52 protein-coding genes and 1 pseudogene (1 of these 53 running past the window's edge) are annotated in these 57671 nt (G+C 64.5%); 32 read left to right on the forward strand and 21 right to left on the reverse strand.

Features of this window, described 5'->3' with window-relative positions:
• Positions 1-217, reverse strand: a pseudogene (locus E4K65_RS00005) (IS110 family transposase); the annotation flags it as partial.
• Positions 218-380: 163 nt separating this feature from the next.
• Here E4K65_RS00005 and E4K65_RS00015 point away from each other — a divergent pair.
• The 3 genes from E4K65_RS00015 to E4K65_RS00025 all read left to right on the forward strand — a co-directional run bounded on the left by E4K65_RS00015 (position 381) and on the right by E4K65_RS00025 (position 2953).
• Positions 381-959, forward strand: a complete 579-nt coding sequence (locus E4K65_RS00015; RefSeq protein ID WP_235885414.1) for a hypothetical protein — start codon at positions 381-383, stop codon at positions 957-959.
• A 260-nt stretch (positions 960-1219) separates the two neighbouring features.
• Positions 1220-2086 carry a L,D-transpeptidase gene (locus E4K65_RS00020; RefSeq protein ID WP_167770404.1) on the forward strand — a complete coding sequence of 289 codons (867 nt, stop codon included), beginning with the start codon at positions 1220-1222 and terminating at the stop codon, positions 2084-2086.
• A 630-nt stretch (positions 2087-2716) separates the two neighbouring features.
• Positions 2717-2953, forward strand: a complete 237-nt coding sequence (locus E4K65_RS00025; protein ID WP_135172349.1) for a hypothetical protein — start codon at positions 2717-2719, stop codon at positions 2951-2953.
• A gap of 161 nt (positions 2954-3114) precedes the next feature.
• Here E4K65_RS00025 and E4K65_RS00030 read toward each other — a convergent pair whose 3' ends face one another.
• The 6 genes from E4K65_RS00030 to E4K65_RS00050 form a co-directional block, all read right to left on the reverse strand.
• Positions 3115-4818, reverse strand: a complete 1704-nt coding sequence (locus E4K65_RS00030) for a Spy/CpxP family protein refolding chaperone (RefSeq protein ID WP_283813797.1) — start codon at positions 4816-4818, stop codon at positions 3115-3117.
• Between the two features lie 308 nt (positions 4819-5126).
• Positions 5127-5324: a hypothetical protein gene (locus tag E4K65_RS46840; RefSeq protein ID WP_167770405.1), complete on the reverse strand. Its 198-nt coding sequence runs from the start codon at positions 5322-5324 to the stop codon at positions 5127-5129.
• 69 nt (positions 5325-5393) lie between these two features.
• Entirely contained in the window at positions 5394-6581 is a 1188-nt protein-coding gene (locus E4K65_RS00035) for a 6-phosphofructokinase (protein WP_167770406.1), read from the reverse strand.
• 90 nt (positions 6582-6671) lie between these two features.
• Positions 6672-7823 carry a fructose-1,6-bisphosphatase gene (locus E4K65_RS00040; RefSeq protein WP_283813798.1) on the reverse strand — a complete coding sequence of 384 codons (1152 nt, stop codon included), beginning with the start codon at positions 7821-7823 and terminating at the stop codon, positions 6672-6674.
• Between the two features lie 257 nt (positions 7824-8080).
• Positions 8081-9295 carry an ornithine--oxo-acid transaminase gene (gene rocD / locus E4K65_RS00045; protein ID WP_135172352.1) on the reverse strand — a complete coding sequence of 405 codons (1215 nt, stop codon included), beginning with the start codon at positions 9293-9295 and terminating at the stop codon, positions 8081-8083.
• Positions 9296-9479: 184 nt separating this feature from the next.
• Positions 9480-10700, reverse strand: a complete 1221-nt coding sequence (locus tag E4K65_RS00050; RefSeq protein ID WP_135172353.1) for a cytochrome P450 — start codon at positions 10698-10700, stop codon at positions 9480-9482.
• Positions 10701-10808: 108 nt separating this feature from the next.
• Between E4K65_RS00050 and E4K65_RS00055 the strand changes: the two genes are divergently transcribed.
• From E4K65_RS00055 to cnbZ, 9 genes are all read left to right on the forward strand, one after another.
• Entirely contained in the window at positions 10809-11351 is a 543-nt protein-coding gene (locus E4K65_RS00055) for a phosphonopyruvate decarboxylase (protein ID WP_027543956.1), read from the forward strand.
• Positions 11348-11938, forward strand: coding sequence for a thiamine pyrophosphate-dependent enzyme (locus tag E4K65_RS00060; RefSeq protein ID WP_135172354.1), 591 nt, complete (start codon positions 11348-11350; stop codon positions 11936-11938). The genes E4K65_RS00055 and E4K65_RS00060 overlap by 4 nt, the downstream gene beginning before the upstream one ends.
• A 136-nt stretch (positions 11939-12074) precedes the next feature.
• On the forward strand, positions 12075-12776 hold the full coding sequence (locus E4K65_RS00065) for a TetR/AcrR family transcriptional regulator (RefSeq protein WP_167770407.1): 702 nt from the start codon (positions 12075-12077) through the stop codon (positions 12774-12776).
• Between the two features lies 1 nt (position 12777).
• Positions 12778-13968 (forward strand): efflux RND transporter periplasmic adaptor subunit, encoded by a 1191-nt coding sequence (locus tag E4K65_RS00070; protein ID WP_135172356.1) that lies wholly within the window; start codon positions 12778-12780, stop codon positions 13966-13968.
• Positions 13969-14043: 75 nt separating this feature from the next.
• Complete coding sequence (locus tag E4K65_RS00075) at positions 14044-17139, forward strand: MexW/MexI family multidrug efflux RND transporter permease subunit (protein ID WP_135173170.1); 3096 nt, start codon at positions 14044-14046, stop codon at positions 17137-17139.
• Between the two features lie 161 nt (positions 17140-17300).
• Complete coding sequence (locus E4K65_RS00080) at positions 17301-19901, forward strand: sensor histidine kinase (protein ID WP_135172357.1); 2601 nt, start codon at positions 17301-17303, stop codon at positions 19899-19901.
• The gene (locus E4K65_RS00085; RefSeq protein WP_018648152.1) at positions 19898-20287 is read left to right on the forward strand and encodes a response regulator; all 390 of its coding nucleotides are present in this window, start codon (positions 19898-19900) and stop codon (positions 20285-20287) included. Before E4K65_RS00080 ends, E4K65_RS00085 begins: the two co-directional genes overlap by 4 nt.
• Positions 20284-21531: an adenylate/guanylate cyclase domain-containing protein gene (locus tag E4K65_RS00090; RefSeq protein WP_135172358.1), complete on the forward strand. Its 1248-nt coding sequence runs from the start codon at positions 20284-20286 to the stop codon at positions 21529-21531. Before E4K65_RS00085 ends, E4K65_RS00090 begins: the two co-directional genes overlap by 4 nt.
• A 9-nt stretch (positions 21532-21540) precedes the next feature.
• Positions 21541-22287 (forward strand): 2-amino-5-chloromuconate deaminase CnbZ, encoded by a 747-nt coding sequence (cnbZ, locus tag E4K65_RS00095; RefSeq protein ID WP_135172359.1) that lies wholly within the window; start codon positions 21541-21543, stop codon positions 22285-22287.
• Here the strand turns inward: cnbZ and E4K65_RS00100 are convergent.
• The 12 genes from E4K65_RS00100 to E4K65_RS00155 all read right to left on the reverse strand — a co-directional run bounded on the left by E4K65_RS00100 (position 22284) and on the right by E4K65_RS00155 (position 36036).
• Positions 22284-23174, reverse strand: a complete 891-nt coding sequence (locus E4K65_RS00100; protein WP_135172360.1) for an ABC transporter permease — start codon at positions 23172-23174, stop codon at positions 22284-22286. The two genes, cnbZ and E4K65_RS00100, sit on opposite strands and share 4 nt — an antisense overlap.
• A gap of 4 nt (positions 23175-23178) precedes the next feature.
• Positions 23179-24120: an ABC transporter permease gene (locus tag E4K65_RS00105; protein WP_135172361.1), complete on the reverse strand. Its 942-nt coding sequence runs from the start codon at positions 24118-24120 to the stop codon at positions 23179-23181.
• 31 nt (positions 24121-24151) lie between these two features.
• Positions 24152-25663, reverse strand: coding sequence for an ABC transporter substrate-binding protein (locus tag E4K65_RS00110; RefSeq protein ID WP_167770408.1), 1512 nt, complete (start codon positions 25661-25663; stop codon positions 24152-24154).
• A 23-nt stretch (positions 25664-25686) separates the two neighbouring features.
• A complete protein-coding gene (locus E4K65_RS00115) occupies positions 25687-26787 on the reverse strand; it encodes an ABC transporter ATP-binding protein (RefSeq protein ID WP_167770409.1) in 1101 nt (366 codons plus the stop codon).
• Positions 26787-27776 carry an ABC transporter ATP-binding protein gene (locus tag E4K65_RS00120; protein WP_135172364.1) on the reverse strand — a complete coding sequence of 330 codons (990 nt, stop codon included), beginning with the start codon at positions 27774-27776 and terminating at the stop codon, positions 26787-26789. The genes E4K65_RS00115 and E4K65_RS00120 overlap by 1 nt, the downstream gene beginning before the upstream one ends.
• Complete coding sequence (locus tag E4K65_RS00125) at positions 27773-28483, reverse strand: DUF1028 domain-containing protein (RefSeq protein ID WP_135172365.1); 711 nt, start codon at positions 28481-28483, stop codon at positions 27773-27775. The genes E4K65_RS00120 and E4K65_RS00125 overlap by 4 nt, the downstream gene beginning before the upstream one ends.
• A 10-nt stretch (positions 28484-28493) precedes the next feature.
• Positions 28494-30299 carry a gamma-glutamyltransferase family protein gene (locus E4K65_RS00130; RefSeq protein WP_135172366.1) on the reverse strand — a complete coding sequence of 602 codons (1806 nt, stop codon included), beginning with the start codon at positions 30297-30299 and terminating at the stop codon, positions 28494-28496.
• Between the two features lie 87 nt (positions 30300-30386).
• Positions 30387-31376, reverse strand: coding sequence for an ABC transporter ATP-binding protein (locus tag E4K65_RS00135; RefSeq protein WP_135172367.1), 990 nt, complete (start codon positions 31374-31376; stop codon positions 30387-30389).
• Positions 31373-32359, reverse strand: a complete 987-nt coding sequence (locus E4K65_RS00140) for an ABC transporter ATP-binding protein (RefSeq protein WP_135172368.1) — start codon at positions 32357-32359, stop codon at positions 31373-31375. The genes E4K65_RS00135 and E4K65_RS00140 overlap by 4 nt, the downstream gene beginning before the upstream one ends.
• A gap of 13 nt (positions 32360-32372) precedes the next feature.
• Positions 32373-33344 (reverse strand): ABC transporter permease, encoded by a 972-nt coding sequence (locus tag E4K65_RS00145; RefSeq protein ID WP_135172369.1) that lies wholly within the window; start codon positions 33342-33344, stop codon positions 32373-32375.
• Positions 33345-33354: 10 nt separating this feature from the next.
• Entirely contained in the window at positions 33355-34335 is a 981-nt protein-coding gene (locus E4K65_RS00150) for an ABC transporter permease (RefSeq protein WP_135172370.1), read from the reverse strand.
• A gap of 105 nt (positions 34336-34440) precedes the next feature.
• Positions 34441-36036 carry an ABC transporter substrate-binding protein gene (locus tag E4K65_RS00155; protein WP_135172371.1) on the reverse strand — a complete coding sequence of 532 codons (1596 nt, stop codon included), beginning with the start codon at positions 36034-36036 and terminating at the stop codon, positions 34441-34443.
• Positions 36037-36436: 400 nt separating this feature from the next.
• Between E4K65_RS00155 and E4K65_RS00160 the strand changes: the two genes are divergently transcribed.
• The 6 genes from E4K65_RS00160 (at position 36437) to E4K65_RS00185 (ending at position 44319) form a co-directional block, all read left to right on the forward strand.
• Positions 36437-36694 carry a DUF6489 family protein gene (locus E4K65_RS00160; protein WP_135172372.1) on the forward strand — a complete coding sequence of 86 codons (258 nt, stop codon included), beginning with the start codon at positions 36437-36439 and terminating at the stop codon, positions 36692-36694.
• Entirely contained in the window at positions 36694-37494 is an 801-nt protein-coding gene (locus E4K65_RS00165; protein ID WP_135172373.1) for an esterase/lipase family protein, read from the forward strand. Before E4K65_RS00160 ends, E4K65_RS00165 begins: the two co-directional genes overlap by 1 nt.
• Before the next feature lie 47 nt (positions 37495-37541).
• Positions 37542-39092 carry a wax ester/triacylglycerol synthase family O-acyltransferase gene (locus E4K65_RS00170; protein WP_135172374.1) on the forward strand — a complete coding sequence of 517 codons (1551 nt, stop codon included), beginning with the start codon at positions 37542-37544 and terminating at the stop codon, positions 39090-39092.
• Between the two features lie 10 nt (positions 39093-39102).
• A complete protein-coding gene (locus E4K65_RS00175; RefSeq protein WP_167770410.1) occupies positions 39103-40098 on the forward strand; it encodes an alpha/beta fold hydrolase in 996 nt (331 codons plus the stop codon).
• 184 nt (positions 40099-40282) lie between these two features.
• Positions 40283-43519, forward strand: coding sequence for a bifunctional cytochrome P450/NADPH--P450 reductase (locus tag E4K65_RS00180; protein WP_135172376.1), 3237 nt, complete (start codon positions 40283-40285; stop codon positions 43517-43519).
• Between the two features lie 125 nt (positions 43520-43644).
• Complete coding sequence (locus E4K65_RS00185) at positions 43645-44319, forward strand: polyamine aminopropyltransferase (protein ID WP_135172377.1); 675 nt, start codon at positions 43645-43647, stop codon at positions 44317-44319.
• A gap of 107 nt (positions 44320-44426) precedes the next feature.
• On the opposite strand, the gene E4K65_RS00190 is transcribed toward E4K65_RS00185, so the two are convergent.
• Together E4K65_RS00190 and E4K65_RS00195 are read right to left on the reverse strand one after the other, a co-directional pair.
• A complete protein-coding gene (locus E4K65_RS00190) occupies positions 44427-44891 on the reverse strand; it encodes a nuclear transport factor 2 family protein (protein WP_135172378.1) in 465 nt (154 codons plus the stop codon).
• A gap of 128 nt (positions 44892-45019) precedes the next feature.
• Positions 45020-45934 (reverse strand): alpha/beta fold hydrolase, encoded by a 915-nt coding sequence (locus tag E4K65_RS00195; protein WP_135172379.1) that lies wholly within the window; start codon positions 45932-45934, stop codon positions 45020-45022.
• Positions 45935-46102: 168 nt separating this feature from the next.
• Here E4K65_RS00195 and E4K65_RS00200 point away from each other — a divergent pair, with 168 nt between their 5' ends.
• The 14 genes from E4K65_RS00200 to paaK form a co-directional block, all read left to right on the forward strand.
• Positions 46103-46486: a hypothetical protein gene (locus tag E4K65_RS00200; protein ID WP_135172380.1), complete on the forward strand. Its 384-nt coding sequence runs from the start codon at positions 46103-46105 to the stop codon at positions 46484-46486.
• Entirely contained in the window at positions 46483-47565 is a 1083-nt protein-coding gene (locus tag E4K65_RS00205; RefSeq protein ID WP_135172381.1) for a PHA/PHB synthase family protein, read from the forward strand. The genes E4K65_RS00200 and E4K65_RS00205 overlap by 4 nt, the downstream gene beginning before the upstream one ends.
• Positions 47562-48155: a GNAT family N-acetyltransferase gene (locus E4K65_RS00210; protein ID WP_167770411.1), complete on the forward strand. Its 594-nt coding sequence runs from the start codon at positions 47562-47564 to the stop codon at positions 48153-48155. Before E4K65_RS00205 ends, E4K65_RS00210 begins: the two co-directional genes overlap by 4 nt.
• A 214-nt stretch (positions 48156-48369) precedes the next feature.
• Complete coding sequence (locus E4K65_RS00215; RefSeq protein WP_135172383.1) at positions 48370-48825, forward strand: phasin; 456 nt, start codon at positions 48370-48372, stop codon at positions 48823-48825.
• Between the two features lie 135 nt (positions 48826-48960).
• The gene (locus tag E4K65_RS00220) at positions 48961-50247 is read left to right on the forward strand and encodes a DUF445 domain-containing protein (RefSeq protein WP_135172384.1); all 1287 of its coding nucleotides are present in this window, start codon (positions 48961-48963) and stop codon (positions 50245-50247) included.
• Between the two features lie 187 nt (positions 50248-50434).
• On the forward strand, positions 50435-51205 hold the full coding sequence (locus E4K65_RS00225; protein ID WP_135172385.1) for an alpha/beta fold hydrolase: 771 nt from the start codon (positions 50435-50437) through the stop codon (positions 51203-51205).
• 197 nt (positions 51206-51402) lie between these two features.
• On the forward strand, positions 51403-52269 hold the full coding sequence (paaX, locus tag E4K65_RS00230; protein ID WP_135172386.1) for a phenylacetic acid degradation operon negative regulatory protein PaaX: 867 nt from the start codon (positions 51403-51405) through the stop codon (positions 52267-52269).
• Positions 52270-52345: 76 nt separating this feature from the next.
• Positions 52346-53338 (forward strand): 1,2-phenylacetyl-CoA epoxidase subunit PaaA, encoded by a 993-nt coding sequence (gene paaA / locus E4K65_RS00235; protein ID WP_027543990.1) that lies wholly within the window; start codon positions 52346-52348, stop codon positions 53336-53338.
• A 10-nt stretch (positions 53339-53348) separates the two neighbouring features.
• Positions 53349-53636, forward strand: coding sequence for a 1,2-phenylacetyl-CoA epoxidase subunit PaaB (gene paaB / locus E4K65_RS00240; RefSeq protein WP_008136594.1), 288 nt, complete (start codon positions 53349-53351; stop codon positions 53634-53636).
• Entirely contained in the window at positions 53636-54412 is a 777-nt protein-coding gene (gene paaC, locus E4K65_RS00245) for a 1,2-phenylacetyl-CoA epoxidase subunit PaaC (protein ID WP_167770412.1), read from the forward strand. Before paaB ends, paaC begins: the two co-directional genes overlap by 1 nt.
• Positions 54406-54909, forward strand: a complete 504-nt coding sequence (gene paaD / locus E4K65_RS00250; RefSeq protein WP_135172388.1) for a 1,2-phenylacetyl-CoA epoxidase subunit PaaD — start codon at positions 54406-54408, stop codon at positions 54907-54909. Before paaC ends, paaD begins: the two co-directional genes overlap by 7 nt.
• A gap of 2 nt (positions 54910-54911) precedes the next feature.
• Positions 54912-55994: a 1,2-phenylacetyl-CoA epoxidase subunit PaaE gene (gene paaE, locus E4K65_RS00255; protein ID WP_167770413.1), complete on the forward strand. Its 1083-nt coding sequence runs from the start codon at positions 54912-54914 to the stop codon at positions 55992-55994.
• A 101-nt stretch (positions 55995-56095) separates the two neighbouring features.
• Positions 56096-56545 (forward strand): hydroxyphenylacetyl-CoA thioesterase PaaI, encoded by a 450-nt coding sequence (gene paaI / locus E4K65_RS00260; protein ID WP_027543994.1) that lies wholly within the window; start codon positions 56096-56098, stop codon positions 56543-56545.
• A 32-nt stretch (positions 56546-56577) separates the two neighbouring features.
• On the forward strand, positions 56578-57671 hold the 5' portion of the coding sequence (gene paaK, locus E4K65_RS00265; protein ID WP_167770414.1) for a phenylacetate--CoA ligase PaaK. 238 nt of this gene lie beyond the right edge of the window; only the first 1094 of its 1332 coding nucleotides appear in the window; the start codon lies at positions 56578-56580; its stop codon lies off the right edge, out of view.

Below are 57671 nucleotides of genomic sequence, written 5' to 3' on the forward strand. Positions count from 1 at the left end.
ACGATGCGAGTCTGCGGCTCAAATGATGTGCGCCGACGCAGGCTTCCATGCCGATCAGGCAAGGCGGCATATTGGCGAGCCGCGCCTCCACCTGGCCACGCGACCACTTTTGCCGCAGCACGATGGTGCCGCGCGTATCGTGGCCCACGACGTGGAACGAGTTTTTGCCGATATCGATGCCGATCACGGCGATCGCGGTACTGGGTGTCTGGGACATGGCGTGCTCCCTGTCTTGGCGCCCCTGGCCAGCTTATCGCTGGCGGGGCAGGAGCACGGCCGGACCATCCCATTAGCGGACTTTGGCTGCGATCCCTCTGTTGTTAGGGATTGCTGAATAGCCTCTAGGCGCATAACGAGCCGGGCTAGTTCGAGGTTATTAAATGCTAAGCGTGATGCGAAACGCGGCGGTAGGGGCGCTCATATACGAGTTTTTATTCGACGTTTACCGGCTCATCGAAGCTGAGCGGGGGCATAACCTGTGGCTCCCTGATGAAGACGGCGTGCTGCGCGAAGCTTTCTGCCACAACTCCACGAGCTGCTGGGAGTGGAGCACTTCCGTCTTGGAGGAGGCCGGCGTCACCAAGACCCTCCAATCGCCCCCACCCGCTCTCAGGTTCATTAAGCCTGATCCGAACATGAGGAGTGCGTATAGCTACCCTTTGATGACCTTGGAGGAATGTCATGTCGCGGACTTTTCAGCGTTCGAGACCTTCGACAACTATTGCTACGCAATGTTCACCTTCTGGCAATTAGTCGGTCAAATGTCGGGGCGCGACGATGCCATCAATCTCGCCGTTCTGTCTCCCCGCTTCTTGGAAGCGGTAGCAACCAAGGATGATATCTTCGTTTTCGAGGGCGTTTATCGCGTTAGAATTAGAGAGGATCGCTTCGAGCAAAAGGTGATGATGCGTTGGCGCGAGATGGATCTGCGCGTTTTTCGACGTAAGGAACACGCGTAAACGTATACCGCCTTCACTTCTGAAGTATCAGTTCCGCTTGTGGCCCCTAGCCGACATCTCCGGTGGCCTGCGGCATGGACCGCTTCTGACCCAAAGCGTTAACGAAAGCGCGGAGCGTGTCCGCTCTGCCCAATTTCTGTGTTGCCGAACAAGAGTTCGGCGTTAACCACCGCCATCGGTTCCCGTCTGCGCGAAATCGCTTCGAGGTTTCTTAAATTTTGCCGGGTACCTCTTCCAGGCATGGTGACCTGGGGAAAGATATGAGCAAGCGGGCCAAACGTGGAAAGGCAGACACGCTTGCACTGCCAATGGCCGGGCGAGTTGCAATTGGCGTCGTGGCCGTCGCGGCATTGGGGTACGGCTTGCTGTCTCGCCCGGCGAGCGTGCAACCGACACGGAAACCGTCCGCACCCCAAGCCATGGCATCGTCAACCCCGGTTTACGTGGCAACTCCAGTTCATGCACCAGCACCAGCACCAGCTCCGGCTACGATTCCGGCCCCGGCGCCCCTGGTCGAGCCGCCAAAAGCCGCTGACGGTCCCGGAGCATTTGTCCGGCAGGTGGTTGACTACGCCAGCCGCCAGACGCCGGGGACCGTGATCATCGATACCAAGAACACATTCCTTTATTTCGTTCTGAACGACACGCAGGCACTGCGCTACGGCATCGGTGTTGGCCGCGAAGGTTTCGCATGGTCCGGTGAGCAGACTGTGGCTCGTAAAGCGGAATGGCCGGATTGGCGCCCGCCTGCGGAGATGGTCTCGCGTCAGCCTTATTTGCCACGGTTCATGGCGGGCGGTCCCGGCAACCCGCTCGGCGCTCGGGCGATGTATCTGGGCGAGACCGAGTATAGAATTCACGGCACCAACAAGCCCGATACGATCGGGAAGCGGGTTTCGTCCGGCTGTATCCGGCTGACCAACGAGGACGTCGAGGACCTCTATGAGCGGGTGAAAGTCGGAGCGAAAGTGATCGTGCTTCCGGGAACCGTTGCCCGTCGGCCATCCCAGGGAGCGCCGCCTGACGCCGCTTCCCGATCGCCGGACCCGGCATCGCCGTCGAACCGGCCCTCGGCAGCTAACGCGCAGATGCTGTCATCTGGACCGAAGATCGCCGAGGCCCAGTAACTCAGTCCTCCGTCCTCGGCCTGCAACTGAAGACGAGGAGGCAATTCAAGTCGCAGCTTCTGGCCGGTCTCGGACCTTGGGCCCTTCACCGCATTGGGCCGCTCTCGGCCGAATGCCGGACATGTGGTTAACGAGATAAGAGGCACGCCACGTCGGTGCTGTGCCCCGTTGGATCTGGCTGGAAATCGGTCCGTGCGACGCATCCGACGGCGAACTGGTAGGAGTACCACCAACGAGAGGTGGACAGCCATCGGCTTTCAAGCAGAATGTCATCACCCCGATGCCGCAGCCTCGCCACACTCTGTGCCAGATCGGATGCGGTAATCGGTGCATCAACGATCATCAGGCCCGGCGGATGTACCCACGCCTGATGATCTTGAATGGCCCCGACGAGCAATCGTCGGGGCCATTGTTGTGATCGGCATGGCAAGGCTAGAGATTCTTGCCGCGCCGCGTCTTTTGCTGCCGCCGATGCCGGCGTCGTTCGGCCCGACTATTCGCTGAAAAGTCAGACGATTGCGCTGTCATCGATTGACCGTCAAACACCGGACTATCACTCGTCAATTCAATCTGCAAAGCTGTGACAACACAAATGCGCCTGTAAACAAGCAAGCGCGAAGGAGGTTCGCAGTGGAGAAGGTGCAACGCTTGCGTGCGATGGGTTCGCTGTGCCGTCAACAGGCCGCATACAACAGCATGAACAAATGGAAGCTGCTCGCAGAAGCAGAATACTGGGATCACCTGGCTGATCTCGAGTTGTCTTCTTACTTCCAGCAATGCAACGCCACAGGCTCGGACGAGATGGAGCGGTCGCAAGCGATCACAAGCACGAATGAGGCTGGGCAGAAGACGATTTCCGCCGCGTGAGGTCAGAACGAGCTGCCTGCTGAATCCCGTGCCACCGCGCTTCTCGGAGGGAATCGCGGCCCGGACACGCATATTCTCGTCGAGCGTTGCGACAGAGCGATTACGTCACTCCATGTCGTTCGGCCGCTGCGCAATTGCAGCGAGAGAATGCGACGCCGCCCTCACGGGCCTGCCACCTGCTGCAGCGTGTTGAAGCGCGCCTTCTGCTCGCTGCTCAGCGTGGCATAGAATTCGTCCAGGGCGGGCTCGACCAGCTTGGCGGCCGTCAGCATGGCCTCGAGCCGGCGCTGCATCGCCTCCAGCCGTCCGACCGGCGTCAGCGGGACATCGTTCGGACAGGCCGCCTGCAGGCCCTCAACGCCCTTCGTCGTCGCTTCGCTGAGACGGTCGAGCGCTTCCTTCTGCTTGCCCGCGGGGTGGAGCACAGCCTCGATCCTTTGGATCGGCAACTGGGTCAGGCCGGACTTCGGATCGCCGCAGGTCTCGGCACGGGCTTCCTGGGCACCGGCTTCCTGCTGCGGCGGCGAGCGGTCGCCGACATTGGGGCCGAGCGCGTTGAAGCGGGCCTGCTGCTCGTCACTGAGCGAGTTGTAGAAATTCTCCAGCGCCGGCCGCACGATCTTGACCGCTTCCAGCGTTGCGTTGACGCGGTTCATCATCGCCCGCAACCGGCCGGGCGGAGTCAGCGCATAAGTCTCCGCGCAGGAGTCCTTGAACACACCGGCAGCGCTGGCTGCCGCGGTCTTCAATTCGTCGAGCAGCGCGCGTTGCTCCGGCGTCGGCCGCACCGCCCGCGCGATATCGGCAAGCGGCCAGGCGGTGACGCCCTTGTCCGGTGTGCCGCACAATTGCTGTAGCGCTTGCGGGCTCACACTGGCGCGCGGGCGCGCGCGGGAGCCGCCGCCGGCTTGCCGATAGTCATACGGGTCGATGCTGGCATAGGCGGAATAGGGGCTGTCGCCACCCCAGAACACGGTGTCGACGAAGTCGTCATACGCGTACGCCCAATAGCCGGGCTCGTACGCATAGGACCAGAATGTGTAGTCAAAAATGTCGGAGTAGGCGTACGGCCAGAACACGGGCCCAAGCCACGCCACGAACACCGCAGGATGGCGGTGTCGCCAAGCCTGCCGGGGATACCAGCCGCTCTGGCGGGCGACGAGGGCCGCCTGGGTCTGCGCGGTGCTCCGCCCGCGGAAGCGCTCGGCAAACCGTCCGCGCTCGGCGGCGCGCGCGGCGCCCGCCGCTGCGGTTGCAGCGGGAGCGAGCAGTCCCAGCCGCTGCTGGCGCGCCAGATCGGCTTGCTGCGTGCGCTGCTCGCGTTGCAGCAGGCGGTTCTGCGACTGGAGCATCCGTTGCTGCTCGCGTAGCGCCCGCACGCCTTCCGGCTTTTGCGATTGCAATTGCTGCACGCGCTGCTGCAGGCGATCGATGCGGGTCTGGCGGTCCGCGGTCTGGCGCGACAGCATCTCGCGCTGCCGCTGCTGTACCATCTGCTGACGCTGCTGGATCTGTTGCTGATGCTGCTGCGCGCGCTGATCGATCTGCTCCCGTCGCGACAGCCGCTCGCTTACGGCCGGTGCTGCGCCTGGACCGGAGGGACCGGCAATATGCGGCTCCGGTCGCGGTGCCATGGCCGGACGTTGCGGCGCTGCCGGCGCCCGATGAAATTCAGGCCGGGGTGCCGCGATGTGCGGGGCAGCCCGCTGCGGCGGTGCAGCGAAGTGGGGAGTCGGGCGCGGCGGCGGTGCGGCGAAGTGCGGCGCAGGATGCGGCGCCATGGCCGGTCGCTGCGGCATGGCCGGGGGATGGAATGCCGGCGCGGCAGGACGCGCCATGGCGGGCGGCGCCGCCGGACGGGCCATTGCAGGCGGTGGTGCTGCCGGCCGAGCCGCCGGCGCGGCGGCCGGCCCCGCTGGTCCACCTCTTCCGTGTCCGGGTCCCTGGGCGGACGCGCCAACGCTCGTCGCCAGCACCGAGACGCCAACCAAAAAAGCCGTCACGCAAACGCCACGGGGAAGCATCATCGTCGCTCCCAGCTCGAAACCGCCCACGACTCTCAACGCGCGGGTGGCGGAATCGTTCGTTGTTGGCCGCGGCCGGCCTTGCGATCTTCCGACGCAGGCAGCGTCAAATCCGGCTTCCCGGAGATCGATATTTTCTCCCGCGACTGCTAGGGCAAGCCGATGGGCAACGCGCTGCGCACCTGCATCGCGCAGCACAAGACTGTTGTGTAGCTCCCACTAGCGTCGCCCTCACGGGTCTGCGGTCTGTTGCAGCGCGGCGCCTTCGGCTCGCTGCTCAGCGCGGCATAGGACTCGACCAGGGCGGGTTCGACCAGCTTGGCGGCCGTCAGCGTGAGCCCTCTCAATTGACTTCCGCTTTCAGCGGCAGAACGGACATTGGTCGGACTTGCTGCTGGCTCGCCCGGTCCGGCACGCTAAGACGCGCGGTTAAGAAAGATCGGCAGCCCCTGCTTGTTGGCGTAGATGGGGCGGTAGCGCTCCGTGTTGTAGCTGCTCGCAACGTCCAATTTGCGCGGACCGAGCTTGGCGTCAGGGATGGGCACGAGGTCGTAGCGGCCCTCGACCAGCGCCGACATGAGGCCGGTCTTGTTTTCCAGCATGGCATCGTAGGCCATGTTACCGAAAGTCAGGGCCACAAGCTTGTCGATGAAGTCCGGATCGCCCGATCGCAGATCGTAGGTGAGATCGGAGGTGATCGTCTCCTCGCCGGTGCGCTGCTTGATCTCGTCGGCAAGCGATTCCGCCACGTTGGCCTTCTTGCGGTGACCGTAGGCGTCAGGCTCGCCGTATTCCCGCAGCTTGTAGCCTTCCCACTGAGCTCCCTCGCTGAGCACGATCAGCGCGTAGTTGCTTGGATTGGCGCGCTTGTCCTCGATGAGCAACTGGATCAGCTTGTCGAGGTCGACCTTATACTCCGGTATGACGCATCGTATCGAGGTCGCATACGCGGTGTAGAGTGCCGTAAATCCGGCATCGCGGCCAAAGACGCGGAAAATGCCAATTCGCTCATGCGAGCCGACGGTGGTGCGCTGCCGCTGGATGGCATCGCTGGCGCGGGTGATCGCGGTCGAGAAGCCGATGCAGTACTCGGTGTTGCGGACGTCATTATCCATCGTCTTCGGGATGGCGATGATCTTGACGCCGAGTTCGTTGAGCTTGGCCGCATAACTGAGCGTGTCGTCGCCACCGATGGCGATCAGGTGTTCGATGCCAAGTCCCGAAAGGTTAGCGAGCACCTGGCTGGTGAGGTCCCATGTCTTTGTCGCGATGCCGCCGTTGGTGCTCAGCGAGACCGGAACATAATTGCCGACGAGATGATCCGGCAGCTTCTGTATTTTGGAGGGATTGACGCGGCTCGAGTGCAGCACGGTGCCGCCGCGTCGGTCGATGGTTCGAGTGTTTTCACGGTTCAGCGGGATGACGTAGTGGGACCTGCTGTTTGGGTCGTCGAGGTTCAGGTGCGTGAGGGCCTCCCAACCACGGCGCAGACCGACAACCTCGATGTCGTCCTCACTGCCGCGATAAGTCACGCTCTTGATGACTGCATTGAGGCCGGCGACGTCGCCACCGCCCGTGAGAATGCCGATGCGTTTTTTTGCCATATCCACCTCCCGGATCGGCATGTCGTCATAGCGCCTGCATCTGTCGATTGAACGGTGAACGTCGCTCCAGCTTCTGATTGGAGGCGGTCGCTACTCGGCCGCTTCCGGCTTGCGGTCGTCGCGCAGTCGAAAACGCTTCAGCAGTCCGGACACGGTGTCGCGGAAGCCGCCATATTCCAGTTCGGAATAGGGTAGCATGGCGGCGCCAGACCAGCCTTGGCTGCGCATCTCGATGGCCTTGCGCTGGGCGCGCCGGCGGACCTCATCCCATGCCGGGTTGTCGAAGAAATCGGTGTAGGACTCGGCAAAGCGGCCTTCGCTGTCGATCGAAAAGCCGACGCAAGAAACGATCGGCAGGCAGTACATGCCGGTAACCGGTGTGTTGAGTGGCACCGGCATGAGTGGCATCACATGCGAGCCGCGTGCATCGCCGCCCACGAAGTGCGCTTTGGCGAACGGCGAGATTATTTCCTCCGGAGCTGGGAAAATCCCCTGGTTCCTGACGATCGCGACTGGATCATCCTTGCCGGTGTATTTGCCTGCGATCGCGTGGAGGCGCTGTGCCGAAACGGCCACGACGACCTCGCCATGGGTTCGAGAAATGATGCGATCGATGCCGAAGCGCTCGTTGTCGCGAAGCAGGGCGGCAATGTGGTAGCTGTCGGCGGGTGCGTCGAGCTCGAGTAGGCTGTCGCCGGCTGTGTTGTCCATGTCGATGACATGGAAACGGAATCCCTTGATCATCGGAGGCAGCATCAGCCCAGCGCAATACATGGGGTCGGCAAAGGCGAGATAGAGCGGCAGGTTGTAGGCGCCCGGGCCGCATTTGTCGGCTGCGAACACCATGAAGGACTCCGCGGGTCGCACGCCGGAGAGGCTGTGGTCGAAGCTGAGTTCGGCGACGCCTGGGCCGGCGCCGCGAATGTTCCCGGAAGGCGCGTCGGCGAGAAGATCCTGGCCAGCGCCATAGAGGCCGGAGGTTTTCGCGACCGAGGTGGCCGCGAGGAACGTCTTCCAGGCGAGTTGATGGACCTCGGAGCTTCCTTCGCCCCGTGTGTGCGTCATGATGATCGCAATGTCGTCGCCGGTGTGGCAGATGAAACCGTCGATCAGCAGACCATTGCAGATCGCCTTGGCAACCTCGCCCTCGACAGTCGCCATCATGCGTGAAGACGGTTTTGTATGCCCGCCAACGGAGCCAACGTCAGCTTTGATGACTGAAAGAGTGAGTCTCACGAGCATTTCTCCGATCAGCGCAGCTCAGCGCCACCGGCCTCGGCGCTTGCTGCGCCGGGCACGGCGCTGCTCATTCGCGGACAAAAACGTCCGTCGCTCCGATAGGTTCCACGCACCCCGTTCATCCGGTTGCCGGAATCATGCCGAGTTTTGCCGTAGGACCATGCGTCACTATTTGCTGCGCTGCACGAGTCCGGTTCTGGCCGGACCGCTAACTCGTTGTTGGGCTCGGCCGGCAGTGCGATCTTCCGACGCAGGCAGCGTCAGGAGAAATCCTGCGTCAGGGTCGTGGCGAACTGCTCCAGCGCCCAGTCGACCTCGTCGCTGGTGATCACCAGCGGCGGGGCGATGCGGATCGTGTGCCCGTGGGTATCCTTGGCGAGGATACCCTTGCCCTGGAGCGCCTCGCAGTAGCGGCGCGCGCGGCCGGCCTCGGGATGCAGTTCGACCGCCAGCATCAGGCCGCGCCCGCGCACGTCGCGGACCGTGTTGGCGCGGATGTCCTTCAAGCCTTCCAGAAGGCGCGCGCCCTGCCTGGCCGCGTTCTCGATCATGCCTTCCTCGACCAGCACACGCATCGCCGCGCGCGCCACCGCGCAGGCCAGCGGGTTGCCGCCGAAGGTCGAACCATGCTGCCCGGGTCGGAGTGTCCCGAGCACGTCGTTGTTCGAGAGCACGGCCGACACGGGATAGAAGCCGCCGGACAGGGCCTTGCCGAGCAGGGTGACGTCAGCCTCGATTCCCTCGTGCTGTTCGGCGAGCAGCTTGCCGGTGCGGCCGAGCCCGGTCTGGATCTCGTCGAGCACCAGCATGACGTTGTTGGCCGTGCAGAGCTCCCGTACCCTGGTGAAATAGCCGGCTGGTGGAATGATGACACCGGCTTCGCCCTGGATCGGCTCGACCAGAAAGGCGACGGTGTTTGGGGTGATCGCTTGTTCGAGCGCCGCGGCGTCGCCGAACGGGATGATCCTGAAGCCCGGCGCGAACGGACCGAAGTGTCCGTGGGTCTCGGGATCCGTTGAAAAGCCGACGATGCCCAGCGTACGTCCGTGGAAATTGTCGGCGCAGACGATGATCTCGGCTTGGCCGTCCGGCACGCCTTTCACCTCGTAGCCCCATTTGCGCACCGACTTGATCGCGCTTTCGACCGCCTCGGCGCCGCTGTTCATCGGCAGCACCTTGTGCGAGCCGGTCATCGCCGCGATCTCCTCGTAGAACGGGGCGAGCTGGTCGTTGTGGAAGGCGCGCGAGGTGAGCGTCAGCCTGTGCGCCTGTTCCACCATCGCCGCCAGGATCTTGGGGTGGCAATGGCCCTGGCTGACCGCGGAATAGGCGGAGAGGCAATCGAGATAACGGTTGCCGTCGGTATCCCAGACCCAGACACCTTCGCCGCGCGACAGGACGACCCCGATCGGTTCGTAATTACGGGCGCCAAAGCGCGCTTCCGTTGCAAGGTAATCAATGACGGACGAGCTCATCTTTCGTCACTCCATTGTTGCGTGCCGGCTGCACCGCGCTCAAATTCATCCGGGCCCGGCGAGATGCGCGACGCCGCGGATTTGCCTTCCCTTGTCAAATGGTTATGCGGATCCACCGAGGCAATCTTCCGTTAGCCTCCGCTACTGTGCATGGGGTTGTTTTCGACATTTTTGTTTTCGGGCCTCAGCCGATCGCGCAGGGCACGCTCAAAAAGCCGCGGAACCGCACCCGGCCGCCGCGCACCGGCTGGCCGTTCACGGCGTAGTTCGGGAAGCGCGCCAGGAAGCGCGAGATCGCGATGGCGCCCTCGAGCCGCGCCAGCGCCATGCCGGCGCATTGATGCGCGCCGGTGGCGAAGGCGAGATGCCGGTTCGGCGTCCGCGCGATGTCGAAGCCCTCGGGGTCGGGAAACTGCGCGGGGTCGCGGTTGGCCGCCCCGATGCACAGCGTCACCGACGTGCCGGCGTCGAGCATGACGCCGCCGAGCTCGACGGGTTCGGTGGTCATGCGGTTGCCGAGCTGGTTCGAGCTCTCGTAGCGCAGCATCTCCTCCACCGCTGTCTTGATCATGTCGGGGTTGTCGATCAGCCGCTGCTTCTGGTCCGGATTCCGGTCCAGTGCGACGAGGCCGTTGCCGATCAGGTTGGTGGTGGTCTCGTGTCCGGCATTGAGCAGGAAGATGCAATTGTGCAGCAGCTCCTTCTCCGTCAGCCGCTCGCCGTTACCTTCTCCCTGGATCAGGCGTGTCAGCACGTCGCGCTCGGGATTGCCGGGTTTGCCGCGCCGGCGCGCGACCAGCGTTTCGAGATAGGCGAGAAAGTCCTTCACCGCCTTGTTGCCGCGCGCGGCCGCTTCGCTCGACACCACGGGTTCGAGAGCACCGAGGATCGCCAGCGACCAGTCGCGCAGCGGCGCGCGCTCGTCATGGGGCACGTCGAGCAGATTGCCGATCACCTCGATCGGGATCGAGGCGGCAAAATCCTCGATCAGCTCGCAATGGCCCTTGGCGGCGATGGCATCGAGCAGGCTGTCGACCAGCTTGACGAGATCGCCCTCCATCCCCGCGATCGCGCGCGGCGACAGCGCGCCCATGATCAGGCGGCGCACGCGGGTGTGTGCCGGCGGATCGTTGAAGACGAGGCTGGTGGTGTGATGCTCATAGAGCGGGGTGTCGCCGTATTTCGGCGCGAACTCGCGCTTCTTGTCGGAGCTGAACGACTTGGTGTTCTTGTAGGTGGCGACGAGGTCGTCGTAGCGGGTCAGGAACACGGTGCCGTTCGGCAGGCGCTTGACCGGCTCGTTCTGCCGCAGTGCACGATAGGTCGGGTAGGGGTTGTCGTAGAACTCCGGCGTCAGCTTCTCGAGATCGAAATTCGACGCCAGTTCTTTCGCACTTGCGTTCATTGCCGCCATACTCGCCGGTTGAGACCGATATGCCGTTTTCGCTCTTTCGAGCGGCGCGGATCACCGTCTACAGTCGTGCCGTGATTTGCAAGCCGACCGGACAGGAAAATGCACGCCCGCGCTGACGCTGCCGACACGGCCCCGAATTGGCCCGACGATATTTTCGCGACATTGCAGCGCTTCGACGTCCGGCAGGTGCCTTACGTGCCCGATGCCGGCCATTCGAAGCTGATCCAGCGCGTGCTGGGGTCCACCACAATGCGCGGCATTCCCTTGACGACGGAAGAGGAGGGCGTGGCGCTTCTGGCGGGCGCCTGGACCGGCGGGCAGCGCGGCGTCCTGCTGATGCAGTCGAGCGGGGTCGGCAATTGCATCAACATGCTGTCGCTGATCCCGATCCTGCGCTTTCCGTTCCTCACGCTGGTGACCATGCGCGGCGAGTGGGGCGAGTTCAATCCGTGGCAGGTGCCGATGGGATCGACCACGCAGGGCGTGTTCGAGCTCTCCGGCGTCAAGGTGCTGCGCGCGTCCAATGCGGCCGAGGTGCCGGCGGTGTTGGAGGCAGCCGCAGCGCAGGCCTATAACGCGCTCACGCCCACCGCCGTCCTGTTGTCGCAGCGCCTGATCGGCGCCAAGGTTTTCACCAGATGAGCAAGGCCAATCTCCTCGACCGCCGCCAGGTGGTCTCCGCGCTGTTCGCGGACCGCAAGGACGTGGTTGCGATCGGCGGCCTCGGGGCCTCCACCAACGACATGTGTGCCGCGGGCGATCACGCCCGCAACTTCTATCTCTGGGGCGGCATGGGCGGCGCCGCGATGATCGGGCTGGGGCTCGCGCTGGCGCAGCCGAAACTGCCGGTGCTGGTCATCACCGGCGATGGCGAGATGCTGATGGGCATGGGCAGCCTTGCCACCATCGGGCTCCAGAAGCCGTCCAACCTCTCCATCGTGGTGCTCGACAACGAGGCCTATGGCGAGACCGGCGGCCAGACCAGCCACACCTCGGCCGCCGCCGACCTCGTCGGCGTCGCCAAGGCCTGCGGCATCGGAGACGCCCGCGCGATCTCGACCATGGCCGAGGTCGCGGCCTTTGCCAAAGCCGTCCACGACGTCTCGGCGGGGCCGAGATTTGCCAATGTAAAGATCGACAGCGCCAGCCTCGAGCGGATCCTGCCGAGCCGGGACGGGACCTACATCGTCAACCGGATCCGCGGCGAGCTCGGCTTCCAGCCGATCTAGGTCCATTTCCCGGGGCGAACTCGCCTGCACGTGGGCCGTGCAGGCGGGGCAATTTCCACTGAAATTACAACGCTTCCAGGTTGCGATGCAGCATAATGCTTGACTTTTGCGTGGGTGAGTGCTTACTCACTATCCCATGAGCTCACTGCGAATGACGAGCGACCTGAGGCGTCAATTGATCCTCGGCGCCGCAAAGCGCTGCTTTGCCCGACACGGCTATACCGGCACCACGACCAAGAGCGTGGCGGCCGCCGCTGCCATTTCCGAAGCCCTGCTGTTCAAGCATTTCCCCTCCAAGGCGGCGCTCTACGCTGAAATCCTCAGCGACGAATGCGAAGCCGATCCGGCGCTGACGGACCTTCTGGAACGGGAGCCGTCCACCGCCACCATGGTCGAGCTGATCCGCGGCATGGTCCAGCACTTCCTCCGCATCGCCGATGGTCCGGACCGGGAAGAGGCCCAGCGCCTGCGACTGATGGCCACGAGCCATTTGGATGATGGCGAATTCGCCCGTTTGCTATATGCCAAGATCGAGAAGCTGATCGGGGCGGTCTTCATCGCCTCGCTCGAGCGTGCGGTTGCCGCCGGGGACGCGCGGCCCTGCACTGGCGATCCACTCAACCTGTTCTGGTTTGCGCATCATTCGTTGATGACGGCGGCCCTGACCAGGCTGCCGGCTACGCCCTGTCTCGCTTACGGCAAGGCGAACGATCTGGAGCGTCAGCTCTGTGAGTTTCTCCTGAGAGGTATCGGACTTAACGACGCCGCAATTGCTTCACATCTGGGCCGCGATCAGGCGCCGGGTGTCGGCAAGACGGCGATTGCAGAAAGTGCATGACATGAACATCGTAACCGAACACAAGATTTCGGGCGAACCGATCGACAAGGCTCCCAAGCGTCCGGTCCGGCCGGTGCTCTGGTTCGTCATCGTCGGCACGCTGCTCGGCGTGCTCGTCGGCGGCCTCGTCTGGTTCAATTACTTCCGCGGCCAGATGATCAAGCAGTTCTTCGCCAACAACAAGCCGCCGCCGACCACGGTCAGTGCGGCCGAGGCGAAGTCCGAGGTGGTGCCTAACCTGCTGACCGCGGTCGGCGGGCTTGCCGCCGTGCACCAGGTCGATGTCAGCGCCGACGTCAACGGCCGCGTCACCGAGATCAAGTTCGAGCCGGGTTCGCATGTCGAGGCCGGCACACCGCTGGTGCAGCTGTTCGACGCGCCCGATCAGGGCGATCTCGCCAATTACAAGGCCCAGGCGACCGTCGCGCAGCTCTCGCTCGATCGTGCCAAGCAACTGGCGTCGCGCCAGTTCGGCCCGCAGGCGACCGTCGATTCGGCGCAGGCCGCGTACGACCAGGCGCTGGCCGGCATCGCCAAGACCGAAGCGCTGATCTCGCAGAAGCTCGTGCGCGCGCCGTTCTCCGGCGATCTCGGCGTCCGCAAGGTCGAGGTCGGCCAATATCTGACGGCCGGTACGGCGATCGTGTCGCTGACCGATCTGTCGGAGCTCTGGGCCAACTTCACGGTGACGGAAAAGGACTCGGGCAACCTCAAGGTCGGTCAGGCGGTCCGCCTGAAGGTCGACGCCTATCCGGGCCGCACCTTCGACGCCAAGATCACCACGATCGAGCCGCAGATCTCGACCGACACCCGCAACATCCGCGTGCAGGCGACCGTCTCCAATCCGGAGAAGATCCTGAAGCCCGGCATGTTCGTGACCACCACGGTGGTGCTGCCGGACAAGCCGGCGGTGATCACCGTGCCGGAGACGGCGGTCGACTACACGCTCTACGGCGACTCCGTGTTCGTGATCACCGAGAAGAAGGAAGAGGACGGCAAGACCAGCCTCTCCGCGGTGCGCACGTTCGTGCAGACCGGCAACCGGGTCGAGGGCCGCGTCGAAATCATCAAAGGCGTGAAGCCGGGCGACAAGGTCGTCGCCGTCGGCCAGCTCAAGCTGCAATCGGGCGCGGCGGTGTCGATTTCGACCGACCCGGCCCCGCAGATCCCGGCGCAGCCGCCGCGCTACTGACACCGCAAACGTCACAGCATGATCCGGCACGGCCGGATCATGTTCGTGCAAGTCAACGAAATCGAGATCGCCGCGATGCGCTTTACTGATATTTTCATCAAACGCCCGGTCCTGTCGGTCGTTGTCAGCCTGCTGATCCTGCTGATCGGCCTGCGCGCGGCGATGGTGCTGCCGATCCGGCAATATCCGAAACTGTCGAACACGGTCATCAACATCACGACCGTCTATCCCGGCGCATCCGCGGACCTGATCCAGGGCTTCATCACCACGCCGATCGAGCAGGCGGTCGCTTCTGCCGAAGGCGTCGATTACATGACCTCGTCGTCGGTGCTCGGCACCTCGACGATCCAGGTCTACATCAAGCTGAACTTCGATCCGAACCAGGCGCTCACCGAAGTGCTGGCCAAGACGAACTCGGTCAAATACCTGATCCCGAAGGAATCCAACGACCCGATCGTCACCAAGACGACGGGCCAGACCACGGCGGTGATGTATCTCGGCTTCTCCTCCGAGGAGCTGTCGGGCTCGGCAATCTCGGACTACCTGACGCGCGTGGTGCAGCCGGTGCTCTCGACCGTCGACGGCGTGGCCTCTGCCGACATCCTTGGCGCCCAGAACTTCGCGATGCGGCTGTGGCTCGATCCCGTGAAGATGGCCGGCCGCAATATCTCGCCGGCTGACGTCGCATCGGCGATCGCCGCCAACAACTTCCAGTCCGCGGCGGGCCAGACCAAGGGCTATCTGATCGTCTCGAACGTCTCGACGAATACGGGCCTGACCGACGTCAACCAGTTCAGGAAGATGATCGTCAAGGCCAAGGACGGCGGCTTCGTGCGGATGGAGGACATCGCCACCGTTGAGCTTGCAGCCCAAAGCACGGACGCGAGCGTCGCCTTCAACGGCGAGCACGCGATCTTCATCGGCGTGCAGGCGACCCCGCAGGGCAACCCGCTGACGCTGGTCAAGGGCGTGCGCGCGCTGTTCCCCGAGCTCGAGCGCAACCTGCCGCCGTCGATGAAGATGAAGGTGGCCTACGATTCCACCAAGTTCATCCAGTCCTCCATCGACGAGGTCGAGAAGACGCTCGGCGAAGCCGTGATCATCGTGATCGTGGTCATCTTCCTGTTCCTGGCGTCATTCCGCTCCGTCATCATTCCTGTCGTCACCATCCCCCTATCGATGATCGGCGTCTGCACGCTGATGCTGGCGCTGGGATTCAGCTTCAACCTGCTGACGCTGCTGGCGATGGTGCTGGCGATCGGCCTCGTCGTCGACGACGCCATCGTCGTGGTGGAGAACATCCACCGCCATCTGGAGGAAGGGAAGACGCCGGTTCAAGCCTCGCTGGAGGGCGCGCGCGAAATCGTGGGTCCCGTCATCTCGATGACCATCACGCTCGCGGCCGTGTACGCGCCGATCGGCTTCCTCGGCGGCCTCACCGGCTCGCTGTTTCGCGAATTCGCCTTCACGCTGGCGGGCTCGGTGATCGTGTCGGGCGTGATCGCGCTGACGCTGTCGCCGATGATGTGCTCGGTGCTGCTCAAGAACACCGAAGAGGGCCGCTTCGCCAAGGCCGTCAACAAGGTGTTCGGCGCCCTGACGCGCTGGTATGGCCGCAGGCTCGATCGCTCGCTCGACTACAAGGCGATCACCGGCCTCTTCGCGGTGACGATCCTCGGGCTGGTCGGCTTCCTCTACATGCACACGTCGAAGGAGCTGGCGCCGGAGGAAGACCAGGGCATCGTGTTCGCGGTGACCAAGGCGCCGAAATACGCCAACATCGACTATGTCGATTTCTACGGTGAAAAGCTCGACGAGAAATTCCAGAAGTTCCCGGAGACCGATCTGCGCTTCGTGCTGAACGGCATCAACGGTCCGCAGGGCGGCATCGCCGGCATGCTGCTGAAGCCGTGGGAGGAGCGCAAGCGCTCGTCGATCCAGTTGAAGCCCCTGGTGCAGGCCGAGCTCTCCAAGATCGAGGGCGTGCAGGCTTTCGCCTTCAACCTGCCGCCGTTGCCCGGCGGACCCGGCGGCCTGCCGGTGCAGATGGTGATCAACTCCACCGCCGGATTCCAGACCGTCTATGAGCAGATGGAGAAGCTGAAGGACGCCGCGCGCAAGAGCGGCATGTTCATCGTCTCCGACAGCGACCTTGCCTATAACCAGCCGAATGTGCAGGTCACGATCGACCGCACCAAGGCCCAGGATCTCGGCGTCAACATGCAGAACCTCGGCAGCACGCTCGCGGTGCTGCTCGGCGGCAATTACATCAACCGCTTCAATCTCGAGGGCCGCTCCTACCAGGTGATTCCGCAGGTGCCCCGGGGCAAGCGGCTCTCGCCGGAATCGCTCGGCGGCTACTATGTGACGACCAACGCCGGCCAGCAGCTTCCGCTGTCGACCGTGGTCTCGATCAGGACCAAGACCGATCCGAATTCGCTGACCCACTACAACCAGCTCAATTCGGCGACGTTCTCGGCCGTGCCGATGCCCGGCGTGACCGTCGGTGCTGCGGTCGACTTCCTCGAAAGCGAGGCCAAGAAGCTGCCGCAAGGTTTCAGCCACGACTATCTCGCGGACTCCAGGCAGTATGTGCAGGAAGGCAACCAGCTCGCGATCACCTTCGGCTTCGCGCTGATCATCATCTTCCTGGTGCTGGCAGCCCAGTTCGAGAGCTTGCGTGACCCGCTGGTGATCATGATCTCGGTGCCGATGGCGATCGTCGGCGCGCTGATCCCGCTGTTCTTTGGCGCCGCGACCATGAACATCTACACCCAGGTTGGTCTGCTCACCCTGGTCGGCCTGATCACCAAGCACGGCATCCTGATGGTGGAGTTCGCCAACGAGCTCCAGATCAACGAGCGGCTCGACCGCCGCTCGGCCATCGAGATGTCGGCCCGCATCCGCCTGCGGCCGATCCTGATGACCACGGCCGCGATGGTGACGGGCCTGATCCCGCTCCTGACCGCGACCGGCGCGGGTGCGGCCAGCCGCTTCTCGATCGGTCTGGTCGTTGTCGCCGGCATGTCGATCGGCACGCTGTTCACGCTGTTCGTGCTGCCCGCGGTCTACGTGGTGCTGGCGACCGACCATCGCGCGGCCGCAGATTCCGAGCGGAACAAGCAGGCCAACGAGCTCGACCTCGGTTCCAAGGCGCTGCGGCCGACCTGAGGCCAGTAGCAAGCGAATCGGAGGGCGGCAGCGGTCAATCCGCTGCCGCCCTTTTTCGTTGTACCCGCCGGTGCTGATGCGGTGGCCACCGCGGCTGTTGGGCGGGCCCTTGGCCGCGCTCGCGAGAGACAAGGTCTCGTCTTCTTGCTAGGTTCCGCTGGATGAGCCTCTCTCTCCATCCCGACACCCCGCAAGCCAGGACGTCGCCGAGCGCGGCGCCGGATGCTGCAGTGGCCGGCGAAGCGGCGGGGCGAGGGATCAGGATCCGGCTGTTCACCAAATACGTCGCACTGTTCGTGGTCGTCGTCGCCGTCGCGCTGCTTGCCAACGGGCTGTTCGAAGTCTTCTTCTACTATCGTGAGCACAAGGCCTCGCTGATCCGCGTCCAGCATGAGCAGGCCGAGGCGGCGGCCGCCAAGATCGGCCAGTTCGTCAAGGAGATCGAGAGCCAGCTCGGCTGGACCACGCAGCTGCCGTGGTCGGCGGACTCGATCGAGCAACGCCGGTTCGACGCGCTGCGGCTGCTGCGCCAGGTGCCCGGGATCACCGAGCTCGCCCAGGTGGATTCGAACGGCAAGGAGCGGTTGCGGGTCTCGCGGCTGGCGACGAACGCGATCGACAGCGGGATCGACCTGTCGACCGACCCGAAGTTTACCGAGGCGGTCGCGCACAAGGTCTATTACGGACCGGTCTATTTCCGCAGGGACTCCGAACCCTACATGACGCTGGCGCTGGCCGGCGCGCGCAAGGATGCCGTCGTCAGCATCGCGGAGGTCAATCTGAAGCTGATCTGGGACGTCGTCTCCCAGATCAAAGTCGGCGAGCACGGAGACGCCTATGTGGTCGGGCCGGAGGGGCGCCTGATCGCGCATCCCGATATCAGCCTGGTCCTGCGCAACACCGACATGTCCGGGCTCGCGCAGGTCCGCGCCGCGCAGGCCGGAGGCGGTACCATGTCCGATCCGCTTCCCGAAGCGCGCAACATCCAGGGGCAGAAGGTGCTGACCGCATCGGCCCCGATCGAGCCGCTGCACTGGACCATGTTCGTCGAGCTGCCGGTCGAGGAGGCCTATGCCGCGCTCTATGCCTCGCTGCAGCGGCTTGCGATCGTGCTGCTGGCGGCGTCGATCTTCGCGGTGCTTGCGGGAATATTCCTGGCGCGCCGCATGGTGGGACCGATCCAGGCGCTGCGCAGCGGCGCCGAGCGGATCGGGGGCGGCGATTTCTCCCAGCGCATTGCGATCCGGACCGGCGACGAGCTCGAAGGGCTCGCCGACCAGTTCAACGAGATGGGCGCGCGCTTGCAGGAATCCTATGCCGACCTCGAAAACAAGGTCGAGCAGCGGACGTCGGAATTGAGCGAGTTGCTGCAGCAGCAGACAGCGACCTCGGAGGTCTTGGAGACCATCAGTTCGTCCGCCGGCGAACTACAGCCGGTCTTCAACAAGATGTTGGCCAATGCAACGCGGGTCTGCGGTGCGAGCTTTGGCGTCATGGATCTCTGGGACGGGGAACGATACAATCTCGTATCGGACTACAATCTGCCCTCGGAATTTGCGGTCAGGCGGCGGCATGTCGGAATGCTTGCTCCACATCCCGAGAGCGGCCTTGCTGAGGTTGCCAGAACACATCAGGTTGCCCATGTTCTCGATGTCCGTGAAGGCCCTGCCTATCGTGCCGGAGCCGAGATGGCGATCTTGATTGGTGACGTCGGAGGCGCCCGCACGACGCTTATGGTCCCGCTATTGCGAGAAAACGAGCTGGTCGGCGTGATAACCATCTTTCGTCGTGAGGTTCGCGCGTTCACAGACAAGCAAATCGCTCTGGTGGAGAATTTTGCCAACCAGGCGGTCATTGCCATTGAAAACGCGCGACTGCTCAAGCAGCTTCGCGAACGCACGAGCGAGCTTTCCCAATCCCTCGACAATTTGCGCGCCGCCCAAGATCGCCTGATCCAGACCGAGAAGCTCGCCTCCCTCGGCCAGCTCACGGCGGGGATCGCGCACGAGATCAAGAATCCGCTCAACTTCGTCAACAATTTCTCCGCGGTCTCGACCGAGCTGATCGACGAGCTCAACGAGACCCTTCAATCGGCCTCGCTCGACGACAAGACCAAGGCGGAAGTCGACGAGCTGACCGGCATGCTCAGGGGCAATCTCGAGAAGGTGGTGCAGCACGGCAAGCGCGCCGATTCCATCGTCAGGAACATGCTGGTGCATTCGCGCCAGGGGTCCGGCGAGCATCGTCCCGTCGATATCAATGCGGTCATGGAGGAGAGCCTCAATCTCGCCTATCACGGCGCGCGCGCCGAAAGGCCCGCCTTCAACGTCACGCTCCAGCGCGCGTTCGACCCCGCCGCCGGCCTGGTCGACATCTATCCGCAGGAGGTTACGCGCGTCTTCCTCAACCTGATCTCGAACGGCTTCTATGCCGCGGCCAAGCGCAAGGAGAGCGCAGCGGAAGGTTTTGAGCCGACCCTGAGCGCCGCAACCAGGAACCTCGGCGACAAGGTCGAGATCCGGATCCGCGACAACGGCACCGGGATTCCGCCCGAGGTGAAGGAGAAACTGTTCAATCCGTTCTTCACGACCAAGCCGGCCGGTGAGGGCACCGGGCTCGGCCTGTCCATGAGCCATGACATCGTCGTGAAGCAGCATGGCGGCACGATCGAGGTGAAGACCGAGCCCGGTGTATTCACCGAATTCATCATCACGCTGCCGCGCACGATGGCAGCGGGCGACACTGCCGGAGGCAAGACTTGAACGTTTATATCCTGGTCGTCGATGACGAGCCCGACGTCGAACCGCTGTTCAGGCAGCACTTCCGGCGCGACCTGCGCGCCGGCCGCTTCCAGATGGAGTTTGCCCCCTCTGCGGCCGATGCGCTGAGGCGTGCGGCCGAGGTTCGCGATCCTTCGCTGATCCTGATTCTGTCGGACATCAACATGCCCGGCATGAGCGGGCTCGACCTGCTGCCGAAGGTGCGCGCCGACTATCCGCACGTTCCCGTCATCATGATCACCGCCTATGGCGACGCCGAGACACGCAGAAAGGCGATCGAGCGAGGCGCCCACGGGCTCCTGACCAAGCCGATCGACTTTGCACTGCTGCGCCAGGAGATCGACACGAGGCTCGAGCAAGCCGCATGACTGCGACCATCCTCTTCGTCGACGACGAGCCGGACCTCGAGGCGCTGATCCTGCAAAAGTTCCGCAGGCAGATTCGCGACGGGCTGCTCACCCTCATGTTCGCCCGCGACGGCCTCGAGGCGTTGGAGGCGCTGGAGCAGAATCCGCATGTCGACATGGTGGTCTCCGACATCAACATGCCGCGGATGGACGGGCTGTCGCTGCTGGCAAAGCTCCAGGAGGCCGAGGACAAGAAGTCGACCATCATCGTCTCCGCCTATGGCGACATGAGCAACATCCGCATCGCCATGAACCGCGGCGCGTTCGACTTCTTGACCAAGCCGATCGACTTCGCCGATCTGGAGGCCACGATCCAGAAGACCATCGGCCACGTGGAAATGCTGCGGGAGGTACGGCGGCGCCAGATCGAGGCCGAGCGCGCCCATGCCTCGCTGTCGCGTTTCTTCTCGCCGGAGATCGCAAGGCGCCTGGCTGCGGATGTCGAAGGCGGCATGGAGGTGCAGTGGCGCGATGTCGCCACCCTCTTCACCGACATCACCGGCTTCACGTCGCTGGTCGAGAGCGCGGCCCCGCAGACACTCGGCGAGCTCCTCAACGAATATGTCGGCGGCATGACCGAGATCGTCTTCGCACATGAAGGGACCGTCGCCAAAATCATTGGCGATGCGATTCAGGTGCTGTTCAACGCCCCCGGCGACCAGCCGGACTATGCGACGCGCGCGGTCGCCTGTGCCCATGATCTGGACGCCTGGGCGGAGGACTTCTCCGCGCGCTGGAAGGCGAGAGGCGTGAACTTCGGGGCGACCCGGATCGGTGCCCATGCCGGCCCGGCGCTCGTCGGCAATTTCGGCGGCAACCGCTTCTTCGACTACACCGCCTATGGCGACTCCATCAATATCGCGGCGCGGCTGGAAGCCGCCAACAAGCATCTCGGCACCCGCATCTGCGTCAGCTCCAGCGTCGCCGAGGCGGCCGAGAATTTTCAGGGCCGTCCTGTGGGCGAGCTGATGCTGCGCGGGCGCAGCGAGCCGCTGCGCGCGTTCGAACCGCTGCCGCGGGCCAAATTCGAAGCGCCGGTGACGGCGCTCTATTCCGAGGCTTTTGCCAAGATGGAGGCCGGCGACGCCGCCGCCATGCCGGCCTTTGCCGCGCTGGTCGGCATGCACGCCGACGATCCGCTGGCCGGTTTTCACCTGAAGCGCCTGCTCAACGGCGCCAAGGGCATTCGCATGCAACTGGAATAGGAGCCCGTCATGACGCGTGAATTCTCCGCCGGCAATTACCGTTTCATTCCGTCCGTGTTCCAGTATTCGGCCGGCGCCGCCGCGGACGAGGGCTATGAGATCGAGCGCGTCCGCTTCGATCGCCTGGTGCCGCTGGCCGAGGGCTTTGCGCTGGCGGCGAAGTTCATCCAGGAGGCAGGCCGTCCGCTGACCGCGTTCTGCGCCTGCGAGCTGCGCTCGCCGGCGGCCTTCAGCGAGGAAGGCTTTCGTGCGTTCAACCTGCACTATGTGAAGACGCTGTCCGAATGGGGCATCTTCGACGGCACCACCAATCCAGTGGCGCGCAGCAATGTCTGTCCCGAGATCGATCCGCCGTCAGCGCCATCGTTCTATGCGTTCTCCTTCACGCGCCCGACGCGGTCGAAGGCGCCGAGCTTCGTGATCGCCGGCGGTGCCGAAGCGCGCGAGGGCAGCGGGACTTATGTCGAGCGCACGGTGCGCTACCGCGACCTCAGCCCGGAGGGGCTGCGCGAGAAGGTGCGGTTCACCACCACTTCGCAGATGGAAAACCGGCTGGCGGCCTTCGGCTTCAGCTGGAAGGACACCACCGGCGTGCAGGCCTATTCCGTGCACGACTTCCACCATGCGCTGGTCGACGAGCTGGTCCGCCGCGGCGCATTGCGCTCCGGCCTGACCTGGCACTATGCCCGCCCGCCGGTGGTCGACCTCGAGTTCGAGATGGACTGCCGCCGCGTGATGCGCGAGGTGGTGATCTAGCGCTGGCGCGGGTCGAGCGCGTCGCGCAGGCCGTCGCCGAGCAGGTTCAGCGACAGCACCACGAGGAAGATCGCGAGCCCCGGCCAGATCGCCATCCACGGCGCCTGGGTCAGGAAGCGTTGCGCCGCGTTGAGCATGCTGCCCCAGGACGGTGCGGGCGGCTGCTGGCCGAGCCCAAGGAATGAGAGCGCGGCCTCGGCGATGATGGCGGCGGCGATCGACAGCGTCGCCTGCACCAGCAGCGCCGGCAGGATGTTGGGCAGGATGTGTGAGAACGCGATCCGCCAGCCGGGATTGCCGAGGGCGCGTGCGGCCTCGACATAATCCTCGGCCTTGACGCTCAGCACCTGGCCGCGGGTCAGGCGGATGAAGATCGGGGTCGCCGAGATGCCGATCGCGATCATGGCATTGCCGAGGCTCGGGCCCAGAAACGCGGCCAGCGCGATCGCCAGGATCAGGAACGGGCAGGCCAGCATTGCATCGGTGATCCGGCTGATCAGCGCATCGACAAATCCGCCGCGATAGCCGGCGAGCAGGCCGAGCGGCACGCCGACGCCGAGCGCGATTGCGACCGAGATCAGGCCCGCGAGCAGGGAGGCGCGCGCGCCGTAGACGATGCGGCTGAGGATGTCGCGGCCGAGCTCGTCGGTGCCGAACCAGTGCGTCGCGGTCGGCGGCTTGCGCACCAGGCTCCAGCTCGTCGCGATGGGATCGTAGGGGACGATGAGAGGAGCAAGCGCCGCAAGCAGGATGAACGCCGTGATCACGACGAGTCCGAACACGGCGGCCTTGCGCTTGAACAACCGCCGCCGTGCGCGGCGCGCCGGGCTGTCAAGTTCGGACGCGTGCGCGGTGGAGGGGGCGGCGGGCAATGCGGCATCGGTCATGGCGCTAGCCCCGCAGCCGCGGATTGACGAGGATATAGGCGACGTCGGCAACGAGGTTCAGCGTGATGTAGACCGTGGCCGTCACCAGCACCACGCCCTGCACCACCGCATAGTCGCGGTTGAAGACGGCGTCCACGATCAGCTTGCCGAAGCCGGGAATGGAGAAGATCTGCTCCGTCAGCACCGCGCCCGACAACAGCGTGCCGAGCTCGAGCGCGCCGAGCGTGATGATGGGCGTCAGCGCATTGCGCATCGCGTGCTTGAGGATGACGGAGCGCTCCGACAATCCCTTCGCGCGCGCCGTGCGGACATAGTCGCTCTCCAGCACCTGGAGCATGGCGCTGCGGGTATGCCGCATCAGGATCGCGGAAATCGCGTTGCCGAGCACGAAGGCGGGCATGATGGTGGCGGCCAGGCTCGCGCGCCAGTTCTCGGTGAGCGGCACGTAGCCCGAGGCCGGCAGCCAGCCGAGCTCGATCGAGAACAGGAAGATCAAGAGGATCCCGAGCCAGAAATTCGGCGTCGAGATGCCCCACAGCGCAAACAAATTCGCGCCATAGTCCCAGGCCGTGCCCTTCTTCACCGCGGAGACGATGCCGGCGGGAATGCCGATGAAAAAAGCGATCAGGATCGCCATCGAGCCGAGCTGGAGCGTCACCGGCAGTTTCTGTGCGATCAGCTCGCGCACCGGCATCTTGTTGCGCAAGGACTCGCCGAAATTGCCGGACAGGACTCCCTTGAGCCAGTAGACATATTGCACGGGGATCGGCTGATCGAGCTTGTACTGCTGCCGGATCTGCTCGATCACGGCGGGATCGCGTTCCTCGCCGGCCATCACCAGCGCCGGATCGCCGGGGAGCAATTGCTGGAGCGAAAAGATCAGCACCGACACGAAGAACAGTGTCGGCACGATCTGCGCGATGCGGTGGGCGAGGAATTTCAGCATGGCCCCACCTGTGTCCCGGGTGATGCCGCGATCACTTGAACTTCAGCCCGACCACGCGCACCAGGCCATCAGGCATCTGCTTGTAGCCCTGGAGCTTGGTGGTGTGAGCGATCAGGAGCTTACGGTGGTAGATGTAGATGATGGGCAGATCGTCCAGCACGATCTTGGTCAGCTTCTCATAGATCGCCTTGCGCTCGGCGACGTTGGAGGTCATCCGCCCATCTTCCAGGAGCTTGTCGGCCTCGGGGTTCGAATAGACACCGTCGTTCTGCGGCGCCTTGCTGCGCATGAAAATGTAGGAATTGCCGTCCGGGTCGATGCGTCCGCTCCAGTTGATCTGGAATATCTGGAACTCGCCCGCCTGGGCCTGTTTGAAGGTGGTGGCGAATTCGACTGCGCGGATCTTGATGTCGAAGCCGGCTTCGGCGGCCATCGACTGGACGACCTGCGCCACGGCTTCGTTTTCCGCGCCCTTGGGGATCATGTAGTCCACGGTCACCGGCACGGTGACGCCGGCTTCCTTCAACAGCGCCTTCGCCTTGGCGATGTCGCGTCCACGCACCGGGAATGCCTTCTGATAATAGGGATGCGTCGGGCTGACCCATTGGTTGCCGGGGCTGAATTCGCCGTTGAACACGACCTGGTTGATGGCCTCGCGATCGATCGACAGATCCAGCGCCTGGCGGACCTTTGCCGACTGGCTCAGCGGCCCCTTGGCCTTGTCGTTGCCGATGTTGACGGTGAGGCCGTAATAGCCGAGCTCCGGCGCCGTCGACAACACGAGGCGGGAATCGGCACGGACGTCCTTGATGTCGGTAGCGAGCACGCGCTCGATCAAATCGAGGCCGCCGGACTTGAGGTTCGCAAGGCGCACCGTGGCATCGACGATCGGCAGGAACACGACGCGATCGATATGGATGTTGTCCTTATTCCAGTAGTCGGCGAACTTCTCGAACACCATGCGATCCTGCTGCACGCGCTCGACGAACTTGTAGGGACCTGCGCAGACCGGATGCAGGCCGAACTTGTCACCGGCCTCCTTCGCCGCCTTGGGCGAGACCATCATGCCGGAGCGGTCGGTGAGCTGGGCGATCAGGGGCGAGTACGGCGTCTTCAGCACCAGCTTGATGGTGAGGGGATCGACGACCTCGACATGGTCGACGCTGGCGAGCTCGGATTTGCGGAACGAGGTCGGCAGCGTCATGTGACGCTCGATCGAGAATTTTGCCGCTTCCGCGTCCAGCGGCTCGCCGTCGTGGAATTTGACGCCTGGCCGGAGCTTGATCGTCATCTCCTTGCCGTCGGCCGACGTCTCGTGGGACAGCGCGAGCTGCGGCACTATGTTGAGCTTCTCGTCGATGTCGAACAGCTTGTCGCAGAACGCGGAGAACACGATGCGGCCGACATAGGTGCGGCCGATGCTGGGATCGAGGATATCAGGGTCTTCGGCGATCCCGATGCGAAGCGTGGTCTGAGCCTGGGCCGTGCCCACGAGCGACGTCAGCAAGGCCGACGCCAGGATTGTCAAACGCATAAAGCTCATCGCTCTCAACCTCTGTTTCACGGCTATGCGGGGTCCGTCCCCAATGGACTAACCCCGCCGCCGCGTGCTGCTTCCGGACCGGCGCTGAAGGCGGCAACCAATTTTTCAAGAACCGGCGAGAAACCGCCATCCATGGGGACGATGGCCGCGGAGGACGGCAGTTCCGACGTTCGGTGGCAAGCTGTTGCATGTCCGATGCCATCCGAGACAAGCTGAGGCATCTCGCTGCGGCAGCGGTCCACGACATAGGGACAGCGGGTGTGGAAGCGGCATCCCGGCGGCGGATTGAGCGCGCTGGGGATCTCTCCCTGGAGCACAATCCGGCTGCTTTTTGCCCGCGGTTTAGGCACGGGGATCGCAGACAGCAGCGCGCGGCTATAGGGGTGCCGGGGCGCGGCGAACAGCGCGTCCGCCTCCGCGGTCTCGACGATCTGGCCGAGATTCATCACCGCGACGTGGTCGGCGATGTGCTTGACCACGGCGAGGTCGTGCGAGACGAAAATGTAGGCAAGGCCGAGCCGGTCCTGGAGCTCGCGCAGGAGGTTGAGGATCTGCGAGCGGATCGAGACGTCGAGCGCCGAGACCGGCTCGTCGCAGATGATCAGTTTTGGCTCGACCGCGAGCGCGCGGGCAATCGCGATGCGCTGCCGCTGGCCGCCGGAGAATTCGTGCGGATAGCGTCGCTCGAGCCGCGGCTCCAGCCCGACCAGCCGCAGGATTTCCGCGACCCGTTCGCGCCGCTGTGCGGGTGGAACGAGATCGTGCAGCGCCAGCGGCTCGGTCAGGATCTGGCCGACGGTCATGCGCGGGTTGAGCGAGGCGTAGGGATCCTGGAAGATGATCTGCGCTTCACGGCGGAACGCGCGGAGCGCGCCGGCGTCGAGCGAGAGCAGGTCGCGGCCATCGAAACGGATCGTGCCTGCATCCGGCTCGATCAGCCGCAGCACCAGGCGGCTGACGGTGGATTTGCCGCAACCGGATTCGCCGACCAGGGCCAGCGTCTTGCCCGCCTCGAGCGAGAAGCTGACGCCATCGACCGCCTTGACATGCGCGAGTGCCCGGCCGAACAGCGAGCGCTCGGCGACGAAATGCTTGACCAGGCCTTCGACCTCGAGCAGCGCCATCACGACACCAGAAGCTCGAGTGGCGCGCGGATGCAGCGCGAGAGGTGACCGGGGCTGATCTCCACGAGCGGCGGCGGCGCCCTGGTGCAGGCGTCGAGCACGAAGGGGCAGCGTGCGGCGAAGCGGCAGCCGGCGGGCGGCTGCGCCATGTTCGGGACCATGCCTTCGATCGTCGCAAGCTGCTCGGCGCGGTGGTCGAGCCGCGGGATCGAGCCGAGCAGGCCGACGGTGTAGGGATGCTGCGGCGTCGAGAACAATTCATCCACCGGCGCGCGCTCGACGATCTCGCCGGCATACATCACCGCGACCTCGTCACAGACCTCGGCGACCACGCCGAGGTCGTGGGTGATCAGGATGATCGCCGCACCGCTCGCCGCCTTCAACTCGCGCATCAGCTCCAGGATCTGCGCCTGCAGGGTGACGTCGAGCGCGGTGGTCGGCTCGTCCGCGATCAGGAGGCGGGGGTCGCAGGCCAGCGCCATCGCGATCATCACGCGCTGGCGCATGCCGCCGGAGAGCTTGTGCGGATATTCGTCGACGCGCCGTTCGGGCGAGGGGATGTGGACGCGACGCAACAGCTCGATCGCGCGGTCGCGAGCGCTGCGCCGCGAGCCGCCGCGATGGCGCAGGATGGTCTCGATGATCTGGTCGCCGATGGTGAAGCTCGGGTTGAGCGAGGTCATCGGCTCCTGGAAGATCATCGCGAGCCGGTTGCCACGGAGATCGCGCAAGGTCTGGTCCGGGGTCTTCAGCAAATCGAAGCCATCGAAGCGGATCGCGCCCGATATCTCCGCGCTTTGCTTCGGCAGCAACCCCATGATCGCGAGCGATGTCACGCTCTTGCCGCAGCCGGATTCGCCGACGAGGCCGAGCGTCGCGCCATTGGCGACGCTGAGATCGACACTGTCGACCGCATGGGTGACGCGGCCGTCGTCGCCGTGGAAGCGGATGCGCAGATCCTTGATCTCGATGAGGGGGCTTGTGCTCATGATCGTCTTGCACGGGCCGCGGCGATGCTGGCGTCGATGACGCTGCGATCGGTGTTGCCGGCCGGGTTCTGCCGCGTCGGCATGGAGGAGCGGAAGTGCACCCAGAGCTCGTGGCTGACCCGTTCGAGCCGCTCGATCTCGCCGAGCGGATCGGGATGGTCGTCGGCGCGAATGTCCAGCGCCGGCCATTCCTCCTCGCCGTGGATCAGGAGCGCTGCGGACTGCTTGCCGCGTTTGTCGCCGCCGGCAGCTTCGCCCGCGCGCATCGCCGCGAGCAGGCGGCGCGGGAAGGGCAGGCTGTCATTGGCGATGTAGGTCTTGGCGGTCTCGTCGAGCACATCGGCGCCCGCGAGCATGTTGCCGGCGATCGAGAAGCCGCTGCCCGCGATGTGGCCGCACCAGTCGACGCAGTCGCGCCCGGTGTGCGCGGCAATCTCGCCGCTGGCGTCCATGATGTGAATCTGGCGGCTTTCGCGCCCGTCGTCGGTCGCGAGCAGGCTGGCGAGCACGTCATGCGCGTTCAGGCCTTCACGCAAGAGCTTGACGCCGTCGATGCCGTAATAGGGATTGACGAAGGCCTGCGTCGCGATCGCGCCGAGGCCGGCGGCGATATAGGGCACACGCGCGCCGACGGCGAAGAAGCGGGTTGCAACCGCGATGCCTAACTGGCCGGTGCCAGGATCGCGTGCGATGATCGACCAGGTCATATTCTGTCCATCAGCGTCCTGCTGCGTAGCCCTGCATGCCGCGCGGATTGGCGGCAGCGCGGCGGCGCACCCCGACGCGGGAGGCCGCGGTGAGGCGGCCTTCGGACCAGTCGGGGCCGATCTCGACGATATGCCCGCGCTCGCGCAGATTCTCGATCGTCGCCTTCGGCACGCGGTTCTCGACCACGAGCACGCCGGGGCGCGCGGTACGCGGCCAGAACGAGATCGGGAAGTGCTCGGAGTGCCAGGCCGGCGCGTCGATCGCTTCCTGGAGATTGAGATTGCAATGGACGTGGCGCAGGAAGAATTGCGTGATCCACTGATCCTGCTGGTCGCCGCCCGGCGAGCCCCAGGCGAGATACGGCTCGCCGTCGCGCAGCGCCATGGTCGGCGACAGCGTCGTGCGCGGCCGCTTGCCCGGCGCGAGCGCCGCCGGATGGTCTTCCTCCAGCCAGAACATCTGCGCGCGGCTGCCGAGGCAGAAGCCGAGCTCCGGAATGATCGGCGAAGATTGCAGCCAGCCGCCCGATGGTGTCGAGGAGACCATATTGCCGGCCTTGTCGATGATGTCGAAGTGCACGGTGTCGCCGCGTACCTCGCCGAAGCGTCCGACCGTCGGCTCGCCGGCGCCGAGCGCGCCGACCGCTTCGCGCTGGCCTTCGGCGCGCCTCAGCTTGACGACCCCGCCAAAGCCCTCGACCGAGCCGGGGCGGAAGTCGAGCGAGGCCTTGTCGGTAACGAGCTTGCGGCGCTCGTCGTTATAGGCATCCGACAGCAGCGTCGCGATCGGGATCTCGCTGAACTTCGGATCGCCGTAGAACTTTTCGCGGTCGGCGAAAGCGAGCTTGGCGCATTCGATCTGGAGATGGATGAATTCCGGCCCGGTCGGGTCGAGCCCGTCGAGCGCAAAGCCCTTGAGCAGCGCGAGCTGTTGCAGCGTGACCGGGCCCTGGCTCCAGACGCCGGCCTTGCAGACGGTGTAGCGGCCATAGTCGTAGGTGAGCGGCGCCTCGATGGTCGGCTGCCAGCGCGCCATGTCGTCGGCCGAGAGAACGCCGCGATGCGGCGAGCCGCTGACGTCCATCACCTCTTGCGTGCGGCAGAATTTGTCGATGGCTTCCGCGACGAAGCCGTGCGACCAGGCCCTTCGCGCACGCTCGATCTCGGCGTCGCGGCCACCGTCGCCGCTCTCGGCCTCGCTGAGAATGCGGGCGTAGGTCGCGGCCAGCGTCTTGTTGGTGAAGAGCGTGCCGGGCCTCGGCACTTCGCCATTGGGCAGGTAGACCGCGGCCGAGGTCGGCCAGTGCTTGCGGAACAGCTGCTCGACGGTCTGGATCGTGGCGCAGGCGCGCTCGACCAGGGGATAGCCATCGCGCGCGTAGGAGATCGCGGGCTCCAGCACGTCGCGCACGCGCATCGTGCCGTAGTCTCGCAAGAGCATCATCCAGGATTCGAAGGTCCCGGGCACGCAGGCGGCGAGCAGGCCGGTGCCCGGCACCATGTCGAGGCCTTCGCTCTTGTAATGCGCGATGGTGGCGCGCGCCGGCGCCGGGCCCTGGCCGCAGATCACCTCGGTGCGGCCGCGCTTCACATCGTGCACGATAACAGGCACGTCGCCGCCGGGGCCGTTCAGATGCGGTTCGACCACCTGGAGCGTGAAAGCGGTGGCGACGCCGGCATCGAAGGCGTTGCCGCCCTTTTCCAGAATAGCCATGCCGACGGCGGTCGCGATCCAGTGCGTGGTGGCGACGACCCCGAACGTGCCCTCGATCTCGGGGCGCGTCGTGAAGGGATCCGGATTGACGTTGCTGGCCATGGGATTACGTTACCTTAGTTGTGGCGCGCGCAATTGATCACAGGCGATGCCGTGCCGCCAATGCGCAGGCCGCATGGCACGCGCGCGTCACGCCGGTTCCGGCGCGGTGTTAACCGCATGGCAGGCGACGCCGCCGATCAGTTCCGGGGCTTCCTTGCGGCAGAGATCGAACGCCAGCGGACAGCGCGGATTGAAGGCGCAGCCGGGGGGCGGATTGATCGGGTTCGGAATCTCGCCCTTGACCGGAATGCGCTGGCGGCCGCTCATCGCAAGATCGGGCACGGCGCCCAGCAGCATCTTGGTGTAGGGCATGCGCGGGCGGGCAAACAGCTCACGTCCTTCCGCGATCTCGACGATGCGGCCGAGATACATCACGCCGACGCGGCTCGCCATGTGGCGGACCACGGCAAGGTTGTGGCTGATGAACATGTAGGTCAGGCCGAACTTGTCCTGGAGGTCGCGCATCAGGTTCAGGATCTGCGCCTGCACCGAGACGTCGAGCGCCGAGGTCGGCTCGTCGCAGACGATGAACTCGGCATCGGAGGCAAGCGCCCGCGCGATCGCGATACGCTGGCGCTGGCCGCCGGAGAATTCGTGCGGAAATTTCAGCCGGTCGTCGGGATGCAGGCCGACGAGGGTGAGCAGCTCGCCGACGCGCGCCTGGATGTCGCGCTCGCCCTGGATCAGGTCGAAGGCGCGGATCGGCTCGGAGATGATGGCATCGACCCGGAAGCGCGGGTTCAGGCTCGCATAGGGATCCTGGAAGATCATCTGGATGCGGCGGCGCAGCTTTCGCCGCGCCGGCGCCTGCCGCGGATCCGCCATCGAGACGCCGTCGATCTGGACGTCGCCGGAGCTCGGCGGCAACAGACCGACCACCATCCGCGCCACCGTGGTCTTGCCGGAGCCGGACTCGCCGACCAGCGCAAAGGTCTCGCCCTTCCTGATGTCGAAGGTGACGTTGTCGACAGCCTTGAGATATTCGAGGTGCCCGCCTTCCAGAACGCGGTTGAGCCAGGGCTTCGAGACGTCGAAGACGCGGCGCAGATTTGTGGCCTGGACGAAAGGGGCGCTCATGCTGCGCTCTCCGCCGGCACATCGTCATAGAGATGGCAGGCGACCGACTGCGCGCCCCGCGGAAGTGGCTCCGGCCGATCGACACGACAGCGGTCGAATGCGAACGCGCAGCGCGGATTGAACGAGCAGCCGCGCGGAATCGCCGACAGGCGCGGCATGGAGCCGGGAATCTGCACCAGGCGCTTGTCCTCGCCCGCGAGCGTCGGGATCGCGCCCATCAATCCTTTTGCGTAGGGATGCAGCGGGTTCCTCACGACGTCCTGCACCGGACCGATCTCGGCAACGCGGCCGGCATACATCACTGCGACGCGGTCCGAGGTTTCCGCGATCACGCCCATGTCGTGGGTCACCAGCATCACCGCGGTGCCATGGTCGCGGCCGAGCCGCTTGATCAGCGAGATGATCTGCGCCTGCACGGAGACGTCGAGCGCCGTGGTCGGCTCGTCCGCGATGATCAGCTCCGGTTCGGCGCAGATCGCGAGCGCAATCACCACGCGCTGGCGCATGCCGCCGGAGAACTCGTGCGGATAGCCGTCGATGCGCTTTTCCGGCGCGGGAATCCCGACTTCGGCGAGCAGGTCGATGGCGCGGCGGCGGGCCGCCTGTTCGGACAGATTGAGGTGGGTCCGGATCGTTTCCACGATCTGGTCGCCGACCCGGTACAGCGGATTGAGCGAGGTAAGGGGATCCTGGAAGATCATGCCGATGCGTTTGCCGCGGATGCGGCGCATCTCCTCCGGCGGCAGATTGTCGATGCGCATGCCTGCGAGATGAATCTCGCCGCCGGCGATGCGGCCCGGCGGATCGATCAGGCCGATCACCGAAAGGCCGGTGACGGATTTGCCTGCACCGGATTCACCGACCACGCCGAGCACCTCGCCCTTGGCGATGTCGAAGGAGACGTCGTCGATGGCGCGCAGCGTGCCGCGGCGGGAGGCGAATTCCACCTGAAGATTACGCACGGAGAGAACAGGTTCGGTCATGGGCGACGCACACTCATCGAAGTTTTGGGTTGAGCGCGTCGCGCAGCCAGTCGCCGAGCAGGTTGATGGAGAGGATCAGTGCGGCGAGCGCGAGCCCCGGGAAGGCGACGATCCACCATTCGCCCGCGAACAGATAGTTGTTGCCGATGCGGATCAGTGTGCCGAGCGAGGGCATGGTGTCGGGCAGGCCGACGCCGAGGAAGGACAGCGTCGCCTCGGTGATGATGGCGAGCGCGAGGTTGATGGTGGCGATCACCAGGATCGGGCCCATCGTGTTCGGCAGCACGTGCCGCAGCATGATCACGGGAGCGGGCAGGCCGATCAACTGCGCGGCGGCCACGTAGTCCTTGTTCTTCTCGACCATCACGGAACCGCGCACGGTCCGGGCATAACCCACCCAGAAACTCAGGCCGATCGAGATCACCAGCACCACCAGCATGCTGGTCGCATCCAGCCGGTTGCCGAGGATCGATTTGGCGATGCCATTGACCAGCAGCGCGATCAGGATGGCGGGGAACGTGAGCTGGACGTCGGCGATTCGCATGATCACGCCGTCCACCGCGCCGCCGAAATAACCGGCCATCAGGCCGAGCGCGATGCCGAGCGCGCCGGCGAAGATCACGCCGGCCACGCCGACGGCGAGCGAGATACGCATGCCGTAGAGGATGGCGGAGAACACGTCACGGCCCTGCTCATCGGTGCCGAGCAGGAACGGGCTCTGGCCGTCGGCGGTCCACAGCGGCGAAATCCGCGAGTTCATCAGCTGAAGTTGCGCCGGATCGAACGGGTTCTGGACCGCGAGCACGGATGCAAAGATCGCGAGCAGGAAGAACAAGACCGTGATGGCGGCCGCAACCATGGTGAGCTTGGAGCGGCGGAAGGAATAGAAGACGTCGCTGTCGAGCGCGCGGCTGAGCCAGCCGCGGGCGGCGCGCGTCGGCTGCGTGCTCTGCTTGTCGGAATTCGAGACGACTGCGTCGGACATGCGGGCTGCCTTATGTCGCGCGGCCGACGGTCGAGCGCAGGCGCGGATCGACCACGGTGTAGAGGATATCGACCACCAGATTGATGGTGACGAAAATCAGCGAGACCATCAGCAGGTAGGCGGCCATGATCGGGATATCGACGTTTTGCACGGCCTGGACGAACAGAAGTCCCATGCCCGGCCACTGGAACACGGTTTCGGTGATGATCGAAAATGCAATAACCGAGCCAAACTGGAGCCCGGCTACCGTAATCACGGGAATGAGCGTGTTCTTCAGCGCGTGGCCGAAATGGATGGCACGGGTCGAGAGTCCCCGGGCGCGGGCGAAGCGGATATAGTCGGTTCGCAGCACTTCCAGCATCTCCGCGCGCACCAGCCGCATGATCAGGGTCATCTGGAACAGGCCGAGCGTGATCGAGGGCATGATCAGCGCCTTCAGGCCCGACAGCGTGAGCAGGCCCGTCGTCCACCAGCCGAGCCTGACCACCTCGCCGCGGCCGAACGAGGGCAACCAGCCCAATGTCACCGCGAACAGATAGATCAGGAGGATGCCGATCAGGAACGTCGGCAGCGAGATGCCGATCAGCGAAACCGCCTGGAATAATTTGGCGAGCGCGGTGTCGCGCTTCAGCGCCGAATAGACGCCCATCAGGATGCCGAACACCATTGCAAATACGGTCGCGCAGATCGCAAGTTCCAGCGTTGCGGGCATGCGCTCCATCAATAGCGTCGAGACCGGCTGGCGGAACTGATAGGAGATGCCGAACTTGAACTGCGCGGCGTCGCCGAAATAGCGCACGAACTGCACCGGCACGGGATCATCGAGGCCGAGCGACTTGCGCACGGCTTCGCGTTCGGCCGCCGACGTGTCGATCGAGACGATCTGGTTCACGGGATCGCCGGCGAATCGGAACATCGAGAACGCGATGATGCCGACGGCGAACATGACGCCGATAGCCTGAACGGCGCGGCGAAGAGTGAAAGCGAGCATTTCTTCCACTGTCCTTGGGTGTGCTTGCAGCCGACGTCTTTGTCAGCCGGAAAAAGGAAAGGTCCCGGAAGCCTGACGCTCCCGGGACCTTGTGTTCAACTGACGCTATTCCTTCTTGGTCGCCCAGTGGAACATGACCAGGTTGTCGGCGCGCTGCGGCAGGTTGACCTTCTTCGATACGCCCCAGGCCAGCGCCTGCTGGTGCAGCGGGATGTAGGACCAGTCCTTGTTGCCGATTTCGTAGGCCTGCTTGATCAGCTGGTTGCGCTTGGCGGTGTCGGTTTCGACCAGCACCTTGTCGGTGATGGCGTCGAACTCCTTGTTGCAGTAGCCGCCGAGATTGGCCTCGCCCCGCGAGGATTTCGCATCGTCGCGGCAGCCCATGATGTCAAAGAGCACGTTGTGGGAGTCCATCGTGCTCGGCGTCCAGCCGAGCATGTAGAACGAGGTCTGGTAGCCGCCTTGCTTCAGCACCTTGGCGAAGTACTGCGCCTTCGGCTGCGCCAGCAGATTGATCTTGACGCCGATGCGGGCGAGCATGCCGACGACGGCCTGGCAGATCGCGGCGTCGTTGACGTAGCGATCGTTCGGGCAATCCATGGTGACCTCGAAGCCTTCGGGATAACCGGCCTCGGTCAGGAGCTTCTTGGCGCCGTCGGGATCGAATTTCGGCCGCGTGAACTCCTTGGACAGTATGAACAGCTCCGGCGCGATCATCAGCGCCGACGGCGTCGCCAGCCCGCGCATCACGCGCGTCTTGATCAGCTCGATGTCGATCGCCTTGTAGAACGCCTCGCGGACCTTGATGTCCTTGAACGGGTTCTTGCCCTTGATGTTGGAGTAGAGCAGCTCATCCCGCATCTGGTCGAAGCCAATGAAGATGGTGCGCAGCTCCGGCCCCTTCAGCACCTGTGCATTCGGGCTGGAATCGACGCGGGAGATGTCCTGGATCGGCACCGGCTCGATGACGTCGACTTCGCCGGAGAGCAGGGCGGCGACACGGGTGGCGTCGGAGGAGATCGGAGTGAAGATGATCTCCTTCAAATTGCCTTCGACCTTGCCCCAGTAATTGGGATTGGCCTTGAACACCGTCTTCACGCCGGGCTGATGGCTCTCGATGATGAAGGGACCGGTGCCGTTCTCATGAAGCGAGGCGTAGCTCGGCGTGGTCGCCGCCACCGGCGTCGGGTCGACGACGTTGTTCTCCTCGGCCCATTTCTTGTCCATGATGTACCAGACATCCCACGCGTTATGCAGGATGGGGTTGGGCGAGGGCAGGACGAAATCGACGGTGTAGTCGTCGACCTTGACCACCTTGACGTCGGGCGCAAGGCGGGTCTGCATATTGGACCCCTTCTTGCGGACGCGATCGGCCGAGAACACCACGTCGTCGGCGGTGAAGGGGTCGCCGTTGTGGAATTTCACGCCCTTGCGCAGGTGGAAGCGCCAGCGGGTCGGCTCCGGGGTTTCCCAGCTTTCCGCCAGCGCCGGAATGATCTTGAGGTCCTTGTCGCGCGCGGTGAGGCCTTGATAGACGTGACCGAGATGGGCGTGTGTGGTGCTCTCGTTGAGCGTATAGGGATCGAGCGACTTCAGGTCACCCTGGTTGGCATAACGTAGCGTCTGGCTCGACGCCGGCGAGACCGCCAACGCAAGCGTACCGGCGAGCGTCGCCGCAAACAGAGTCCGTCCGACTGACATTCTTAACCCTCTCCACTCTGCCTCGCCGTGATTTTTTGATTGTTCGGCGGGGCTGATCGATCCATGTTGCCCAGAGTTCACGACCCGTGCAAGCGCCATTCCAGCAAGGAACGCGCCAAGTTGCACCGCTGTGCAGCAATGCTGACCGGCAATCTAGGGGAGGTCGGCGCGCGAATGACATTCGACTTTCGACCTGTGAAGTCCCGGGATAAAGGGAAACTGGCCATGTCGGCCGTTGGCGTATCGGCCGTCCGCGCAGCGGTCGCGGCCAAGCGATTTGATTGACCATACCCGCCGATTGCGGGAGCCTGCGCCCCGCAGCGCGTCCGAGGTCGCTTGCGTTGCACACCGTGTCGCGGCGATACTCCGTCAGACTGCTCGAATCTCATCCGGAGGGGACATGAAAGTTAACATCGAAATCGACTGCACCCCCCTCGAGGCCCGTCAGTTCTTCGGATTGCCGGACGTCTCGCCGATGCAGATTGCCGTCATGGACAAGCTACAGCAGCAGGTCCTGAGCAATATCGACAAGGTCTCGCCGGAATCGCTGATCCAGAGCTGGTTCACTTTCGATCCGAAGATCGCCGAGCGGTTTCAGGACATGTTCGTCACCATGGCCGGCCTCGGCGGAACGCGTAGCAGCGACAAGAAGAAATAATGGCGCCCGGGCGGGACGGGCCGCGACCGTCAGACCGGCTTCGTCCGCCGGGCCTTGGTTTGCTGCTCGCCGAAGCCCGCGGGCTGTTCGAGTTCAACGCCAGCCTGCTGTTGTCGCCGGTCCTGATGCGCGCGCCCAGGGGCGACGGCCATCCGGTGCTGACGTTGCCCGGCTTTCTCGCCAGCGATCTTTCGATGGCGCCGATGCGGCGCTATCTCAGTGAGCTCGGCCATGAGGCACATGCCTGGCGGATGGGCCGCAATCTCGGCGGACTGGGGCGAATGCGGGAGGCCCTTCGTGCCCGCCTCGCCGAGATCCACGCCGCGACGGGGCGCAAGGTCAGCCTGGTCGGATGGAGCCTCGGCGGCGTCTATGCCCGCGATCTCGCGCTCCAGGCGCCCGACATGGTCCGTTACGTCGTGACGCTCGGCAGTCCTTTCGCCAACGATGTGCGGGCGACCAATGCCACGCGGCTCTACGAGGCGCTGTCCGGCGAGCGGGTCGATGATTTTGCCGACCTGCGCGAGGCGATCGCCGGCGATCTGCCGGTGCCGGCGACGTCGATCTATTCCCGCGCCGACGGTGTCGTGAACTGGCGGACCTGCCTGTTGCGCCCCTCGGACCGTGCCGAGAACATCGAGGTGCACCTGGCGAGCCATATCGGGCTCGGCGTGAACCCCGCAGCGCTGTGGGCCGTGGCGGACCGGCTGGCGCAACCGGAGGGGGAATTTTCGCCATTTGACCGGGCAGGGCCGTTTGCCATTGCATATGCCCCGCCGGAGCGGGCAATATCGGCCTGACGAGAAGCGCCGTCCAAGGCGCCCGTCAAATCTTGCGGGAGGGAACTATGGCTGACGGTAAGAAGCTGTCGTCGCTGGATGCGTCGTTTCTCTATCTGGAAACGCCGGAAATGCCGATGCATGTCGGCAGCATGGCGATCTTTCGCCTGCCCGACGATTACAAGGGCGACTTCTTCGAAGACTTCAAGGCGATGATCGTCTCGCGCCTGCACATCGCGCCGATCCTGAAGGCGCGGCTGGAGAAGGCGCCGCTCGACATCGATCATCCCTCCTGGGTCGAGGACGATCAGTTCGACATCGACCGTCACATTTTCCGCGCCAGCCTGCCGCAGCCGCGCGACCGCGCCACGCTCGAGCGCATCGTCGGCTGGATGCACGCCAAGCTCCTGAACCGCGCCCGCCCGCTCTGGGAGTTCTACGTGTTCGAGGGCATGAAGGACAACGAGGTCGGGCTCTATTCCAAGATGCACCATGCCGCCATCGACGGCGGTGCCGGCGCGGCGCTGACCAACATGATCTACGACATCTCGCCGATCCCGCGGAAGGTCGATCCGCCGGCGGCGGGAGCCAAGCCCGGACAGGAGCCGCGCGACATCGCCGCCAACCTGCTCGATTCCTACCAGCAGCTCTTCAGCCAGCCGCTCGATGCTTCGGCCGCTGCGAAGAACCTGCAGTTGCCGCGCACCGGCAAGAGCGACATCGGCTCGATCCTGTTCGACAATGCGATGTACCAGATCGAGAGCGCGGTGCGCTTCGCCGGCAACATCCCGACCGTGCTCAAGAGTGTGTCCGACGTGCTCGGCAAGGTCGCCGATCCGAAGTCGCGCGAGAGCCTGGCCAGCATGGTGTCGCCGCCGACCATGCTCAACAAGACCATCTCCTCGGAGCGCAGCTTCGCCGGCGTGTCGATCTCGCTCTCGCGGGCGAAGGCGCTGGCCAAGCAGGCCGGCGGCAAGCTCAACGACGTCGTGCTGGCGCTCGCCTCCGGCGTGGTCCGCCGCTATCTCCAGCAATACGGCACGCTGCCGGCGAAATCCTTGACCGCCGCCGTGCCGATCTCGCTGCGCGAGGAAGGCAACACCGAGGCCAACAACCAGGTGTTCGGCATGATCTGCGCGATCGCGACCAACATCGACGATCCCAAGGTGCGACTGGAGGCGATCATCGCGCAATCGACCAAGTCCAAGGAGATGTCGCATCCGCTGCGCGCCCTGATGCCGCAAGTGTCCAACATCTCGATGCTGGGCGCGCCGATCATGGTGCAGATCCTGGCGCTGCTCTACAGCCGCTCGAACCTGTCGGACGTGCTGCCGCCGGCCGCCAACATCACGGTCTCCAACGTGCCCGGGCCGCGGCAGACGCTCTACGCCGCGGGTGCCGAACTGTTGCACATCTTCCCGGTGTCGATCTCGACGCACGGGCAGGCGCTCAACATCACCGTGCAGAGCTATCGCGACCAGCTCGATTTCGGTTTCATTGTCGGCGCCAACATCATTCCGCATGTGCAGGTGATGTGCGACATGCTGCCCGAGGAGTTTGCTGCGCTGGAGGCGGCCTATGCGCCGCCAGCGGCCGACGTCAAAGGCGCTGCTGAGTAGGAATGTCCCGATGATCGAAATGCCGCCGCTCAAGTTCGTGCAGACGAACGGAATCCGCATGGGTTATTACGAGGCCGGTCCGGTCTCCGACACCCCGCCGATGGTACTGTGTCATGGCTGGCCGGAGCTCGCCTTCTCCTGGCGCCATCAGATCAAGGCGCTGAGCGAGGCCGGAATCCGGGTGATCGCGCCGGACCAGCGTGGTTATGGCGCGACCGATCGGCCCGAGCCGGTCGAGGACTACGATATCGAGCACCTGACCGGCGATCTCGTCGGTCTGCTCGATCATCTCGGGATCGACAAGGCGATCTTCGTCGGCCACGACTGGGGTGGCTTCATCGTTTGGCAGATGCCGTTGCGGCATATCGGCCGTGTCGCTGGCGTGGTCGGCATCAATACCCCCCATACCAACCGGGCCTGGGCCGATCCGATCGAGCTGCTGCGCGCGCGCTTCGGCGACAAGATGTACATCGTGCAGTTCCAGGATCCGGCACGGGAGGCCGACAGGATCTTTGGCAGTCGCGTCGAGCAGACCTTCGATGCGTTCATGCGCAAGCCGGCGCCGCGCCCGCCCGATGCGCCGGCAGAGGAAGTGATTGCCGGCGTGGGCGCTTCGCCGCGGGTCAATCTCGCGTTTCCGCAGATGATTGCGGCTTACGACGCGAAGCACGATCCGCGCACGCCGATCCTGTCGCCGGAAGAGAAAAAGGTGTTCGTCGACAATTTCACCAGAACGGGCTTCACCGGTGGCATCAACTGGTACCGCAACATGTCGCGCAACTGGACGCGCGCCGAAGGGCTCGATCATACGGTGCGCGTGCCGTCGCTGATGATCATGGCCGAGAACGACGCGGTGTTGCCGCCGTCTTCCGCCGACGGGATGGAGAAGCTGATTCCCGATCTCGAAAAATATCTGGTCCGCGACAGCGGCCATTGGACGCAGCAGGAGAAGCCGGAAGAGGTCAGCGCCAAGCTGATCGAATGGCGTAGAAGGCGATTTGGCTAATTTGTCATTGCGAGCCAACGGGTCCGCGCAAAGCGCGGCCCGATGACAGGCTCCGCGAAGCAATCCAGGAATCCTTCCGCGGTAGAGGTCTGGATTGCTTCGTCGGATCAGCGCAAAATTGCTTCGCAATTTTGTCGCGAGCTCCTCGCAATGACGAGGGTTACTGAGGGGGAAGCGCACGTCAATGTCATCCAAGAATCGTCTGGACCCGATTCCGCAGCCGCCGACCAAGCCGGTGGTCGGCAACATGCTGTCGCTGGACTCGGCCGCCCCGGTGCAGCACCTGACACGGCTCGCCAAGGAGCTCGGGCCGATCTTCTGGCTCGACATGATGGGCTCGCCGATCGTCGTCGTCTCCGGCCACGATCTCGTCGACGAGCTCTCCGACGAGAAGCGCTTCGACAAGACGGTGCGCGGCGCGCTGCGGCGCGTGCGCGCGGTCGGTGGCGACGGCCTGTTCACGGCCGACACCCGCGAGCCGAACTGGAGCAAGGCGCACAACATCCTGCTTCAGCCCTTCGGCAACCGTGCCATGCAGTCCTATCACCCGAGCATGGTCGACATCGCCGAGCAGCTCGTCAACAAATGGGAGCGGCTCAACGCCGACGACGAGATCGACGTCGTCCACGACATGACCGCCCTGACGCTGGACACGATCGGCCTGTGCGGTTTCGAGTACCGCTTCAATTCCTTCTACCGGCGCGACTACCATCCCTTCGTCGAGTCGCTGGTGCGCTCGCTCGAAACCATCATGATGACGCGCGGTCTGCCGTTCGAGCAGATCTGGATGCAGAAGCGGCGCAAGACGCTCGCCGAAGACGTCGCCTTCATGAACAAGATGGTCGACGAGATCATCGCAGAGCGCCGCAAGAGCGCGGAGGGGATCGACGACAAGAAGGACATGCTCGCGGCGATGATGACCGGCGTCGACCGCTCGACCGGCGAGCAGCTGGACGACGTCAACATCCGTTACCAGATCAACACTTTCTTGATCGCTGGCCACGAGACCACGAGCGGCCTGTTGTCCTATGCGCTCTATGCGCTCTTGAAGCATCCCGACATTCTCAAGAAGGCCTACGACGAGGTCGATCGCGTCTTCGGTCCCGATGTCAACGCGAAGCCGACCTATCAGCAGGTGACGCAGCTCACGTACATCACGCAGATCCTGAAAGAGGCGCTGCGGCTGTGGCCGCCGGCGCCGGCCTACGGCATCTCACCGCTGAGCGACGAGACCATCGGCGGTGGCAAGTACAAGCTCAGGAAGGGCACGTTCATCACCATTCTGGTGACGGCGCTGCATCGCGATCCCTCCGTCTGGGGGCCAAATCCCGATGCCTTCGATCCCGAAAATTTCAGCCGCGAGGCGGAGGCCAAGCGGCCGATCAATGCCTGGAAGCCGTTCGGCAACGGCCAGCGTGCCTGCATCGGCCGCGGCTTTGCCATGCACGAGGCCGCGCTCGCACTCGGCATGATCCTCCAGCGTTTCAAGCTGATCGACCACCAGCGCTACCAGATGCACCTGAAGGAAACGCTGACGATGAAGCCGGAGGGCTTCAAGATCAAGGTTCGCCCGCGCGCCGATCGCGAGCGTGGTGCTTATGGCGGGCCTGTCGCCGCCACGGCGTCGGCGCCGAAGACGCCGCGCCAGCCGACGGCGCGGCTCGGCCACAACACACCGATGCTGGTGCTTTACGGCTCCAATCTCGGCACCGCCGAGGAACTCGCGACGCGCATGGCCGACCTTGCCGAGATCAACGGCTTTGCCGTGCATCTCGGGCCGCTCGACGAGTATGTCGGCAAGCTGCCGCAGGAGGGCGGCGTGCTGATCATCTGCGCCTCCTACAACGGCGCGCCGCCGGACAATGCGACGCAGTTCGTCAAATGGCTCGGCGACGACCTGCCGAAGGATGCCTTTGCCAATGTGCGCTACGCCGTATTCGGCTGCGGCAACAGCGACTGGGCCGCGACCTATCAATCGGTGCCGCGCTTCATCGACGAGCAATTGTCGAAGCACGGCGCGCGCGCGGTCTATCCCCGCGGCGAGGGCGATGCGCGCAGCGACCTCGACGGCCAGTTCCAGAAATGGTTCCCGGCGGCTGCGCAGGTCGCGACCAAGGAGTTCGGCATCGACTGGAACTTCACCCGCACGGCGGAGGACGACCCGCTCTACGCGATCGAGCCTGTCGTGGTGACCGCCGTCAACACCATCGTCGCCCAGGGCGGCGCGGTGGCGATGAAGGTGCTGGTCAATGACGAGCTTCAGAACAAGAGCGGGTCCAATCCGTCGGAGCGATCGACGCGCCATATCGAGGTGCAGCTGCCGTCCAGCGTCACCTATCGCGTCGGCGATCATTTGAGCGTCGTGCCGCGCAACGACCCGACGCTGGTGGATTCGGTCGCTCGCCGCTTCGGCTTCCTGCCAGCCGACCAGATCAGGCTTCAGGTCGCCGAAGGCCGCCGCGCGCAATTGCCGGTCGGTGAGGCCGTGTCGGTCGGCCGCCTGCTCAGCGAGTTCGTCGAGCTGCAGCAGGTGGCGACGCGGAAGCAGATCCAGATCATGGCCGAGCACACGCGCTGCCCGGTGACCAAGCCGAAGCTGCTGGCCTTCGTCGGCGAGGAGGCCGAGCCGGCCGAGCGCTACCGCATCGAGATTCTGGCGAGGCGCAAATCGGTGTTCGACCTGCTGCTCGAATATCCGGCCTGCGAATTGCCGTTCCACGTTTATCTGGAAATGCTCTCGCTGCTGGCGCCGCGCTATTACTCGATCTCCTCCTCGCCGTCGGTCGATTCGGCGCGTTGCAGCGTCACGGTCGGCGTGGTCGAAGGGCAGGCCGCCTCCGGACGCGGCGTCTACAAAGGCATCTGCTCGAACTATCTCGCCAACCGGCGCGCGGGCGATGCGGTCTACGCCACCGTGCGTGAGACCAAGGCCGGTTTCCGGCTCCCGGATGATCCATCGGTGCCGATCATCATGATCGGACCGGGCACGGGACTAGCGCCGTTCCGCGGCTTCCTCCAGGAGCGCGCCGCGCGCAAGGCGAAAGGCGCTGCGCTCGGTCCGGCCATGCTGTTCTTCGGCTGCCGCCACCCCGACCAGGATTTTCTCTATGCCGACGAGCTAAAGGCGTTGGCTGCAAGCGGCATCACCGAGCTCTTCACCGCATTCTCGCGCGCGGATGGACCGAAGACCTATGTGCAGCACGTGATCGCAGCGCAGAAGGACGAGGTCTGGCCGCTGATCGAGCAGGGCGCCATCATCTACGTTTGTGGCGACGGCGGCAAAATGGAGCCCGACGTGAAGGCGGCGCTCGTTGCGATCCATCGCGAGAAGAGCGGTAGCGATGCCGCTGCCGGTGCGCGCTGGATCGAGGAGATGGGCGCGAAGAACCGCTATGTGCTCGACGTCTGGGCGGGCGGTTAGCCGTAGATTGTAGGGTGGGTTAGCGAAGCGTAACCCACCATGTTTCAGCGCACGCAGAACGGAGTCGGTGGGTTACGCCTTCGGCTAACCCACCCTACGATTTCCGTTCGTGCTAAAGCTCTCCCATGATTCCCTGGGAAAAGATCGACACCGCCCAAATCCCCGGTTCCGATGGCGAACTCCGCCTGATGCGGCGCGGCAAGGAGTTCTCCATCATGCTCGGCACCAACGAGCTGATGAACAGCCGCCTGTCGGGCTCCGAGGCAGCGCTCGCGACATTGGCCGCGAAGCAGATCGAGACGGTCGCAAAGCCCGCCGTCCTGATCGGCGGCCTTGGCATGGGCTTTACGCTACGTGCAGCCCTTGCTGTGCTCAGCAGCAAGGCGAAGATCGTGGTGTCCGAGCTCGTGCCGGCGGTGGTCACATGGGCGCAAGGTCCGATGTCGCAGGTCTTCGGCGACAGTCTCGATGATGTCAGGGTGAGCATCCGCGAGACCGACGTCGCCGAAATCATCCGGGCGAAGGGATCGGCCTTCGACGCCATTCTCCTCGACGTCGACAATGGGCCGGAAGGGCTGACCCGAAAGGGCAATGATGCGCTCTACAACGCGAGCGGGTTGAAAGCGGCCAAGACGGCGCTGCGGCCGGGCGGCGTGCTCGCCGTCTGGTCGTCGGGGCCCAACCCGGCATTCACCAGGCGCCTTGGGAGCGCCGGCTTCGACGTGAATGAAGTCAATGTCCGCGCCACCGGCAGGGGCGGCGGCGCGCGCCATGTGATCTGGATCGCGAGGAAGAGCTAGGCGGTTATTTGTAGCCCGGACGGAGCGAAGCGCAATCCGGGGGCGATCGATCCGCACGCAAGGTGGTCCCGGATTAGGCAGCGCTCCGTCCGGGCTACGCATCCGGGCTAGAACATCGTGTTGTTGTTCGCCGGATTTTCCGGGATCGGCTGCACGACGTCCCAGTGCTCGACGATCTTGCCGTTCTCCAGCTTGAAGATGTCGACGATCGCGTTGCCCCTTGTGCCGGGTTCGCGAACCGCGTGCACGTGGAGAATGACATAGTCGCCGTCGACGAACGAGCGCTTGATCTCACTGTGCGAGTTCGGAAACTTCTCGCGCAGGAAGCCGATGAACCTGCGAAAGCCGTCCGGACCATCCGCTGCATTGGGATTGTGCTGGACGTAGCGGTCGCCGACATGGGCGAGGGCGGCGTCAGCGTCCTTCTGATTGAGGCCTTTCTCGTAGAAGGCAAGCACGGCGGTGCGATTGGCCTCTTCCTGCGCGCTGCCGGCGCTCGCGGCGCCGTTGCCGAGCGACAGCATGAGAATGGAAGCCGCAATCATTGCGACAGGCCGGACGATGAGGTGCATGGGAGCTCCGAGAGGCCGTGGCCTCTGTCTTGCGATTGAGGGAGCCCTGTATAGCTTCCGTGCCGGCATGCGTTAAGAGAGTAACCGGAAGCTCACATGGTCACCGCGAGGAGACTGCTCGCGTCGGTCTACGCCGCCTGTGCTGCCGCACCATGCGCGTGCTTGTCGATGGCAGCGATGATCTCGGGCCAGAAGCGCATCGGCAGCGCGTGGCCCATGCCCTCGATCATCAACAGCTTTGCGCCGGGGATCGAGGCGGCGGTGTCCTTGCCGCCTTCGGGGTGGACCAAGGGATCAACCGTGCCGTGGATCACCAGCGTCGGCGTGTTCAGGCCGTGCAGCCGCTCCTTGCGGCTGCCCGACGCGAGCACGGCACGGAGCTGCCGGCCGACGCCGGCCGGATTGAGCCCGCGCGCGAACACGCGCTCGGCACGATCAGGATCGCGCGCTTCCTCGTCCGGAAAGGACCCGGCGCGCAGCACCTTCCAGGTCTGGCCGAAGCGGACGATGAACTCCTCCTTGCTGCGCGGCGGCGGTGCCATCAGCATCGCCGCGGCCTCGCGTGTCGGCGGCGGCACGCGCGGATTGCCTGTGGTCGACATGATCGAGGTCAGCGAGCGCACGCGCTCGGGAAACGACAGCGTCACCTCCTGCGCGATCATGCCGCCCATGGAGGCGCCGACCAGATGCGCCGACTTGATGCCGAGCGCGTCCATCAGGCCGACGGTGTCCCTGGCCATATCGATCAGCTTGTAGGTTGCGGCGACGGGAATCCTGAGGAAGCGCAGCTTCAGCAGCTCGAGCGGCGTCAGGCGTTTGCCGCCCGTCAGATGGCTCGACTTGCCGATGTCGCGATTGTCGAAGCGGATCACGCGAAAGCCGCGCGCGGCGAGCTGCTCGCAGAACGCGTCGTCCCAATGGACCATCTGCGCCCCGAGTCCCATGATCAGCAGCAGCGGCTCGGCATTGTCGTCGCCAAAAATCTCGTAGCAAATGTCGATGCCGTTGGCGCGGACGGTCTGGGGCGGCTGATGGGCGTTCACGGGCGCGGTCCCTCCTGCTGATCGATGCTGTATCGCACGGTTTCCCGCCGCAAAGAAGCGGCGCGCGCATCAGCGCACCCGCTGCTTGCCGGTTGACCGGCACCGCGCAACGGTGTGGTATGGCGAAAAAAGAAGGGCATCGCAGCTCTCGATTTCAGGAGGACGCCGATGACCGACAAGACCAACGACCCCGTTGCCGTCTGGCAGAAGATGGTTGGCGAGATGGAGAAGGGGTTCAACTCTTTCGCCAATCAAGCCATGTCGTCGCCTGAGTTCTCGCAAGCGATGAATCGGGCCGGCGGCGTTGCTGCAGGTGCTCAGAAGCAGCTCGGCGAGCTCATGGAGAAGTACCTTGTCAGCATGAATCTGCCGAGCCGGGAGCAGGTCACGGGTCTTGCGGAACGGCTACGGTCCATCGAGGTCCAGATCGGCGAGATGAAGTCGATGCTGAGCCAGATGGCGGCAGGTTCCGGACTGTCGCAGGGCGTCGACGGTGCGCCGCGGCCGCCGCGGACGAAACGCCCGCCCTCCGAAGGCGGAGAGCCCACATGAACGCGCCGACGGGACTTGATTTCGCTTCCATCCCGGAGCGCATCCAGTCCGAGGTGCAGCGCGCAATCCAGCGCAGCATCAAGGGCGTCGAATATTTCTCGACCTCCGGCCCGACGCTCGGCTCGACGCCGAAAGACGTGCTGCATTCGCGCGGCACGATGAGCCTCTACCACTATCGGCCGATGTCGGACGAGATCTACCGCGTGCCGGTGCTGATCGTGATGGCGACCACCAATCGCGGCTACATCCTCGACCTCGTGCCCGGCCAGAGCTTCATCGAGTTCCTCCTGAGGCGCGGCTACGACGTCTACATGCTCGACTGGAGCGCACCGCGTCCGGAAGAGAAGAGCCTGCGCATGGAGGACTACGTCCTCGATTTCATCCCGGATTGCGTCCGCCGCGTGCAGGCGGATTCCGGCGAGCAGGACGTCTCCGTCATCGGCTACTGCTTCGGCGGCGTGCTGTCGCTGCTCTACGGCTCGATCCACAAGGACGGGCCGATGAAGAACTTGATCTGCTTCACCACGCCGATCGACTTCCGCGAGATGAAGCTGTTCTCCAATTTCTCCGACCGCCGCTATTTCGACGTCGATCGCCTCGTCGACAGCGTCGGCAACGTGCCGCCGGAGATGATCCTGTCCTCGTTCGAGATGCTGCGCCCGGCCTCGCGCACGGTGAGCCAGATCCAGCTCTGGGAAAACATCTGGAACGACGAGTTCGTCAAGTCCTACCGGATGTTCGATCGCTGGGCGACCGATACGCTGCCGCTGGCTGGAGAATATTTCCGCACCATCACCAAGGACCTGATGTGGGACAACAAGCTGTTCAACGACACCATGTCGGTCGGCGGCCGCGCGGCGAAGCTCGAAGACATCAAGGTTCCGTTCCTGCATGCGGTCGCCGAGCACGACCACATCGTGCCCTATGATGCGGCAAAGCACCTGATCGCGAAGATTGGATCGGCGGACAAGGAGGAGGTGATGCTGAAAGGCGGTCACGTCTCGCTGGTCGCCGGCGCCAACGCGGTGAAGCGGCTGTGGCCGAAACTGGACTCCTGGCTGGGGAAGAGATCGACATGAGTGAGCAGCGTTCCTATCCGCGTCAGGTCAAGACCGACGCGGGCGATATCGAGATCCGCCTGATGTCGCCCGCGGACGAAGCCGCGGTGCTCGTCTTCGGCAAGGGCCTGCCGACGCACGATCTCCTTTTCCTGCCACGCAACATCAGCGAGCCAAAAGTGCTCTCGGCCTGGGTCAAGGAGATCGAGCGAGGTGCGATCACGAGCCTGCTCGCGGTGAAGGACGGCAAGGTCGTCGGCTGCGGCACGCTGGTGCGCGATCCGCATTCCTGGTCGCCCCATGTCGGCGAGATCCGCATGGTGGTCTCGCTCGACGTGCGCGGGAAGGGGGTGGGGCGGGCGCTGTCGCAGGAGACCTTTGCGCTCGCGCTCGGCGCAGGCCTGGAAAAGCTCTCGGTCCAGATGACGGTCGACCAGCAGGCGGCGATCGCGCTGTTCGAAAGCCTCGGCTTCAAGGCCGAGGCGCTGCTGCGCGACCACGTTCGCGACGTCGACGGCAAGACCCACGACATTGTCGTGCTCGGCCACAACATCGCGCAGGTCCAGGCCCAGATGGAGGCCTATGGGCTGCCAGGCGCCGTCCAGCACTAGGGATCACAAAGACCGGCCGGGCTCCGTTGCTCGGGAACCAATTGCTGAGGGAGGCATCATATTGCCTCCTGTTAAGGCTGTTCACGATTTCGTGATATCGCAGTGCAATATGAATATTGCATCGCACAATTAACTATGCCATATAAGCCGTGCCCCGGGCCAATGAGGACGGGGTGAGCCCATAGCTCAACCCAATGAGGATGGAGAGAACCCCATGACCACTGAAACCAACACTGCCTTCGAGGGCTTCAAGGACGCTTTCAAGAACATCCAGAACCTGGAAGTTCCCGAGGCCGCCCGCGAGTTCGTCAAGAAGACCGCCAACACCGCCAAGGACCGTGCTGCCGAGGTGTTCGCTGGCTCCGAGCGCGTGACCGCCGCCGTCGAGAACGCGGTGACCGAGTCCGTCACCGAGGCCGGCAAGATCAGCCGCAACATCCAGCAGGCGATCTACGAGGACGCCGAGGCGTTCTTCTCGGGCATCGACAAGCTCGCGTCCGCCAAGTCGTTCAGCGAAGCCGTCGAGATCCAGTCGAGCCTGCTCCGCTCCCGCGGCGAAGCGTTCGTCTCGCGTACCAAGGCGACCACCGACTATCTCGGCAAGCTCGCCGCCAATGGCGCGAAGTCCGCTCAGGACAACTTTGCCAAGGTCTACAACAAGACCGCCTGATTGCGCGTCGCGTTGACAAGCTGAATTTTGAGGCCCGCTTCGGCGGGCCTTGTTTTTTGCGCTGCCGTCATCATCGGTCGTCATTCCGGGTCCGGTCCTGCGGACCGTCCCGGAATGACGTAACCTCGGTGCATCATGACCCCACCCGCCACCTTCTCCTTCGACACTCCCGGCGACGCCGAGCGCGCGGCCGAGTTGCGCCGCGTGAAAGCGTTGGCGACGCTGGTGCTCGCCTCGACGCTGGCCTTGTTCGTCGTCGCGAAATGGCTTCTGCCCGTGCATCCCGTGTTCGGCTTCATCGCGGCCTTCGCGGAAGCCGCGACCATCGGCGGGCTCGCCGACTGGTATGCCGTGGTCGCGCTGTTCAAGCGGCCGCTCGGCCTGCCGATCCCGCATACCGCGATCATCCAGAGCAACCAGGCCCGCATCGCCGACAAGCTCGGCGAATTCATCCAGGTGCATTTCCTCGAGGCCGGGCCCGTCGAGGCCAAGCTGAACGAGATCGATTTCGGCTCCTTCGTTGCCGACTGGCTGCGCGACCGCAAGCGCAGTGATGATCTCGCGCGCTTCGCGCTGCGCTTGCTGCCGGAGGCCTTCTCCGCGACCGAAAGCTCGGGCCTGATGACCTTCATCATCCGCCGCATGTCCTCGCAGCTCCAGGCGATCGACCTTGCGCCACTCGCGGCCGGCACGTTGCGCGGCTTCGTCGCGGAGGGGCGGCACCAGGTCCTGTTCGACGATCTCCTGCGCGTGATGCACGAGACGCTGAACCAGAAGGAGACGATGGCGATGATCCGCGAGAAGGTGCGCGCGGAATTGCCGACCCTGCTCAGGCTCTACCGCGCCGACAAGTTTCTGGTGAACAAGATCGTGGCGTCCGCTACCGCTTTCTTCAATGAGGTACGCAGCGATGCCAAACATCCGTTCCGCGGCGAGTTCGACCGCATGGTGCTGAGCTTCGTCGACCGGCTCGGCACCGACCAGGCCTATATCGATCGCATCGACGGATTGAAACGCGATCTGCTGGCGCGGCCCGAGCTCGCCGATCTCGCCCGCACCGTCTGGGCCAACACACGCTCCTTCATCGAGCGCAGCGCCTCCGGCGAGACGCAGGTGCTTCAGCATCATCTCGCCGGCATGTTCGTTGCCGCGGGCGAGGCGCTCGCCGGCGATGCCGAACTGCGCGGCGAGATCAACAAGGGTCTGGTGACGGTCCTGCGCAGCTTCGTCGCGGATCAGAAGAGCGGCGTCTCCACCTTCATCTCCGACCAGGTCAAGGCGTGGGACATGGCGCAGCTGATTTCGCTGATTGAAATCAACATCGGCCGCGACCTGCAATACATCCGCTTCAACGGCTCGCTGATCGGCGGGCTGGCCGGACTTGCGCTCTACTCCGTAGAATCCCTGCTTCGATTGCTGTGACTTTTGCGTCACGGACGTTAGCATTAACGCGCGGGCCTATTGTGGCCCCGCGTCTCTCCCGCTTGAATGTCGGGAACCGGCCGCCTAGCTGATTCATGTTGCGCTGCGGAACGTTCAAGAAGCCGGCGTATTGGAATTCATGCCCATTGCCGGCATCGCGGCCGGCGCCTTCCCAAGGGAAACATTGATGACCGCTACTGCCCAGACGCTGCGCCCGCCGTCCCGTGCCCTGATGTTTCTGGAAGGGCGCGCGATCCACGAGTTCGGCGCATTCCTCGGTGCGCTGCCGCTGCTGAGCCTCGCGCCGCGCGGCGATGGGCATCCGGTGCTGGTGCTCCCGGGCCTTGTCGCCTCCGACGCGTCCACGCGTGCGCTGCGCACGTTTCTGTCCGGCAAGGGCTACGCGGTGAGCGGCTGGCGCCAGGGCCGCAACTACGGCCTGCGTCCGGGCGTGCAGCATGCGATGGTCGATCTGGTCCAGGAGCTCAGCGACACACATGGCCGCAAGATCAGCCTGGTCGGCTGGAGCCTCGGCGGCCTCTATGCGCGCCAGCTCGCCAAGATGATGCCCGAGCGCGTGCGTCAGGTGATCACCCTCGGCAGCCCCTTTGCCGGCGATCCGCGCTCCACCAATGCCTGGCGCGTCTACGAATGGGCGAGCGGGCAGAAGGCCGATCAGGTCGATCCGCGCTTCGGCGGCGAACTCGCCGTGCCGCCGCCGGTGCCGACCACCGCCATCTTCAGCCGCACCGACGGCGTCTGCGCCTGGCAGGGTTGCATGGAGAAGTCGGGCGCGCAGACCGAGAGCATCGAGATCGAGAGCAGCCATTGCGGTATGGGGCATCACCCCGCCGCGGTTTATGCCGTAGCTGACCGGCTTGCGCAGAAGGAAGGCCAGTGGATGCCCTTCGACCGCAGCGGCTGGCGCAGCCTGGCGTATCCCGATCCGCATCGGTAAGTGGGCTTCTTCACCTCGCCCCGCTTGCGGGGAGAGGTCGGATCGCATCGGGGGACTCTCCGCGAGTCCGTCTATCGCTGAGTTTGCGGATGCAGCCCCTCACCCCAACCCTCTCCCCGTAAGAACGGGGAGAGGGAGGAAAGAAGCGTCGCTCCCGTCCATTGTCGCGCCTGCACCAAACGCGCTATGCCTCGCGCATGGCGCATCCGCTTTCCCGTATCATCGACCAGCTCAAGCGCGAGCCGTCGCGCACCGGCTCCATCGTCATCACCGTGTTCGGCGACGCCATCGTGCCGCGCGGCGGCTCGGTGTGGCTCGGCACGCTGCTGGAATTCTTCGAAAGCCTGGACATCGACAGCGGTGTGGTACGCACCGCGATGTCGCGCCTGGCGGCTGACGGCTGGCTGACGCGTGAAAAGGTCGGCCGCAACAGTTTCTATCGTCTTGCCGACAAGGGCCATCAGACCTTTGAGGCCGCGACGCGCCACATCTACGATCCGCCATCGTCGGACTGGACCGGGCGTTTCGAGTTGCTGCTGATCGGCAATGGCGAGGACCGCGACGCCTCGCGCGAGGCGCTGCGCAATGCCGGCTTCGGCAGCCCGCTGCCGGGCGTGTGGGTTGCGCCGTCGGGCGTGCCAGTGCCTGACGAGGCTGCGGGCGCTATTCGTCTTGAGGTCTCTGCCGAGGACGACAGCGGACGCCGCCTGCTCAGCGCCAGCTGGCCGCTCGATCGCACCGCGGATGCCTATCTGAAGTTCATGAAGACGTTCGAGCCGCTGCACGCCGCGATTGGCCGCGGAACGACTCTCTCCGACGCCGACGCCTTCACCGCCCGGATACTGCTGATCCACCACTATCGCCGCGTCGTGCTGCGCGATCCGCTGCTGCCCGAGAGCCTGCTTCCTGCGGATTGGCCGGGCAGGGCCGCCCGCGCGCTCTGCGGCGAGATCTATCGCGCACTGCTTGCTCCGTCCGAACAATGGCTTGATGGCCATGGAACCAATGAAAAAGGGCCATTGCCGGCGGCGCGAAAACTCCTGGAACGGAGGTTCGGCGCCTGACCGTTATGTTACAGAAATATCTTGCATGAAGTAATTTCTGTTATATATTATCTCCCAATAAAACGGGAGGATGCGCATGTATACCCAGGCGCTGAACACGGCCGAGACCGAGGATCGCGGTCTTGAGGACGCGGCCAGGGCTGCGCAATTCCAGGCTCGCATCGATGCGGAGGAACGCATCGAGCCGAACGACTGGATGCCGGCGGCCTATCGCAAGACGCTCACCCGGCAGATCTCCCAGCACGCCCATTCCGAAATCGTCGGCATGCTGCCCGAAGGCAACTGGATCACGCGCGCGCCGACCTTGCGCCGCAAGGCTGCGCTGCTCGCCAAGGTGCAGGACGAGTGTGGCCACGGGCTCTATCTCTATGCCGCCGCCGAGACGCTCGGCACGTCGCGCGAAGAGCTGGTCGACGCCATGCTTGCCGGCAAGGCCAAATATTCCTCAATCTTCAACTATCCGACGCTGACCTGGGCCGACATCGGCACCATCGGCTGGCTGGTCGACGGTGCTGCGATCATGAACCAGATCCCGCTGTGCCGCTGCTCCTACGGTCCCTATGCGCGCGCGATGATCCGCGTCTGCAAGGAGGAGTCGTTCCACCAGCGCCAGGGCTACGAGATCATGCTGACGCTGTGCCGCGGCTCGGACGAGCAGAAGGCGATGGCGCAGGATGCGCTGAACCGCTGGTGGTGGCCGGTGCTGATGATGTTCGGCCCGCCCGATGCCACGAGCCAGCACAGCGACACCTCGACGAAGTGGAAGATCAAGCGCTTCTCCAATGACGAGCTGCGCCAGAAATTCGTCGATGCCACCGTGCCGCAGGCGCAATATCTCGGCCTCACCATTCCCGATCCCGGCATGACGCAGGATGCCGACGGGCACTGGCGCTACAGCGAGATCGACTGGACCGAGTTCAAGCAGGTGCTCGCCGGCAACGGCCCATGCAACCGCGATCGGCTTGCCGCGCGCCGCAGGGCGCACGACGAGGGCGCCTGGGTGCGCGAGGCGGCAGCTAGCTACGCCGCCAAGCGCGCACGTCGCCAGACCGCGCAAGCGGCCGAATAGGGAGATCACGATGGCCACGCCGAACACGCCGCTGTGGGAAGTCTTCATTCGCAGCCGCAACGGGCTCGCGCACAAGCACGTGGGATCGCTGCATGCCAGCGATGCCACCATGGCCCTTCAGGCCGCCCGCGACATCTACACCCGTCGCGGCGAGGGCCTGTCGATCTGGGTCGTGCCGTCCACCGCGATCACCGCGAGCGACCCCGCCGAGAAGGGCATGATGTTCGAGCCGGCGGAGTCGAAGATCTACCGGCATCCGACATTTTATGAGGTGCCTGAGGAAGTGGGGCATATGTGATGCTTGTGGCCAACATCCAGGTCGCGGAAACGCCATTGGTGCTCTACGTCCTGCGCCGCGCCGACGATGCACTGATCCTCGGTCATCGGCTGTCGGAATGGTGTGGACATGCGCCGATGCTGGAAGAGGACATGGCGCTCTCCAACATCGCGCTCGACCTCATCGGCCAGGCACGCGAGCTCTACACCTATGCGGCCAAGGCCGAAGGCAAGGACAACGACGAGGACAAGCTCGCTTACCTGCGCGATATCAGGCAGTACCGCAATCTGCTGCTGGTCGAGCAGCCCAACGGCGACTTCGCCCAGACGCTGGTGCGGCAGTTCTTCTATTCGGCCTTCGCCGACCTCTACTGGCGCGCGATGATGGCCTCACGCGACACGACGCTGGCCGCCATTGCCGCCAAGTCCGAAAAGGAGAGCGCCTATCATCTGCGGCATGCCTCGGAATGGATCATCCGGCTCGGCGACGGCACGGACGAGAGCCATCGACGGGCGCAAGCCGCGATTGACCATCTCTGGGCCTTCACCGGCGAGATGTTTGCCGTCGATGACGGCGAACGCGCCCTGATCCATGCGGGTGTCGCCATCGATCCGGGTGTCTTGCGCGGGCGTTGGCTGCAGATGCTCTCCGACGTCGTCAGCGAAGCCACGCTCACGCTGCCGCAGAACGACTGGATGCACCAGGGCGGCCGCGCGGGCCGGCATAGCGAGCATCTCGGCCATCTCCTGTCGGAGCTGCAATCGATGCAGCGTACCTTCCCGGGGCAGACATGGTGACGGTGCTCGAGAGCGGTGCGGATCTGCGCCAGCGCGCCTGGGATGCCGTGGCGGGCGTGGTCGATCCGGAAATCCCGGTGCTGACGATCGCCGATCTCGGCGTGCTCCGCGATGTCGTGCTCGACGGCGACCATGTCGAGGTCGCGATCACCCCGACCTATTCGGGCTGCCCGGCCATGAACATGATCGCGCTCGAAATCGAGGTCGCGCTGGAGCGCGTCGGCTTCCGCGGCTCAAAGGTGCGCACGGTGCTGTCGCCGGCCTGGACCACCGACTGGATGAGCGAGGAGGGCCGCCGCAAGCTGCGCGCCTACGGCATCGCGCCGCCGCAGGTCTCAAGCTCGCGCCGCGCGCTGTTTGGTGAGCAGTCTGTCGCGTGCCCGCAATGCGGCTCTGCGAGGACCGAGCTGTTGTCCGAATTCGGCTCGACCTCCTGCAAGGCGCTGTGGCGCTGCAAGGCCTGCCGCGAACCCTTCGATTACTTCAAGTGTCATTGACCATGTCCGCAGCCGCACCACGTTTCCACCGCCTGGCCGTCAACGATCTCCGCCGCGAGGCCTCCGACGCCATCTCGATGACCTTCGCCATCCCCGGCGAACTCGCCAGCGATTATGCTTTCACGCCCGGGCAGTACCTCACGCTCCGCACGATGCTGGACGGTGAAGAGGTGCGCCGTTCCTATTCGATCTGCTCCGGCCCCGACGATGGCGAGATCCGCATCGCGGTGAAGAAGGTCGATGGCGGTGCGTTTTCGAGCTGGGCCGCCGACGAACTCAAATGCGGCGACGAGCTCGACGTGATGACGCCGACCGGCCGCTTCGGCGTGGTCGCGCCGGCCGATACGGGGCGGATCCATGTCGGCTTTGCCGCAGGTTCCGGCATCACGCCGATCCTGTCGATCGTGAAGGGCGTGCTCGCACGCGAACCGGCCAGCCGCTTCTTCCTGTTCTACGGCAATCGTACGACCGACAACATCATGTTCCTCGAGCCGCTCGAGGAGCTCAAGGACCGGTTCATCGACCGCCTCTCGATCTTTCACGTCATCTCCGGCGAGGAGCAGGACATCCCGATCCTGCATGGCCGGCTTAACGGCGACAAGGTGAGGGTGCTGCTGCGCTCGCTGGTGCCGGCGGCAAGCATCGATCACGTCTTCATCTGTGGTCCGTCTGGCATGAGCGAGGACATCGAGGTGACCTGCCGCGATCTCGGCATCGCGGACGAGCGCATCCACGTCGAGCGCTTCGTCTCGGAATTCGGCGGCAAGCCGCGGCCGAAGAAGGCCGTTGCGCCCGACGCGCCGCCGAAGGCGATCGCCTCGCTGATCATCGACGGCAAGCGACGCGACGTGCCGGTCGCCGAGGACGAAGCGATCCTCGATGCCGCGCTGCGCGCCGGCGTCGATCTGCCCTTCGCCTGCAAGGGCGGCATGTGCTCCACTTGCCGCGCCAAGCTGGTCGAGGGCGAGGCGCCGATGGACATCAACTATTCGCTGGAGCCGTGGGAGCTGAAGGCCGGCTTCGTCCTGACCTGCCAGGCCAAGCCATCGTCCGAGCGGGTCGTGGTCGACTATGACCATGTCTGATCAGGCGGATCAGTGCCCAACAATGCAAATGCGTCGCATTATTTGACACCCTGAACCAACCAGCAGAACATCATGTGCAAGCAATTGGCCGGGAGAAGCGCGTGAACGTCAAAGCCGCCCTGTCGCCTGAGGATATTGCCCGCGCCTGCGCCGATGCGATGTGGGCGGAGGACGATGCCTCCAAAGGTCTCGGCATGGAGATCGTCGAGATCGGTCCAGGCCTTGCGACGCTGGCCATGACGGTGCGGCCGGACATGGTCAACGGTCAGCGCATCGCCCATGGCGGCTTCATCTTCACGCTCGCAGATTCTGCCTTTGCGTTTGCCTGCAACTCGCACAATGAGCGTGTGGTCGCGGCGCAGGGCCAGATCACCTTCATCAAGCCCGGCAAGCTCGGCGATCGGCTCATTGCGAAGGCGCGGGAGATCAGCCGCAGCGGCCGCTCGGGGATCTACGACGTGCGTGTCACCGCAGGCGACACCGTCATCGCGGAATTCCGCGGGCATTCGCGCGTCATTCCCGGCACGTGGCTGCCGGCACAAGACAAGTAAAGAAAAGAACAGACCAATGTGGGGAAACGAGGATGGCTCTGACCAGGCTCAAGGAAGGTGGCACCACCTATAGTGCCGAGATGGACGCGCATGAGCGCGCCCCGCGCGACGAGATCATGGCGTTGCAGACGCAGCGGCTGGGCTGGTCGCTGAAGCACGCCTACGACAACGTCGCGCATTATCGCAAGGCCTTCGACGAGGCCGGCGTGCACCCGTCCGACTTTCGCGAGCTCTCCGATCTCGCGAAGTTTCCGTTCACGGTGAAAACGGATTTGCGCGACAATTATCCTTTCAACATGTTCGCGGTGCCGCGCGAAAAACTGGTGCGCGTGCATGCCTCCTCCGGCACGACGGGTAAGCCGATCGTCGTCGGCTACACCCAGCGCGATATCGACACATGGTCGGAGGTGATGGCGCGTTCGATCCGCGCCGCCGGCGGCCGCACCGGCATGATCATCCACAACGCCTATGGCTACGGCCTTTTCACCGGCGGGCTCGGGGTGCACTACGGCGCCGAAAAGCTCGGCTGCACGGTGGTGCCGATCTCCGGCGGCATGACCGAACGGCAGGTGCAGCTCATCAACGATTTTCGCCCCGACATCATCACGGTGACGCCGAGCTACATGCTGGCGATTCTGGACGAGTTCAAGCGCCAGAAGCTTGATCCGCGGCAGTGTTCGCTCAAGGTCGGCATTTTCGGCGCCGAGCCCTGGACCAATGCGATGCGCGGCGAGATCGAGGACGCCTTCGACATGGATGCGACCGACATCTACGGCCTGTCCGAGGTGATCGGCCCCGGCGTGGCGCAGGAGTGCATCGAGACCAAGGACGGCCTGCACATCTGGGAAGACCACTTCTATCCCGAAGTGATCGACCCCCAGACGGGCGCGGTGCTGCCCGATGGCGAGAAGGGCGAGCTGGTCTTCACCTCGCTCACCAAGGAAGCTTTCCCGGTGATCCGCTATCGCACCCGCGACCTGACACGGCTGCTGCCGGGCACGGCCCGGCCGGGCATGCGGCGCATGGAGAAGGTGACGGGCCGCTCGGACGACATGATCATCCTGCGCGGAGTCAACCTGTTCCCGACCCAGATCGAGGAGGTGCTGCTCGCCACCGACTGGTGCGG

This window comes from Bradyrhizobium niftali (assembly GCF_004571025.1).
In the GTDB taxonomy this organism is placed as follows: Bacteria; Pseudomonadota; Alphaproteobacteria; order Rhizobiales; family Xanthobacteraceae; genus Bradyrhizobium; species Bradyrhizobium niftali.

Bases quoted from the DNA above. Each gene is read 5' to 3' on its own strand.
- E4K65_RS00015 (WP_235885414.1), top strand. From the start codon at position 381: ATGCTAAGCGTGATGCGAAACGCGGCGGTAGGGGCGCTCATATACGAG.
- E4K65_RS00020 (WP_167770404.1), top strand. From the start codon at position 1,220: ATGAGCAAGCGGGCCAAACGTGGAAAGGCAGACACGCTTGCACTGCCA.
- E4K65_RS00030 (WP_283813797.1), bottom strand. From the start codon at position 4,818: ATGGCCCGTCCGGCGGCGCCGCCCGCCATGGCGCGTCCTGCCGCGCCG.
- E4K65_RS00035 (WP_167770406.1), bottom strand. From the start codon at position 6,581: ATGGCAAAAAAACGCATCGGCATTCTCACGGGCGGTGGCGACGTCGCC.
- E4K65_RS00040 (WP_283813798.1), bottom strand. From the start codon at position 7,823: ATGCTCGTGAGACTCACTCTTTCAGTCATCAAAGCTGACGTTGGCTCC.
- rocD (WP_135172352.1), bottom strand. From the start codon at position 9,295: ATGAGCTCGTCCGTCATTGATTACCTTGCAACGGAAGCGCGCTTTGGC.
- E4K65_RS00050 (WP_135172353.1), bottom strand. From the start codon at position 10,700: ATGAACGCAAGTGCGAAAGAACTGGCGTCGAATTTCGATCTCGAGAAG.
- E4K65_RS00055 (WP_027543956.1), top strand. From the start codon at position 10,809: ATGCACGCCCGCGCTGACGCTGCCGACACGGCCCCGAATTGGCCCGAC.
- E4K65_RS00060 (WP_135172354.1), top strand. From the start codon at position 11,348: ATGAGCAAGGCCAATCTCCTCGACCGCCGCCAGGTGGTCTCCGCGCTG.
- E4K65_RS00065 (WP_167770407.1), top strand. From the start codon at position 12,075: ATGAGCTCACTGCGAATGACGAGCGACCTGAGGCGTCAATTGATCCTC.
- E4K65_RS00070 (WP_135172356.1), top strand. From the start codon at position 12,778: ATGAACATCGTAACCGAACACAAGATTTCGGGCGAACCGATCGACAAG.
- E4K65_RS00075 (WP_135173170.1), top strand. From the start codon at position 14,044: ATGCGCTTTACTGATATTTTCATCAAACGCCCGGTCCTGTCGGTCGTT.
- E4K65_RS00080 (WP_135172357.1), top strand. From the start codon at position 17,301: ATGAGCCTCTCTCTCCATCCCGACACCCCGCAAGCCAGGACGTCGCCG.
- E4K65_RS00090 (WP_135172358.1), top strand. From the start codon at position 20,284: ATGACTGCGACCATCCTCTTCGTCGACGACGAGCCGGACCTCGAGGCG.
- cnbZ (WP_135172359.1), top strand. From the start codon at position 21,541: ATGACGCGTGAATTCTCCGCCGGCAATTACCGTTTCATTCCGTCCGTG.
- E4K65_RS00100 (WP_135172360.1), bottom strand. From the start codon at position 23,174: ATGACCGATGCCGCATTGCCCGCCGCCCCCTCCACCGCGCACGCGTCC.
- E4K65_RS00105 (WP_135172361.1), bottom strand. From the start codon at position 24,120: ATGCTGAAATTCCTCGCCCACCGCATCGCGCAGATCGTGCCGACACTG.
- E4K65_RS00110 (WP_167770408.1), bottom strand. From the start codon at position 25,663: ATGAGCTTTATGCGTTTGACAATCCTGGCGTCGGCCTTGCTGACGTCG.
- E4K65_RS00115 (WP_167770409.1), bottom strand. From the start codon at position 26,787: ATGGCGCTGCTCGAGGTCGAAGGCCTGGTCAAGCATTTCGTCGCCGAG.
- E4K65_RS00120 (WP_135172364.1), bottom strand. From the start codon at position 27,776: ATGAGCACAAGCCCCCTCATCGAGATCAAGGATCTGCGCATCCGCTTC.
- E4K65_RS00125 (WP_135172365.1), bottom strand. From the start codon at position 28,483: ATGACCTGGTCGATCATCGCACGCGATCCTGGCACCGGCCAGTTAGGC.
- E4K65_RS00130 (WP_135172366.1), bottom strand. From the start codon at position 30,299: ATGGCCAGCAACGTCAATCCGGATCCCTTCACGACGCGCCCCGAGATC.
- E4K65_RS00135 (WP_135172367.1), bottom strand. From the start codon at position 31,376: ATGAGCGCCCCTTTCGTCCAGGCCACAAATCTGCGCCGCGTCTTCGAC.
- E4K65_RS00140 (WP_135172368.1), bottom strand. From the start codon at position 32,359: ATGACCGAACCTGTTCTCTCCGTGCGTAATCTTCAGGTGGAATTCGCC.
- E4K65_RS00145 (WP_135172369.1), bottom strand. From the start codon at position 33,344: ATGTCCGACGCAGTCGTCTCGAATTCCGACAAGCAGAGCACGCAGCCG.
- E4K65_RS00150 (WP_135172370.1), bottom strand. From the start codon at position 34,335: ATGCTCGCTTTCACTCTTCGCCGCGCCGTTCAGGCTATCGGCGTCATG.
- E4K65_RS00155 (WP_135172371.1), bottom strand. From the start codon at position 36,036: ATGTCAGTCGGACGGACTCTGTTTGCGGCGACGCTCGCCGGTACGCTT.
- E4K65_RS00160 (WP_135172372.1), top strand. From the start codon at position 36,437: ATGAAAGTTAACATCGAAATCGACTGCACCCCCCTCGAGGCCCGTCAG.
- E4K65_RS00165 (WP_135172373.1), top strand. From the start codon at position 36,694: ATGGCGCCCGGGCGGGACGGGCCGCGACCGTCAGACCGGCTTCGTCCG.
- E4K65_RS00170 (WP_135172374.1), top strand. From the start codon at position 37,542: ATGGCTGACGGTAAGAAGCTGTCGTCGCTGGATGCGTCGTTTCTCTAT.
- E4K65_RS00175 (WP_167770410.1), top strand. From the start codon at position 39,103: ATGATCGAAATGCCGCCGCTCAAGTTCGTGCAGACGAACGGAATCCGC.
- E4K65_RS00180 (WP_135172376.1), top strand. From the start codon at position 40,283: ATGTCATCCAAGAATCGTCTGGACCCGATTCCGCAGCCGCCGACCAAG.
- E4K65_RS00185 (WP_135172377.1), top strand. From the start codon at position 43,645: ATGATTCCCTGGGAAAAGATCGACACCGCCCAAATCCCCGGTTCCGAT.
- E4K65_RS00190 (WP_135172378.1), bottom strand. From the start codon at position 44,891: ATGCACCTCATCGTCCGGCCTGTCGCAATGATTGCGGCTTCCATTCTC.
- E4K65_RS00200 (WP_135172380.1), top strand. From the start codon at position 46,103: ATGACCGACAAGACCAACGACCCCGTTGCCGTCTGGCAGAAGATGGTT.
- E4K65_RS00205 (WP_135172381.1), top strand. From the start codon at position 46,483: ATGAACGCGCCGACGGGACTTGATTTCGCTTCCATCCCGGAGCGCATC.
- E4K65_RS00210 (WP_167770411.1), top strand. From the start codon at position 47,562: ATGAGTGAGCAGCGTTCCTATCCGCGTCAGGTCAAGACCGACGCGGGC.
- E4K65_RS00215 (WP_135172383.1), top strand. From the start codon at position 48,370: ATGACCACTGAAACCAACACTGCCTTCGAGGGCTTCAAGGACGCTTTC.
- E4K65_RS00220 (WP_135172384.1), top strand. From the start codon at position 48,961: ATGACCCCACCCGCCACCTTCTCCTTCGACACTCCCGGCGACGCCGAG.
- E4K65_RS00225 (WP_135172385.1), top strand. From the start codon at position 50,435: ATGACCGCTACTGCCCAGACGCTGCGCCCGCCGTCCCGTGCCCTGATG.
- paaX (WP_135172386.1), top strand. From the start codon at position 51,403: ATGGCGCATCCGCTTTCCCGTATCATCGACCAGCTCAAGCGCGAGCCG.
- paaA (WP_027543990.1), top strand. From the start codon at position 52,346: ATGTATACCCAGGCGCTGAACACGGCCGAGACCGAGGATCGCGGTCTT.
- paaB (WP_008136594.1), top strand. From the start codon at position 53,349: ATGGCCACGCCGAACACGCCGCTGTGGGAAGTCTTCATTCGCAGCCGC.
- paaC (WP_167770412.1), top strand. From the start codon at position 53,636: ATGCTTGTGGCCAACATCCAGGTCGCGGAAACGCCATTGGTGCTCTAC.
- paaD (WP_135172388.1), top strand. From the start codon at position 54,406: ATGGTGACGGTGCTCGAGAGCGGTGCGGATCTGCGCCAGCGCGCCTGG.
- paaE (WP_167770413.1), top strand. From the start codon at position 54,912: ATGTCCGCAGCCGCACCACGTTTCCACCGCCTGGCCGTCAACGATCTC.